General features: G+C 55.0%; 56 protein-coding genes and 4 pseudogenes (2 of these 60 running past the window's edge). 23 read left to right on the top strand and 37 right to left on the bottom strand.

What is annotated here, in order from left to right; all coding sequences use genetic code 11:
* The 3 genes in view from PPTH39_RS00825 to PPTH39_RS00815 are tightly spaced (each overlapping or abutting the next) and all read left to right on the top strand, a layout consistent with a single transcriptional unit that may run on beyond the window.
* On the top strand, window positions 1–835 hold the 3' portion of the coding sequence (locus PPTH39_RS00825) for an ABC-three component system protein (RefSeq protein ID WP_130871398.1). Its footprint begins 368 nt before the window's first position; the window shows 835 of its 1,203 coding nt (coding positions 369–1,203); the start codon falls outside the window, past its left edge; the stop codon is at window positions 833–835.
* Window positions 832–1,320, top strand: coding sequence for a three component ABC system middle component (locus tag PPTH39_RS00820; RefSeq protein WP_130871397.1), 489 nt, complete (start codon window positions 832–834; stop codon window positions 1,318–1,320). The genes PPTH39_RS00825 and PPTH39_RS00820 overlap by 4 nt, the downstream gene beginning before the upstream one ends.
* Window positions 1,317–3,266 carry a DUF3732 domain-containing protein gene (locus tag PPTH39_RS00815; protein WP_130871396.1) on the top strand — a complete coding sequence of 650 codons (1,950 nt, stop codon included), beginning with the start codon at window positions 1,317–1,319 and terminating at the stop codon, window positions 3,264–3,266. The genes PPTH39_RS00820 and PPTH39_RS00815 overlap by 4 nt, the downstream gene beginning before the upstream one ends.
* Before the next feature lie 196 nt (window positions 3,267–3,462).
* Here PPTH39_RS00815 and PPTH39_RS00810 read toward each other — a convergent pair whose 3' ends face one another.
* Entirely contained in the window at window positions 3,463–4,479 is a 1,017-nt protein-coding gene (locus tag PPTH39_RS00810) for a hypothetical protein (protein WP_130871395.1), read from the bottom strand.
* A 207-nt stretch (window positions 4,480–4,686) separates the two neighbouring features.
* Between PPTH39_RS00810 and PPTH39_RS00805 the strand changes: the two genes are divergently transcribed.
* Together PPTH39_RS00805 and PPTH39_RS00800 are read left to right on the top strand one after the other, a co-directional pair.
* Window positions 4,687–7,752, top strand: coding sequence for a DEAD/DEAH box helicase (locus PPTH39_RS00805; RefSeq protein WP_198417383.1), 3,066 nt, complete (start codon window positions 4,687–4,689; stop codon window positions 7,750–7,752).
* Between the two features lie 475 nt (window positions 7,753–8,227).
* Entirely contained in the window at window positions 8,228–9,517 is a 1,290-nt protein-coding gene (locus tag PPTH39_RS00800; protein WP_130871394.1) for a restriction endonuclease, read from the top strand.
* Between the two features lie 315 nt (window positions 9,518–9,832).
* Here PPTH39_RS00800 and PPTH39_RS00790 read toward each other — a convergent pair whose 3' ends face one another.
* The 7 genes and pseudogenes from PPTH39_RS00790 to PPTH39_RS00760 all read right to left on the bottom strand — a co-directional run bounded on the left by PPTH39_RS00790 (window position 9,833) and on the right by PPTH39_RS00760 (window position 16,737).
* Window positions 9,833–10,414, bottom strand: coding sequence for a DUF6037 family protein (locus PPTH39_RS00790; protein ID WP_130871392.1), 582 nt, complete (start codon window positions 10,412–10,414; stop codon window positions 9,833–9,835).
* Between the two features lie 198 nt (window positions 10,415–10,612).
* Window positions 10,613–10,678: an SEC-C metal-binding domain-containing protein gene (locus PPTH39_RS23825; RefSeq protein ID WP_130871785.1), complete on the bottom strand. Its 66-nt coding sequence runs from the start codon at window positions 10,676–10,678 to the stop codon at window positions 10,613–10,615.
* A gap of 499 nt (window positions 10,679–11,177) precedes the next feature.
* Window positions 11,178–14,012 (bottom strand): AAA family ATPase, encoded by a 2,835-nt coding sequence (locus tag PPTH39_RS00780; protein WP_130871391.1) that lies wholly within the window; start codon window positions 14,010–14,012, stop codon window positions 11,178–11,180.
* Between the two features lie 500 nt (window positions 14,013–14,512).
* A pseudogene (locus PPTH39_RS23820) lies at window positions 14,513–14,917 on the bottom strand (DUF6957 family protein).
* Window positions 14,918–15,030: 113 nt separating this feature from the next.
* Entirely contained in the window at window positions 15,031–15,759 is a 729-nt protein-coding gene (locus PPTH39_RS00770) for a metallophosphoesterase family protein (RefSeq protein ID WP_130871390.1), read from the bottom strand.
* 105 nt (window positions 15,760–15,864) lie between these two features.
* Window positions 15,865–16,287, bottom strand: a complete 423-nt coding sequence (locus tag PPTH39_RS00765) for a hypothetical protein (RefSeq protein ID WP_130871389.1) — start codon at window positions 16,285–16,287, stop codon at window positions 15,865–15,867.
* A 42-nt stretch (window positions 16,288–16,329) separates the two neighbouring features.
* Window positions 16,330–16,737, bottom strand: a complete 408-nt coding sequence (locus PPTH39_RS00760) for a DUF6957 family protein (protein WP_130871388.1) — start codon at window positions 16,735–16,737, stop codon at window positions 16,330–16,332.
* Window positions 16,738–16,925: 188 nt separating this feature from the next.
* Here PPTH39_RS00760 and PPTH39_RS00755 point away from each other — a divergent pair, with 188 nt between their 5' ends.
* The 5 genes and pseudogenes from PPTH39_RS00755 (at window position 16,926) to PPTH39_RS00730 (ending at window position 20,876) form a co-directional block, all read left to right on the top strand.
* Window positions 16,926–17,393, top strand: coding sequence for a helix-turn-helix domain-containing protein (locus PPTH39_RS00755; RefSeq protein WP_130871387.1), 468 nt, complete (start codon window positions 16,926–16,928; stop codon window positions 17,391–17,393).
* 449 nt (window positions 17,394–17,842) lie between these two features.
* Window positions 17,843–17,971, top strand: a pseudogene (locus tag PPTH39_RS00745) (transposase); the annotation flags it as partial.
* 271 nt (window positions 17,972–18,242) lie between these two features.
* On the top strand, window positions 18,243–19,175 hold the full coding sequence (locus PPTH39_RS00740) for a hypothetical protein (protein ID WP_130871386.1): 933 nt from the start codon (window positions 18,243–18,245) through the stop codon (window positions 19,173–19,175).
* A 220-nt stretch (window positions 19,176–19,395) separates the two neighbouring features.
* A pseudogene (locus PPTH39_RS00735) lies at window positions 19,396–20,074 on the top strand (transposase); the annotation flags it as partial.
* A gap of 409 nt (window positions 20,075–20,483) precedes the next feature.
* Entirely contained in the window at window positions 20,484–20,876 is a 393-nt protein-coding gene (locus PPTH39_RS00730) for a DUF1413 domain-containing protein (RefSeq protein WP_130871385.1), read from the top strand.
* A 492-nt stretch (window positions 20,877–21,368) separates the two neighbouring features.
* Here the strand turns inward: PPTH39_RS00730 and PPTH39_RS00725 are convergent, their stop codons facing one another.
* From PPTH39_RS00725 to PPTH39_RS00715, 3 genes are all read right to left on the bottom strand, one after another.
* Window positions 21,369–21,998 (bottom strand): YaaW family protein, encoded by a 630-nt coding sequence (locus PPTH39_RS00725; protein ID WP_232527580.1) that lies wholly within the window; start codon window positions 21,996–21,998, stop codon window positions 21,369–21,371.
* Window positions 21,995–22,339: a helix-turn-helix domain-containing protein gene (locus PPTH39_RS00720; RefSeq protein WP_232527579.1), complete on the bottom strand. Its 345-nt coding sequence runs from the start codon at window positions 22,337–22,339 to the stop codon at window positions 21,995–21,997. Before PPTH39_RS00720 ends, PPTH39_RS00725 begins: the two co-directional genes overlap by 4 nt.
* Window positions 22,340–22,503: 164 nt before the next feature.
* Window positions 22,504–22,665, bottom strand: coding sequence for an SEC-C metal-binding domain-containing protein (locus PPTH39_RS00715; RefSeq protein WP_232527611.1), 162 nt, complete (start codon window positions 22,663–22,665; stop codon window positions 22,504–22,506).
* A gap of 426 nt (window positions 22,666–23,091) precedes the next feature.
* Here PPTH39_RS00715 and PPTH39_RS00710 point away from each other — a divergent pair, with 426 nt between their 5' ends.
* Window positions 23,092–23,622 (top strand): glyoxalase superfamily protein, encoded by a 531-nt coding sequence (locus PPTH39_RS00710; RefSeq protein WP_065874734.1) that lies wholly within the window; start codon window positions 23,092–23,094, stop codon window positions 23,620–23,622.
* 83 nt (window positions 23,623–23,705) lie between these two features.
* On the opposite strand, the gene tnpC is transcribed toward PPTH39_RS00710, so the two are convergent.
* From tnpC to PPTH39_RS00630, 16 genes and pseudogenes are all read right to left on the bottom strand, one after another.
* Complete coding sequence (tnpC, locus tag PPTH39_RS00705; protein ID WP_098950583.1) at window positions 23,706–25,232, bottom strand: IS66 family transposase; 1,527 nt, start codon at window positions 25,230–25,232, stop codon at window positions 23,706–23,708.
* Between the two features lie 49 nt (window positions 25,233–25,281).
* On the bottom strand, window positions 25,282–25,617 hold the full coding sequence (tnpB, locus tag PPTH39_RS23620) for an IS66 family insertion sequence element accessory protein TnpB (RefSeq protein WP_065874732.1): 336 nt from the start codon (window positions 25,615–25,617) through the stop codon (window positions 25,282–25,284).
* Window positions 25,614–25,931 carry an IS66-like element accessory protein TnpA gene (tnpA, locus tag PPTH39_RS00695; RefSeq protein ID WP_098950582.1) on the bottom strand — a complete coding sequence of 106 codons (318 nt, stop codon included), beginning with the start codon at window positions 25,929–25,931 and terminating at the stop codon, window positions 25,614–25,616. Before tnpA ends, tnpB begins: the two co-directional genes overlap by 4 nt.
* Window positions 25,932–26,254: 323 nt before the next feature.
* Window positions 26,255–27,535: a Y-family DNA polymerase gene (locus PPTH39_RS00690; RefSeq protein WP_130871384.1), complete on the bottom strand. Its 1,281-nt coding sequence runs from the start codon at window positions 27,533–27,535 to the stop codon at window positions 26,255–26,257.
* A complete protein-coding gene (locus PPTH39_RS00685; RefSeq protein ID WP_130871383.1) occupies window positions 27,522–27,953 on the bottom strand; it encodes a LexA family protein in 432 nt (143 codons plus the stop codon). The genes PPTH39_RS00690 and PPTH39_RS00685 overlap by 14 nt, the downstream gene beginning before the upstream one ends.
* A gap of 499 nt (window positions 27,954–28,452) precedes the next feature.
* Window positions 28,453–28,899, bottom strand: coding sequence for a hypothetical protein (locus PPTH39_RS00680; protein WP_130871382.1), 447 nt, complete (start codon window positions 28,897–28,899; stop codon window positions 28,453–28,455).
* The gene (locus PPTH39_RS23615) at window positions 28,889–30,910 is read right to left on the bottom strand and encodes a hypothetical protein (RefSeq protein ID WP_130871381.1); all 2,022 of its coding nucleotides are present in this window, start codon (window positions 30,908–30,910) and stop codon (window positions 28,889–28,891) included. The genes PPTH39_RS00680 and PPTH39_RS23615 overlap by 11 nt, the downstream gene beginning before the upstream one ends.
* Window positions 30,907–32,643 (bottom strand): site-specific integrase, encoded by a 1,737-nt coding sequence (locus PPTH39_RS00670; protein ID WP_130871380.1) that lies wholly within the window; start codon window positions 32,641–32,643, stop codon window positions 30,907–30,909. The genes PPTH39_RS23615 and PPTH39_RS00670 overlap by 4 nt, the downstream gene beginning before the upstream one ends.
* The gene (locus tag PPTH39_RS00665) at window positions 32,636–33,949 is read right to left on the bottom strand and encodes a site-specific integrase (RefSeq protein WP_130871379.1); all 1,314 of its coding nucleotides are present in this window, start codon (window positions 33,947–33,949) and stop codon (window positions 32,636–32,638) included. The genes PPTH39_RS00670 and PPTH39_RS00665 overlap by 8 nt, the downstream gene beginning before the upstream one ends.
* A 58-nt stretch (window positions 33,950–34,007) precedes the next feature.
* Window positions 34,008–34,331 (bottom strand): annotated as a pseudogene (locus PPTH39_RS00660) (Y-family DNA polymerase); the annotation flags it as partial.
* A complete protein-coding gene (locus PPTH39_RS00655) occupies window positions 34,321–34,749 on the bottom strand; it encodes a LexA family protein (RefSeq protein WP_095000117.1) in 429 nt (142 codons plus the stop codon). The gene PPTH39_RS00655 and the pseudogene PPTH39_RS00660, both read right to left, overlap by 11 nt.
* 105 nt (window positions 34,750–34,854) lie before the next feature.
* Window positions 34,855–35,349: a GNAT family N-acetyltransferase gene (locus tag PPTH39_RS00650; RefSeq protein ID WP_176464967.1), complete on the bottom strand. Its 495-nt coding sequence runs from the start codon at window positions 35,347–35,349 to the stop codon at window positions 34,855–34,857.
* Window positions 35,350–35,360: 11 nt separating this feature from the next.
* Entirely contained in the window at window positions 35,361–35,798 is a 438-nt protein-coding gene (locus tag PPTH39_RS00645; RefSeq protein ID WP_095023348.1) for a GNAT family N-acetyltransferase, read from the bottom strand.
* A 4-nt stretch (window positions 35,799–35,802) separates the two neighbouring features.
* Entirely contained in the window at window positions 35,803–36,288 is a 486-nt protein-coding gene (locus tag PPTH39_RS00640) for a DUF2867 domain-containing protein (RefSeq protein WP_095000115.1), read from the bottom strand.
* Window positions 36,289–36,333: 45 nt separating this feature from the next.
* A complete protein-coding gene (locus tag PPTH39_RS00635) occupies window positions 36,334–36,729 on the bottom strand; it encodes a GFA family protein (RefSeq protein WP_095024628.1) in 396 nt (131 codons plus the stop codon).
* A complete protein-coding gene (locus tag PPTH39_RS00630; protein ID WP_095023346.1) occupies window positions 36,729–37,376 on the bottom strand; it encodes a class I SAM-dependent methyltransferase in 648 nt (215 codons plus the stop codon). The genes PPTH39_RS00635 and PPTH39_RS00630 overlap by 1 nt, the downstream gene beginning before the upstream one ends.
* Window positions 37,377–37,522: 146 nt before the next feature.
* Between PPTH39_RS00630 and PPTH39_RS00625 the strand changes: the two genes are divergently transcribed.
* The 3 genes from PPTH39_RS00625 to PPTH39_RS00615 are packed head-to-tail and all read left to right on the top strand — an operon-like array spanning window position 37,523 to window position 41,308.
* Window positions 37,523–38,941 (top strand): FAD-binding oxidoreductase, encoded by a 1,419-nt coding sequence (locus PPTH39_RS00625; protein ID WP_095018507.1) that lies wholly within the window; start codon window positions 37,523–37,525, stop codon window positions 38,939–38,941.
* A 52-nt stretch (window positions 38,942–38,993) separates the two neighbouring features.
* Window positions 38,994–39,932, top strand: a complete 939-nt coding sequence (locus tag PPTH39_RS00620) for a LysR family transcriptional regulator (RefSeq protein ID WP_095023345.1) — start codon at window positions 38,994–38,996, stop codon at window positions 39,930–39,932.
* 47 nt (window positions 39,933–39,979) lie between these two features.
* Complete coding sequence (locus PPTH39_RS00615; protein WP_095000110.1) at window positions 39,980–41,308, top strand: MFS transporter; 1,329 nt, start codon at window positions 39,980–39,982, stop codon at window positions 41,306–41,308.
* A gap of 9 nt (window positions 41,309–41,317) precedes the next feature.
* Here PPTH39_RS00615 and PPTH39_RS00610 read toward each other — a convergent pair whose 3' ends face one another.
* Window positions 41,318–42,346: an LLM class oxidoreductase gene (locus PPTH39_RS00610; protein WP_095032103.1), complete on the bottom strand. Its 1,029-nt coding sequence runs from the start codon at window positions 42,344–42,346 to the stop codon at window positions 41,318–41,320.
* A 14-nt stretch (window positions 42,347–42,360) separates the two neighbouring features.
* Entirely contained in the window at window positions 42,361–42,984 is a 624-nt protein-coding gene (locus PPTH39_RS00605; protein ID WP_130871784.1) for a glutathione S-transferase family protein, read from the bottom strand.
* 139 nt (window positions 42,985–43,123) lie between these two features.
* Between PPTH39_RS00605 and PPTH39_RS00600 the strand changes: the two genes are divergently transcribed.
* Window positions 43,124–44,011 (top strand): LysR substrate-binding domain-containing protein, encoded by an 888-nt coding sequence (locus PPTH39_RS00600; RefSeq protein WP_130871377.1) that lies wholly within the window; start codon window positions 43,124–43,126, stop codon window positions 44,009–44,011.
* On the opposite strand, the gene PPTH39_RS00595 is transcribed toward PPTH39_RS00600, so the two are convergent.
* From PPTH39_RS00595 to PPTH39_RS00585, 3 genes are all read right to left on the bottom strand, one after another.
* Entirely contained in the window at window positions 43,986–44,480 is a 495-nt protein-coding gene (locus PPTH39_RS00595) for a P-loop nucleotide/nucleoside kinase family protein (protein WP_095000106.1), read from the bottom strand. The genes PPTH39_RS00600 and PPTH39_RS00595 overlap by 26 nt on opposite strands.
* Before the next feature lie 159 nt (window positions 44,481–44,639).
* The gene (locus PPTH39_RS00590) at window positions 44,640–45,839 is read right to left on the bottom strand and encodes a collagen-like triple helix repeat-containing protein (RefSeq protein ID WP_130871376.1); all 1,200 of its coding nucleotides are present in this window, start codon (window positions 45,837–45,839) and stop codon (window positions 44,640–44,642) included.
* Between the two features lie 280 nt (window positions 45,840–46,119).
* Entirely contained in the window at window positions 46,120–46,965 is an 846-nt protein-coding gene (locus tag PPTH39_RS00585) for an SDR family NAD(P)-dependent oxidoreductase (RefSeq protein ID WP_130871375.1), read from the bottom strand.
* A gap of 155 nt (window positions 46,966–47,120) precedes the next feature.
* On the opposite strand from PPTH39_RS00585, the gene PPTH39_RS00580 reads away from it, so the two are divergent.
* Entirely contained in the window at window positions 47,121–48,026 is a 906-nt protein-coding gene (locus tag PPTH39_RS00580) for a LysR family transcriptional regulator (RefSeq protein WP_095000103.1), read from the top strand.
* Between the two features lie 62 nt (window positions 48,027–48,088).
* Here the strand turns inward: PPTH39_RS00580 and PPTH39_RS00575 are convergent, their stop codons facing one another.
* The gene (locus PPTH39_RS00575) at window positions 48,089–48,784 is read right to left on the bottom strand and encodes a tRNA (adenine(22)-N(1))-methyltransferase (protein ID WP_095000614.1); all 696 of its coding nucleotides are present in this window, start codon (window positions 48,782–48,784) and stop codon (window positions 48,089–48,091) included.
* Between the two features lie 277 nt (window positions 48,785–49,061).
* Between PPTH39_RS00575 and PPTH39_RS00570 the strand changes: the two genes are divergently transcribed.
* Genes PPTH39_RS00570 through arsH form a run of 4 tightly spaced genes read left to right on the top strand, consistent with a single transcriptional unit; the run spans window position 49,062 to window position 51,902 of the window.
* Window positions 49,062–49,409, top strand: coding sequence for a metalloregulator ArsR/SmtB family transcription factor (locus tag PPTH39_RS00570; protein WP_095018501.1), 348 nt, complete (start codon window positions 49,062–49,064; stop codon window positions 49,407–49,409).
* 8 nt (window positions 49,410–49,417) lie between these two features.
* Window positions 49,418–50,701, top strand: a complete 1,284-nt coding sequence (locus PPTH39_RS00565) for an arsenic transporter (protein ID WP_095023340.1) — start codon at window positions 49,418–49,420, stop codon at window positions 50,699–50,701.
* Window positions 50,702–50,724: 23 nt separating this feature from the next.
* Window positions 50,725–51,195: an arsenate reductase ArsC gene (locus PPTH39_RS00560; RefSeq protein ID WP_130871374.1), complete on the top strand. Its 471-nt coding sequence runs from the start codon at window positions 50,725–50,727 to the stop codon at window positions 51,193–51,195.
* An 11-nt stretch (window positions 51,196–51,206) separates the two neighbouring features.
* On the top strand, window positions 51,207–51,902 hold the full coding sequence (gene arsH, locus PPTH39_RS00555) for an arsenical resistance protein ArsH (RefSeq protein ID WP_095000099.1): 696 nt from the start codon (window positions 51,207–51,209) through the stop codon (window positions 51,900–51,902).
* A gap of 56 nt (window positions 51,903–51,958) precedes the next feature.
* Here the strand turns inward: arsH and PPTH39_RS00550 are convergent, their stop codons facing one another.
* From PPTH39_RS00550 to PPTH39_RS00540, 3 genes are all read right to left on the bottom strand, one after another.
* A complete protein-coding gene (locus PPTH39_RS00550) occupies window positions 51,959–52,267 on the bottom strand; it encodes an AzlD family protein (RefSeq protein ID WP_095000098.1) in 309 nt (102 codons plus the stop codon).
* Window positions 52,264–52,974 (bottom strand): AzlC family ABC transporter permease, encoded by a 711-nt coding sequence (locus tag PPTH39_RS00545; protein ID WP_095000613.1) that lies wholly within the window; start codon window positions 52,972–52,974, stop codon window positions 52,264–52,266. Before PPTH39_RS00545 ends, PPTH39_RS00550 begins: the two co-directional genes overlap by 4 nt.
* A 102-nt stretch (window positions 52,975–53,076) precedes the next feature.
* Complete coding sequence (locus PPTH39_RS00540; protein ID WP_095018497.1) at window positions 53,077–53,427, bottom strand: DUF2834 domain-containing protein; 351 nt, start codon at window positions 53,425–53,427, stop codon at window positions 53,077–53,079.
* Between the two features lie 114 nt (window positions 53,428–53,541).
* Here PPTH39_RS00540 and PPTH39_RS00535 point away from each other — a divergent pair, with 114 nt between their 5' ends.
* Window positions 53,542–54,348 (top strand): helix-turn-helix domain-containing protein, encoded by an 807-nt coding sequence (locus tag PPTH39_RS00535; protein ID WP_232527577.1) that lies wholly within the window; start codon window positions 53,542–53,544, stop codon window positions 54,346–54,348.
* A 7-nt stretch (window positions 54,349–54,355) separates the two neighbouring features.
* Here PPTH39_RS00535 and PPTH39_RS00530 read toward each other — a convergent pair whose 3' ends face one another.
* Window positions 54,356–54,886 (bottom strand): glyoxalase superfamily protein, encoded by a 531-nt coding sequence (locus PPTH39_RS00530; protein WP_095018495.1) that lies wholly within the window; start codon window positions 54,884–54,886, stop codon window positions 54,356–54,358.
* Window positions 54,887–55,112: 226 nt separating this feature from the next.
* Here PPTH39_RS00530 and PPTH39_RS00525 point away from each other — a divergent pair, with 226 nt between their 5' ends.
* Window positions 55,113–55,553 (top strand): EamA family transporter, encoded by a 441-nt coding sequence (locus PPTH39_RS00525; protein ID WP_095000612.1) that lies wholly within the window; start codon window positions 55,113–55,115, stop codon window positions 55,551–55,553.
* A 128-nt stretch (window positions 55,554–55,681) separates the two neighbouring features.
* A protein-coding gene (alr, locus tag PPTH39_RS00520; protein ID WP_095038891.1) for an alanine racemase crosses the window boundary here: on the top strand, window positions 55,682–56,318 show its 5' portion. It continues 593 nt past the right edge of the window; 637 of the gene's 1,230 nt are visible here — the first part of the coding sequence; it begins with the start codon at window positions 55,682–55,684; its stop codon lies off the right edge, out of view.

The following is a 56,318-nucleotide window of genomic DNA, read 5'->3' as shown; positions in this document are numbered from 1 at the left end:
GCTATGGGTGACGGCTGTTGATGCGTTGGAAAGCAGTAAATCTCAACTACTGCTACCTATCCAAGAAGCCCTGCGGGACTTTTCTGACTCAGAGAAAGAGGACTTCTTCGCGAGGATTACCATTTTTGATGAAAGCCCGAGGATCGTCGATATACCAGGGATTATCAAAGGTAAAATGAGAACCGTTCGCCGCGAAATCAGGGGCGCTATTTACGAGCGACTTGAAGGGTGGTGGAACGATCTGATCGTCCGAATGCTGTCAGGCCAAGAGGACGCTCCGATCAACAACAATGAGATATCCGACAAGCTTTCTTCGTATTGTGAAGAGTATGCCTCGGACAACCTGCCGATCACATTCAGGAATGTATCCCCGGCTGAAGAAGTCGATGTGGAGTCTGATACCAGGGTGTTCGTTCAGCAGATCCGAGCTCTGGGCATCAGCTCAATCCGAATCCGAAATGCCATCTTGGACTACTATCGCGCTTTCGAGCAGCGATCTGCATGGGCACGTGAGAATCTTCTCGTTTCGCAGGAAATTGAGCTCTACGAAGATCGCTTGGTTGACGAATGGGAACGGTACCGCGAGATAGTCTTCGAGGACTTGAACGAGAACAGCGCAGACTCAGTTCTTACTGACGCCGGCAAGAACCTCTACAGGTGGGCCGAACTAGGCAGCGGCAGCATGGCCTCACTGCAGATCCGAGCCCGCGTTACCGAGCCTTATGTCCTACGCGGGGGCTTTCATATTTTAGCCAATCATCGCCCTACCCCTAGGGTGTATTGGCATCCGTCTTTCCTCGCCGGAGTACAGCGAGTCGTGGGGGTTAACCCATGAAGCGATGGGACTTGAGGCCATTTGAAACGAAGAACCTCTTCAATCCGGCCTTTTGCGCGCTCCTAATGATGCGCTCACTTGAGGCATTTGAGCTCGAAGACGCAAGGGGCATTCCCTTCTCATTATCTCTATTGATTCTACCGTTATCGCTTCACAAGGGTAGCCGGGAAGTTTTCGCCCCTAGCAGTCGAAGCTACTTACTTAAGACCATTGAGGATAATCCCCAGCTTCTCATTGCGTTTGCTGAGCGGGTAACCGAGATGCTCCCGTTCACATTTGAAGCATTCGGGCTGGCCATGCATATGGGCTGCTTTCAGGTCACGCCAGAAGGTCGACTAATCGGAACGCCCAAGACGACCAAGAAAGCGATCACAGGAACTGAGGAATCGATCAGTTGCCAGCGAGTGGCCCGCCTTCTAGGCCGCGAATTTGCGCGCATTGGCGACAGATCAACGATATATACAGCATTCGGAATCAGACCATGAAGATTAGCTCCATCCATGTGTATAGCCACGACGGTCAGCGTCGAGATCTCAAATTCAAGGTCGACGGACTGAACGTCATTACGGGGAGATCCTCAACAGGTAAATCCGCGCTTTCGGACATCATCGAATACTGCATGGGGCGATCCACGTTCAACGTCCCGGAAGGGATCATCCGTGACAAGGTGTCCTGGTTTGCAGTTATCTACCAGCTGCCTGGCATCCAGGTGATGATTGCAAAGCCCACCCCCCCAGCGGGTGGTGTGAGCTGTAGCACCGCGATGGTTAGATACGGTGACCAGGTAGTTGCACTTCCCTTCGGCGAGCTAGCAGTTAACGCTGATGACGATACCGTCACGTCCCTGCTCTCACGTTTAATCGGAATTCCGGAAAACCGTACCGACGTCGGCGCTGAGCATAGCCGTGTAAGCTTTGACGCGAATATCAAGCATACGTACTACTACATGTTCCAAAAGCAGGGTTTGGTCGCAAACAAAGACCAGCTGTTTTACCGACAGAACGAGCAGTTTCAGCCACAGGCCATTCGAGACACCCTTCCAATTTTACTGGGCGTGTCGACGAATGAACGGTTTGAGCACGAAGCAAAACTACGAATTGCAAAACGAGACCTTAGGCTTCAGGCGAAACTGCTCTCGGAAGCACAGCAGAGCCTCGACACCTTCCAACTCAAAGCCGTCTCGCTGTACTCAGAGGCCAAGGCTGTTGGCATCATCAGCTCCAATGCTACGCCTAGCGGTGAGAATGGGTTGATTAGGGCCCTGCGCGAGGTGACTCAATGGATACCTCTAAAACGGGAGGCTGACGACGGCGATAGGGTGACAAAATTAGAGGCTGAGCTCGCTATTCTGCGTAAGACGCGTCGGGAGATAAAGATCCGGATCGATGCCGGCAAGCAGTTTGAGAGAAGAGCTGGCGGCTTTTCGAATGAAGCTAGCCAACATATCGATCGTTTAGCCTCAATCAAATCGCTTCCCAAAAACGTCGCTACAGGTGAGTGGCAGTGGCCGTTCTGTGAAAGCAACCTGGCAATGGATACCCCAATTGCCGCATCGTTCCTACAGGAACTAGCCTCGCTAGAAGTGGAAATGACTGTCGTTGCCGGACAGCGGCCGAAGTTGCAGGCCTACTTGACTACGGAGGAGGAAACTCATCAAAAAATCTCCGATCAGATCGCCGAGAAAGATGCGGAGTTAAGCGCTGCAATCGCTGCAAATGTCGCGCTCGCTTCAGCAGAAGCTCGTACCACCGCTGCCGCCGTTGTTGTCGGCAGAATCAGCTGGTTTTTGGAACAACTGATCCCTGATGCTGACTTGAGCAATCTCCGCGCTGAGCACAAGCGTCGCGAACTGCGTGTCAAGGATCTAGAGAGTGCGATTGGGGCGGATGACAGTGATGATCGCCTAACATCGATCTTGAATAATATATCCGCCCAGATGTCGCGATACATCACACGCTTTGGGGCGGAGTTCAGTGATTACCCTGCACGCTTCGATCTGAAGCAACTGACAGTGGTGTTCGACAAAACAGAACGTCCGGTGCCGATGGCCAGAACGGGGGGCGGTGAAAACCATCTTGCTTACCATCTAAGTGCGCTGCTCGCACTCCACTGGTTCGCGGCCAAGAGCAATCGCCCTCTTCCACGATTCCTGATGATCGACCAGCCAACGCAGGTCTATTTTCCCTCCGAAAAGGTTTATCAGGAGGCCGATGGCTCTGTACAGATGACCGAGGCAGATGCTGACATGGTGTCCGTGCGTAAGCTGTTTGAGCTACTTCTAAAATTTACCCAGGATGAGGTTCCTGGGTTTCAAATTATCATCACCGAGCACGCGAACCTCCGAGATCAGTGGTTCCAGGATGCACTGGTAGAAGATCCCTGGTCTAAACCTCCAGCTTTGGTACCAGAGGAATGGCCGCTCAAAGCGTAAGCTCTCTAAGACACCCATACGCGTTGCTCGTCGAACTTCTCAACGCGGAGGTTTTATGACACATCGAGCCGACTCTGGAAAGCGACTGCAAGGCCATTTCGGCCAAGGCGCGCAGCTGTTCTGGTGTCGTTCGGTCATTTGGACGAGTATCTCTCCCTCCGCGAAAAGCCCCAATAGCGATCTTTGAACATATAAATCAGGCGCTGGTGCCAATTGAAGGATTGAGACCTGCACGGATCCCTTTCAATGTTTCGACCTCGCGCGCTTGGAAGGCGCGAACAAGACTAGCCAAGCGCAGGTTAATCTTATCCTCGCGACCGTAGAAAAGACGTCGGTTCTTAAACCGCTCAAACTGACCATTCTTGCGATCCGGCATCAGAACAAACCGCTCCACCGCCACACCACCCTGGATGACTTCATAGGCTTTAGGCATATCGTCAAGCAGCCCTTCATGGATAAGGAGATTTCTTACCAGTTCAACCTCGGCGACCTCCTCGCAGGACTCAAAAAGCGAACCCTTACGTTGGTTTACACTTAGCTTGTTGCGTTTGCCAAACAAGAAGTTAGCTGACGCGAGCCGTGGGTAGATCGTAAAGTTTGTTTGTAGGCTCTCAGTCTCCTTTGCCAGCTTAGCCAGATAGTCGAGCAGGCTGTGCATCCGAATGAACAAAAAGCCAAGCGTCGCGTTGAGATTGGTGACGATCGGAGACGTACTCCATCGTGTTCCGTCCTCAAGAGCAATTCCTGGTGTGAAGAAGGGTTCGATGTTAAGTATCCGGTAAAACTCACCGGTAAGCTGGCTCACTTCCTTGCTGCATTCCTGTATTGCCGACACCAGAATGCGACAGTCATAAAGATACAAGAACCGGTTGAGCTCAGGGATGGTCGCAAACTCCAGCAGTAGCTGTTCGAACTTGTCGCGCCCGACTGGCGACTCTGAATTGAGTCCGGCTTCCGCGCAGAAAAAGGGAGTCGCTGGTAGAAGCGCATGATAGTAGCCGAGACTTCCGAATATTTGCGCGGCGAGTTCTTCGTGCAGACGGACACACTGTTCCTCAATCGCAAAAAGGTTGTCGTCGATTAGCGGCCGCCAGCTACCCATGGGATCAAGCACAAAACCCTCACCTGCAAGGCCGTCGCCGAGACCGGTCGCGATACCATTAAGACGCAGAACAATGGAGTTCGGGCCCAATTGCTTACATTGACTAATCATCGTCTATCGTATCCATTCCATTAAATGCCCCTGAATCGTCTTCCAAATCATGAGCGATTTCCTACGAACTGGGCTGAACGTACCAGCCGAGCTTTGGTTGTCTTAGTAGCACTATGATATCTTGGAGAAGTGACAATATGACAATTGCATATCTCACGCGCTTTAGTATTTGACAAACATAAAATATTTCCACATAGGGAGCTGTCTGTGAGTATTAGCGTTAGTGGCTTTCGACTACACGCAAGGTTGTGGGGAAAATTGAGAGAGTGCCAGCAAAAAAGCATCGAGACAGCCCTCTCCTACGTTAGACGCCCTCTTGATAGATTGAACTCAAAGTCTTGCTTAATTAGTTTACCTACGGGCGCCGGAAAAACCGGAGTTATTGCATTAGTGGCGCATAAGTCGACACAACGTAGAGTCTTGATTTTATGCCATCGTCGAGCGGTACGCGATCAATTGCTAAAAGAAATTGACGGTGGTTTCTTTGAGGCTCGAGTGCCTGGATACCCAGATCATCTAAAGAGCGTCTACTCCGATGTTACTAACACCGACGCTCCCGGAATTTATGTCTCAACATTCCAAAAATTAATCAGCTTCACCCCCCAACAATTGGCCACACTTAAGGATAACATAGACCTTATTATCGTTGACGAAGGGCACTCTGAACCGTCCCCTGTATGGAAGGACTTAGTCCGAGGCGCCAACACTCACAAAATAGTTATAACGGCAACACCATACCGTAACGACCTATTTCAGTTTGATATTGATGAACGCTCGAGCTACATTTATACATTTGCAGAGGCTTTAGACCAACAGATTCTGATGGAACCCATATTCCGTACAATATCTGAAGATCAAATCACTAACGAAATATCAGAGTTTTTAGAAAACCACCCAAGTGCAAAATGCATTGTAAAATGCAAAGAATTCTCCGACATAGAACACTATTACAATCTACTTAACGACCGCTTTGAAATTCTAGCTGTGCACGAGCAATTTGTACGCGATGGTCGACCCAATGTAAAGGTTCATATCCCCGCCAACCTCCGCACATCTCAATATCAAATTATAATTCATCAACGAAAATTAGACGAAGGGGTAGATATCCCAGAAGCAAAGCTCCTGATTTTGACTTACCCCGTAAACTCAGGTAGAGAACTGGTACAAACTATAGGTCGAGTTGTGAGATTACATCAGGGAATCGAACCGATCATCATCGAAACTGGCGTAAATGCCAATCAGAGAATGTGGCTAAACTACCGATATTTTGATAGATCCCTTAGCAATCCGGCGGCTGTACGAACGTTCATATCATCTCTGGACGTAAGTAAATTAATTGATATTTACCTCCAATCATTTCCGGACGCGAGTTATTACGGAAATAGATTCCTCAAGAAATTTGATATTAATGATTTCACCCCCGATGAATCATTGATCATCCCTACTGCATCGATCTGTTTCTTAAACACTCTAACAGATTTCAATATCCAGGCAGCATCAGATTTATTGTACTGGAGAAGTAACCAATCCGGAGAGCTAGCTAAGAAATTTGATTCAATTGGCGGTATAAAAACAATTATTTCAGTTGCTTTCAACAGATCAAAATTTTTAAAAGACCAATTCTTTTTCGAGCCTTCGTTAGAGGTTACGCTCTTTAAGCAGCTTCAGAACAATATCGTGGCAATCTATGATAGCAGAGGTCGTAGATTCAATCATGATCTAGAAATGCACATAGGGAGCGCAGTAGCTCAAGACAAGCTGTTAAATGTTATGGGGCTTGGATCTTCCACAGTTACTAAAGAAGCAAGTAGCAGATCTGTAGGAACCACTAACAAAAGACCGGAAAGCATTTCAATAAAGGGGCGAAATCTAGAGCAACTAGCTGATCTCCAAAGAAATTCCTCCTATAGAGTCTCCAATCTTAAATGTGACAACCTTGATCACTTGGGTGGCAAACAAAGTAGTTACTATATCGGCGTTGACTCTGGCAGAATCTCCGACCAGAAAGACGGTCAATACACGCTGAACGAACTGGATGAATGGCTTCAGCATATGGAGGCCACTATTTCAGCAAACAATGTCATAAGCAGCAACCTTTTGCACTCTTTTGCAAAGCCCATTCCAGTAGACTTAAGCCTTTCAATCGAAAGTGTCTTTTTTGACCTCAGTGAATTACCCAACCCTATACGAGTCATAATTGACGGACATGTAACTAGCCTAGACAACAGCTTCATTTACCTTGAATACCGTAATGGCTTCGTAATTGACTCACAACATCCACACCTGAAGATCAATATTTCACTTTGCGACGAAAGCCCTTTCATAGTTATTAATTCCGATCACGACATCGTATACGACGTTAATGGAGACGACCATCAATACGACGACCTCCTACCTTTTTTGCTTGAACACTTACACAAAATTTTACTAGAAAAGGGGATCAGTTACTCAAAAGGAAAGTTTTATGAGCTAAAACTACCAGTCGAGAATGAGTTCCGCATTGCAAGCTCAAGTCTCGCAAACGTTATTATAGGGTTACCTGAGTTACTCGATCGCATACTTGATGAAAAAGGCTACATAAACGAAGAGATTCAGGTACCAAATGAAGAATTTAGTGCCAATTCAGTTTTCCATATGATAGATAAGCTCAAGGAAACATCTCTACCTGACCCAACACGATCTCAACTTGGGCCATTTGCCACTTACATACCAAATGTTGACCTGATTTTTTGTACGGATATGGATACCGAACCTGCTGATTTCATTCTGTCTTCAGTTAATAAGCTTGTTTATATACATGTTAAATGTGGTAAAGCAAAAGTCAGGCCATTGTCTTCTGCTGGTGCGTTGGCAGAGGTTGGAGGACAAGCAATAAAGAATATCGAAATGCTGATCAGTGGCAACCAAAATCTCAGGGCGGCGAACTGGAATTCGTTGAATGCAAGTTGGCCAACACGTAATGCACCGCAGCAAATGTCAGAGCGAATCAGGCTTTTTTCCAACGCGCGCTTTTCAGCTATTGACCAAGCAGAACGTGAGCAGAAGGTTCAGGAGGTGTGGGAGCTAGTTACACAGCGTCGTCAATCTAGTCGGGTACAAAAAGAAGTTTGGATCATTGCGGCAAATAGCTTTTCGGCGACCCACTTCGAAGCACAGTTAAATGCAGGGCACAATGGAAGTGCCGAGTCTTTACAAGCCTACCAACTCGTTCAGAGTTGGTTATCAACAGCAAACAGTAATGATATTGAGCTGAAAATATTCGTCTCTCCGTAGTAAACAAATATTCAATAAATCTGGTGTAGGGCGACTATCAATCGCCCCTACAACTGGTATCCGCACTCGATGACGTTCCTGACGGTTTCTGCCTTGAATTCCGGGGTAAATCGTTGGGTGCTCATAGACTTCCTCCTATGCTCAAAGCATAGGCTGGAGATGTCTACGGTGCCGGGGGCAGTCCAGCATAGGCTTGGAGGTGTCTAAGAAACCCGGGGCGATTCAGTGGGACGGCCATGATTATTGGTGACCTGCCCTTCTAGCTGATCTCCGAGACCGAACCCGCTATCCAGCCGCACTTAGCCAGTCCACTCACATGAAGTGCTAAAGACCCAGGATGCAGCGCAGATCTGACTTAAACTTCTGACTTAAACTAAGAGCTTCCATTGTATGTGTTCAGGTGAGCGGCTATGGTCTCAGCTGCCAGCTTAAATCTGCTTCAACCGAATGTTCATGATCATCCGAGTCTAATTCTATGCCTGCCGAAGAAATTGACTGGGTAATCCCGGCATCCATACCCTTTGAGGATCTGAAAGCCCGCGACCTTGAGGAGTGTGTCTATTGGCTACTTGAGGCCATGGGCGCTCAGGATATTGAGTGGCGAGTAGGCGGAAGCGGGGGCGGAGCATCAGATGGTGGACGGGATCTGGAGGCCAATATTTTGGTGCCCTCGCCCGATGGCGACCTTTCGCCCAAGCATTATTGGTTCGAATGTAAAGGTAGGAAAGGAACACTGGAACCGGAGGCTGTGAGATATGCCGCGGTCAATGCGATGGCCTACGAACAGGTAGAAATCCTCGTAGTCGTCACCAACACCACTTTTTCAAACCCTACTGTTGATTGGGCGAAATCTTGGAACCAATCCCACAGCCGACCTCAGATTCAGCTTTGGGACAGGACGAAACTCGAGCAATTAATCTCACGTCAGCCGAGCGTCGCGCTGAGGCTATTCAATGAATCTTTGAGCCTTCAAGGTAGGCTTCAGGCAATGAGCTCTCGATTCTGGAATCGTTTGGAGTTCACACCCGCTAAGGTGTTGGAAGACCTTTGGGTCGAAAGAGCGTCGGTGGAGATAGGCCCACTGGAAAGGTTTGCCCTCATTGTCAACGAGTGCGCCAATCGAACGTTGGAAAAGCGACCCTGGGGAGCCGCTGCATCACGAGAAGACGCCCTCGAGACGACGCATTACGCGCTCGCCAACATTTTCTATCTTTTTTCCCGCATCATTCGGGCAGGGGTGAATCAGACAGCTCTGTTCAAAGCCCTAACGTACTGCATCTTCATTTCCTTACGGCATACGACACCAATTGAGGTGGCAGCGTTGATTCGCACGGAAGTCGCGGAGCGCAACGGTGTGCCGCTGCCAGAAGAGGTGCTGAAGATCATTCTCGAACCTATTCTTAACTCCATTGCGGCGGAGCTCGCTGATGTCTGTCAGCCCGATTGCCGACGCATCTCTAGATTGCGCAGCAAGGACTTAACAAGCGATGGCGATGATCTCGCGACTTATTGGCAGCGCTTTGTGCCTAGAGGCACTCCTAAAGAGGATGACGACCGCGTGCTGTGGATTGAGCATCGCCACACGCCCTGTGATGTAGGCTTCCAGGTCAACGAGGTTAAAGGCTGCCCGCTGTCTTTCTCCGAGCTGTCCGTCGAGTCACTTGATGAGCTTATGGATGTCGCCAAACGGGTATGCAGTTACCGGATGACTGCGGCGCTGGCAAAAACCGCCCAGAAAGCGAGATCAAACCAGGCCAAGACGTGACGTTGCAGCCATTCAGACTGGAGTCACCTCCACAGTTGGTTGAACACCGGAAACGTGCAGGATGTACCTACCGCCATCCCTGACAACCTTCACCCTGGGCATGTAGGCGTAGTAGTACAGCACCTGCCTCCACTTCTGACCGCCGTGAAACTCGAAAACGGTATTTTGGTCTTCAAAACCTTTGAATTCACTGCTCAGCTGACCTTCGCAAACGACCATGATCCCCCCCCCAAGTAGAGCATTGCATTATCGATGTGAAGCTTATGAAAAAAGGCGTGTAGCAGTGAGAGCTGAGAAGTTTGTCAACGCAAAATGTTAGCGTGCGTTATCTTGCCATTCACGTTCTGTATCAGTAGCACTCCACCGAGAGGAGGCATTCATCTGCCGACTGAACGCAAGCGCATCGCGACCGAGGAGCAATAATGTTTTATGCTGATTCTCTGCGCTAGGACGGCGGTTGCCTTGTGGATCCCAACGCGTCCAGGTATCGAAGTACGGTTTGTCCCTCTCCTCTACAATATCGGGCCTTAGACGCACAATTTCAGAGGGCTTAGGTTTCGCCTGCGCGGTGGCTTGAGTGGGTAAAGCGTCGTTGAACTGCCCCAGAAACACTAAGGGATTCAGCCGTTGCCCTGTGGTGCCATCAACACGCAACACCGCCAGCAAATCTCCGTACATGCCACCTAGGTAATTCTTGATTAGGTAGCCTCGCTCGACCTCAAACCGGAAAAATTTCGGTGCATTTCCTCGAGACGTCATCGCCAGAACGAATGGATCGTCCCGGGTTGAAAAGAGGCAGTCAAAACTGGCTGCTCCGCGGTTCACTTGAAACTGCTGAACGTCTGAGCGAATCGCGATCATGCTTTGGTGAAGGGCCCTCAGGGACGTCATGTGCATCAGCTACGCTTCCTTTCATCTCTGCCGTTAAGGTATGCCACCGCAGTGGCCAAGAGGTCATTGATGATGGCAACGCGAGATGGGTGGTGCAAACAAAAATGCGTCTAAATCGGAGCTTGCAGCCTTTCCAAGGGCGAAGCTGGCTCAAATATAGGTAGAAGGCAAAGCTTCACAATTCTCACCTTAAGCATGCATCAATCATCGACCGTGACATTTCTTGTATTTTGAGCCTGACTGACGTGGACAAGGGTCATTACGGCCGATGACCGATGACTTGTACTTGTCTCGCTCAGAATGACGCTGGCCAGAAGTGAGAGCCCCACCATCTGAAGATGTCGCTGAAAGGTATCGTCAACAACGAGATTGAGGTATGCGGCAGCACGCTTGACACCCTGCTGGGCAGCCTCGGTTAGCATCTGGCGATGCACAAGCTTTGTCCTGAGCTGCTAATTCCCCATCATGAAGAGCGACACCAAGCTGAAACTTGCAATCTGGGGCGTCGCGGGACACTCCCTTTTCAAGAATGCCGATAGCCTTCTCCGGAGAGTAGCAAGGTGATTCCGCTGTGCTGTAGAGAAAGAACAAGCCCAGATAGGCCTGTGACTGCTCAGAAGTCGCACCGAAAGTCAGCATCTCCTCCGCCTCACCAAACTCCCCAACCTGCCGCAGATTGTCTCCGTAATACACGCAAGCTTGAGGGTTTCTGCGGTGTGCTGCCTCCTTGATCGCAGCTACTACAAGCCGTTCCATATCGGTACTGTAGCTAGTTCAGTCGGGACATTCCCTCCAAGCACCTGGCGATATATGTAATCTCCTGTGTTAGCTCATCACCCCTCTTGCGCAAGAGACCCAAGCGTTGTTGGGCGGCCTCGCGCACATGAGGAGGTGCTTTGTCGAGCCTTTCGAGTCTCGTTGCCCACTCGGTTATCTTCCCGTTAACCTCGGCTAAGAAGGCCTCACACGTTTGCTGCTTTTTATGTGGAAAAAGCTGGCATTCGAGCAGCCGAATTGCGTCGTAAATCCTGATCACTTCTCGACTGGTTTTAGAGTGCACGAAATTCAGACTACCCTCGTCGAACGCATGGTGCTCCTGATTTTGTCCTCCCCAGTTCACAAGGTCATTTTTGATCAGGTCAAAATTTTGCGGATCGTAGGCCAAATGTGGCTCCACGAGAGAGAACGTTTTTTCCAGACTAACCTGCAGATAGTTGTTCTTTTTCAGCTGAGATTTGCCGAATTGAGCCGTGACGGCTACAGCGTTCTCAAGGCAATACTCGATCACAATGGATTCAAACCAGACCCGACAGTAGATCAGCGCCTGACGAATGTCATAGACATTCAATGCCTCATGCACCTTGGCCTGGAATCCGCCAGCATGGTGAATTGCTACGATACCTCTGTTCGTGTAAGTGAGCACACAGCTGGAGTGCTGATCGGCCTGGGGATGCCGCTCGGCAATGATGCAGAATCGTTCCCAAAAAAGGCGGTCGTGGGTGGTAACCACCATCTGGGTACGCTTGAGGTAAGAATCGGAAAAGAACAGGTCGATGATGTTCGAGCGATGGTCAGTGTCGATCGCGTTTACCACATCGTCGAAGACGATTAACGGAAACTTGTTCTTCTCCGCCATTGCCAGAAGGAGCGACAAGCCTAATGCGCGAAGATGTCCCTCGCTGAGAATAGAGAAAGCATCATGTGAAGATCCGTCAGCATTCTGGATCTTTATCCGGTAGCTATCGCTTACCTTTTCAAACCGAAGAGAATCTATCTGTTCGTGCTCATCGTCATGATCGTTGATAGCCCTGTAATACTCGGCCGCCTTTACCTCGATTCCCGCTATGCGTTCTTTCTCAAGGGACAACTTGTAGCCCAGTAGGTCGCGGTAAAGGTTTCCATATTCCACCTCCACCTGACGAATCAAATTGTTGAAGCGGGCAATGTCGGCATCGTCGTGTTTCAGGGCAGTTCTACGAACAATGAGCTGGCCGATCTTGACTCCTGCAGCTTTGATCAATCCCTGATATGTCGTTTTGTCTGTCGACAGCTCCCGGATGGTATTGACCTTTTGTTGGAGCAGTGAAGCCTCCTCTTCTAAGCGCTTGACCTCTGCACCTGCTTGAGCGACCTCTTCGTGTTTCTTCATGCATGCATCAAGGTACGCAGCAACACCAGCGGTGTCCTTAATCATGAGCGCCGTAAATTGGCGCAGAACCTGAGGTGCAACCTCAGTCCTGTCGGAGGCAACATCAAATTGAGCGATTGCTTCTTGGAGGTCGAGCAGGGGCAAGACAGTAGTGATGCCCTTCCGAGCATTGCTTTCTATTGCAGTCACTGAGGCAGCGACTTCCACTGCCATTCGAACGATGCGCTGATCGTTACGCTTTTGAGCAATCGTCAGCCTCTCCAATGCCCCTAGCGCCTGTAGTTCACGCTGTGCTTTCTCATAAGGCTGTTCGACGACCTGGCTCAGAGGCGTAGAGCAAGCGGGACACACATCATGAAATTCAGCCTCGTCAAGTGCTTGGATTGCAGCATAGATCGCTTGGTAATTGATGGCTGCTGCGTTTCTGGAAAATCCGGCGGTGATTTTCTCCCTCCGACTCAGCAAATAGTGTGCAGCTTGAGCGGCGCGTTCGATACGAGACAGCGCGTCAGTGGCAGGTAGCTCTTGGAGCTTCAACCGCTCAGCTTTACGGATCTTCGTGTTAATCAGCTTTCGAAGAAGTGCAAATCGTGGACGCGTTTTCGCATGCTGATCCGGCTTAAGGTCAAGGTGAGTCCAAACCTGACGATTGATTTCTTCGATACTGGCAAGGTTTTGCTGACGCTCGGCTATGAGACTCGCACGATCTGTTTGGATCTGCGCCAATGCTTCTGCTTGGTCTCGTCGAAGGAACTGAGAGAGGTTGAAGCTCTCCGGACGCACGAACCGCGATAAGACCTCTTGGAACTCTTCGAGGCCAATCAGGCTGGCCAGAACATCACTCTCGGCACTCCCCGTGTCCTTCGAGCCAAGTAACGAAAATTCTTGAAGACGGTTACGGTCGATAAAACAGCTCGACCAGGCCAAGCTTTTGGTCACGGGCAGCTTGTCTCTACCCATCAGAGAGAGACTCATTTTTGTCCCTCTCCTCGATACGTATGGTTTAAGCTTGGTCTTTCGTCTATCTGCTTCCTTGATATGACCGGTCGTGCCGAACTCCAAAGCTTCACACAATGACGATTTTCCTCCGCCATTGGGTGCATAAAAAATGTTCTTCATTTTGCTGAATCGCAAAAGGCAGCCCTTGTCCTCTGCTGACAGTTCACCGAATCCCCTGAAATTCTTTACTTGCAAGAAAGCCAACGAACTTAGGCCAGAGGGCGCAACCCAATTCAGCTCTGGCTTGGCGTCCAACACCTTTTTGAAGCGAACGGCTGTTCTTTGAAAATTCAACTGCAGCATCAGGTCAGCGGAAGAGGAGAGATAGGCCTTGATGTGCTCCGTATACCGACCTCGTTGCTGGTTAGCCTTGTACATGCACCAGAGAAGCGCCAGGTAGCCATCGGTTTTATCCGTCAGATGAATCCTCGCGAAACTTAACAGGAACTGACTCACGTTTTACCCCCACCACCCGAAGATGGCTCAGCGTACTCGGAGCAGCATCATTTTGCCATCAAGACGCGACGCTGGGCCCCTGGTACGCACGGCATGCGTTGAGATCCGGCATGGTCTGTATGCTCGAGGTTTAGCGCCTGGCTCATGCAGAACTGGCTCGGCGTAACGCAAAACTGTTTCGATAGAGCGGCTAAAACAGTAGCTACTAGCTACCCCTCTCTGTGATGTTGGCATTCGTCGTTCTCGCCTGTCCCAAAGGCTACTGCTGCCATATTTGCTGGTGTATCTGCCGCCATGATCTTCGGCTTGCCACTGGGAACCTATCTTGCTGAGATTTTTTCATAGCGCGGCGCTTTCGTAGCGACTGGTGGCCTTGCAGCGATTGCATTACTGATGCAATTTCTCACTCTTTCACCAATCCCTGTAATTCAATTTCAATGATTTCTAGCATCCGGCCAAAACTCCAAAATTACACATTATGTATATGTGCTGACCGTCGATTACCCGGTTTTCATGGAAAAAGCAGCGCCAATGCTTGCCTCTTTTCTCAGACCTGAACCTAAAAGGAGGTAGACGGTACTCTTGGTTTCAAACATGCAGCCTTCAGTGAAAGATTTTCCGAAGTTACTGCGTGCCCACATGGCTGGCTGGAAACGACCTTTACTGTCTAGGACGATTTCATGAGCGAAAAATGTCGCGGGAAGTAGACCAAGACTCGTAAGTTTTTCCCTTTAAACCGACGTCACGGTGAGGTCGATCAAGATCCACTGCTTCACCACACAGAATGCTTTGCCCGGGAATGTCTTTGCTGCCAAAGAGATCAGTTCTTCTTCAGAGAACTGCCAGCCAGGCGACTCATCTCCGGTTCCGTATAGTAACTGCGAGATTTCATTCAAAGTGACCATTCAAAAACCTTAGATTCACACTAAATATCAACCGTTCGAGCAAGCTCACACCGGCTAGTTTCGATCTATCAACTCCGAGCCCAATGGAGGACACTGACGAGATCTATTCACCCTCAAACCACCACCAAGCACTCAGGATCGAAGCCTGTGCTTTGACCCGGGTAACCGCGCGGATTTGAAACCACTCGGCACCCGTTCTTGAGGAAGTCTGCTGCAAAATGCGTATGTCCATGTATCCACAGATCAGCCTTACTAAGTAGCTCTGACCAATCGTTCGCATATGCTGCAGCCAGATGTCCGGTGTGAACGTCACCTAGATGATCCAACGCGGGTGCATGGTGTGTGACGACCACTGTTTTACCGTCGAAGGGTTTACCGAGTTCCTGGGTTAACCAGCTGCGAGCCCTCATTGATTTGGCGACCAAATCGTCTGGACGTAAGCGCCTGTAATCCAGGTCGGCTCGAATCACCAAGAAATCGTTCATACAATCCCAAGCCACGCGCTTTGCCGCAACCACATCACCCGTCGCCGAATAATCCGTCCAGCCAGTTGTGACCAAAAAGCGAGTGTCATTGAAAATGAGCATCTCGTTTTCGAGCACATGCACATGGGGCAATGTCGCATCTTTCATTTTTCGCAGTGTGTGACCTATGTGCCCACCGTAATACTCATGATTGCCACACACATAGATAACAGGGCACTTGAATGTGTCGTTCGCCCATGAGACTCCACGCGATTTGATATCAATGTCGCCGGCGAGAATCACTACGTCCGCGTCGCTTGGGATGGGATCGAACCGAGCGAACTCGAGGTGCAGATCAGAGTAAATCTGAATTTTCATATCAGACGACCAGTTTCGATTTAGTTGTACTTTGGACACCGCTGCGGCGGCAGGCCTCCGAGCCTGACTCGCCTTGCAAGGAAAGGGTGCATTTACGTCCTAGGATTAAAAAATCACTCGAAGCCCTTTGAGAGAGTGAGCATCAATAAGACGACCTGGGGCATCGGTATAAGCCTTTTCGTCATCTATGTTGTGAAGACATACCCGACATCCCGTGGAGTCATATCCCACCAGCAACCCAGAAAGCCCCTCCATGATCCATTTACCGGTTTTGTTCATCCACCCGGGTGTGACGACCTGAATTTCCGTAATGACAAACTCGCTGGTTTGTTGAGAAAGTATTTCGTCGAGCATATCGATGTCACTAATCATCATGGTGCGTGGCCACACCTTGCCATCCAAGCACTCTTCAAGAACGACGTGATACCAAGGATGAGCCAAGTGGCGTTCAAATATCCGCCAGTTTGAATACCCATCCCCAAAGATATTATGGGTGCCGTCGGCAAAGGCTTCATGACTTCTAAACATTTCACATTCCCGTGGATCTACAGACCGCAGTTGCAGCTGACATCATTGATAAAGAGACAGTATCGCGGCGAGACGGGCTGACTTTTCGTCGCCGTCTCCCATCAAAACGTACACAGTGTTTTTGGTTTCAAAGAGAAAGCCATCTTGGAATGAAATGGCCATGGTGCTGCGCACCCAATGTCCGTAATCGAAGCGTCCTCGGCTGTCTAGGATGACTTTTTCGGCGAAAACAAAGAGCGGCAGGTGGCCATGAACGTGGATTTTGGTGAGATCCCCATCGCTCGCTATCGCGCGCACGATTGTCCACTGCTGGACGATGCAAAAACCTTTGTTTGGGAAGCGGGTCTGCGCGATATGAATTAGCGCTTCTTGGCTTTCTCCAGATCCAGAGTGTGGCTCTCCGGTGGTGGAGAGGAGCTCGCTGGCTGCTTGGATATTTTCGAACTCCATGCTTCATTCCCGTCAATACATGTCATATGTTTAAGCGCATCAGTTTTAGGAAAGCTCACGGATGCGACACTACCTCGGGCATTCCCTTCACATGGATGAAGAAATCAATCGACCCAGATAGAGGATTATATGACGTGTTACGGGTCGACGCAATGTGGCTATATCCTCTGTTTTGTAGAGGATCATAAATGTCTCTCAGCCAAGCATTTGCGGCCGTTGTCAGGGCCTTGAGACAGAAATCAGGAATGTCCCAGGACGATCTACCCTTAATTGATCGCTCTTACCTGAGCCGCGTGGAGCGCGGCAAAGGGAACGTATCGATCGAAATGTTTATGAAAATTTCAAAAATGCTAGACACTGAGCCCACTGTTCTAATGCTCCTAACAACTTCTTTGCTCTCTAAGGAGGCGACAGATGTGGCATTGGAGCGGATCTCGCGGAAGATAGAGACACTGAAAGAGACTGGAGTGTTCGAGCTCATCTCCAGCGGCGGTATGCCACTCCAACATGGACGACCTTCTAACCTCGCTGCAAGTGAAAGGCTAAAACTTGCTCCACAGCTGAAACAAAACGGACTATCTAATTCAGAGATAGCACGAGAATTGGACGTTTCTAAGTCAACAGTACAACGTTATCTTGCCAAGGCTCCTCATTAACGGTAAGCGCTGAAATTACCGATATAATGATCTACCTCTCAGGCACGTTTCCTTTCCACTTGACCTCTCTTCACTAAGCTTTCATTCCGTATTACTTGCAGGATGGCAATCACATAAATGACCTATTGAACCGGGCACGACCGATGAAAACGATTTGTGGACATCAGGCGCGGTAGGTTCTTCGATGTCGGTTTGTGGGCAAAGAGCTGAAAAAGAGGCCTTCGGGTAAGCCTGGCAATACCAAGAATACCTATGCTGTGAGAGAAGTGAAGGCGTTAGGATTGAGTCAGGCGGAGGTGACGCAGAGGCTTGGATTGGCCAGTTCCACGGTTTATCGGTACTGGCAGAAGGAATAACGGCAATTTAGGTTAGTGGCGGCGTGTTGTTTGAATCACCACGGGTTTCGTAGACACCTCTTTGCCTTAAACTGAGGCCAATCAGGAGGTGCCATAAGCAACCCACGTTATCCCGAAGAACTCAAAATCCAAGCGGTCAATCAAGTGATCGAAAAGAAGCTGCCTGTCGCTGATGTGGCAGCACGTTTCGGCGTATCGACTTACAGCTTTTATGCGTGGGTACCCAACGTCATCAACCTCTACTCCATAATCCTTCAAGTCTATCCGGTCACACTTTGGTTTGAGCTACAGCCCTACCCCGAACCATGTGGCTTGAAGATCAGCCCTCGATCGGTACACTGATGGCCTATAGCCAGAAACTAGGACGCTAGAGCTGTCCGTAACATCTGGAGCACAACCGTATCGGCTACCACGCAGTCTTCGGCAGGATGACCGTGGCTTTATGCTCGATATGAGGATTGGACTTAATCCACCTTTGACATGAGGGGTTTGCATGGGCATCAAAATGGATCACGCCTTCGACCAGAATGGCGATCGTTGGGAAGCTGCCACGTACACGAAGGGAACCGGTGCCGAACCCCTGCAGTGCAAGTGTGGCACTCCAGTCACCCACAACCCGCCATACAGCCGGGAAATGTATGACAAGTCTGTTTTCGTTCAGGGCTATTTTCGTCTCTACCCCAAAGGTGCTCACACCGCGAATTGTCGTTTCGGGGTGGACGAGGAAATCACCGAGATTGCAAGCACTTCCGAAGATCTGATCGAAAGCATCCAGCACAATCGTTACCGGATGCGTCTGGTCATGATCAAGGAAGCCCTAGAAAAAGGTGGCCGTAATTTCGAGGATGATGGGGGCACTCGGGCTACAGCGGGTCGGACTTACACCCACAACCCAAATCTTCTTCCTGCGTACATCAACTCCGCCAAGCGAGCCCTGAAGCTCCGCGCACTCTGTGACAAAGACCAGGACATCGAACAGCATCTGGAACTGGTTTTCGAGGGTAATGTGAAGGTCGCCTGGAATCAGTTCTATTTCGAGCCGGAGCGCCACGCAGAAGCGTATTACGCAGTGTCGCACAACGCCGTTCAACACCCCATCGCGATTCAGGGTGCGGTGAGCAGCGTCAGGACTGAGATCAGGGGTGACAAAACCAAGAACGTCTTTAACCTGCAAATGAACAAGTTCCGAGTCGATCCGGATGACGCCGAAAATGGCATTGGCCTGGAGGTGAGCATTTGGGCCAGGGATCCTGCGTGGCTCAAAGGCATTGAAAAGGACGATGAGGTCGTAGTCCTGGGCATGTGGAAGCACTCCACTACCGCACCCGAGAAAGCCCCTAGGGAAGGACGCTTCAAAACCCTTACCAAACGTAGATTGACGTTGACCTTAGTTCTGAAGGCCCAGGTCTCCAAAATCGACCGATGAATGCTTACCCCCATACTCAAGGTCAAACAGGAAACGCTCATGCCGGCCATCACCAAACTCGTGCTGCACAATTTCAAAAGCTTTTTCTCCTGCCTCTATCTTCTGCATCGTTTCAACAATCAGGGCTGAGGCCTCATCAAAAAAGTGCCTTAGGAATGTAGTGGTCTAATGAAACCGGACACCCATTTAGGCGAGAATGCTCGCCATATCGAGGTGTCAGATGACCAAACAACGTCGTGTTTTTTTCCGCTGAATTCAAACGCGAGGCTGCCGACCTCGTACTCAAGCAAAACTACAGTTTCATTGAAGCCAGTCGTTCACTCGGGATTGGCGAGTCGGCCCTGCGCCGTTGGGTTAGTCAGCTTCTGCAGGAGCGCACTGGTGTCACCCCTCAGAGCAAGGCGCTGACCCCAGAGCAGCAAAAGATCCAGGAGCTGGAAGCCCGAATCGCCCGTCTCGAACGAGAGAAATCGATATTAAAAAAGGCTACCGCGCTCTTGATGTCGGAAGATCTCGAGCGTTCGCGCTGATCCATCAGCTAAGCGCCCATGAACCTGTTGACTGCTTGTGCGAGGTGTTCGAAATCAACCGTTCGACTTACTACGCCCATCGCCTCAGGCGGCGATCTCCGGGCATCGAGAGAATTCGATTACGCAGTCGAGTCAACGAATTGTTCACCCAGAGCCGAAGCGCTGCTGGCAGCCGCAGTATCGTGTCGATGATGCAGGATGATGGCGAGCAGATCGGGCGTTTCAAGGTACGTGGCTTGATGCGGGAACTGGGGGTTGATCAGCAAGCAGCCCGGCTCGCATGCCTACAAAAAAGCAACGGTCGAGCGGCCTGACATTCCAAATACACTGAATCGTGAATTCGATGTTCCCGAGCCAAACATTAAATGGCGGGCTCGCGCCCGCTAAGGCCGAGAAAAAACTTAATGCAGTGTCCGGGATTAGTTGACCACTACAAAGCTTCTGGAGTGTTGGATCGAAGAGGCTGGGAACAGGGAGCGACTTCGATAGATCCACCACTCTAAGATCTCGAAGAGCAGTGAACTCGCCCGAGGCGACTCAAGAGCGCAGTTGGGCTACACGCAAGCCATCAACACTGCATACATGGCCGAAAACTGGTGCCACCATCCACTGACTCGTGTGCTCCTAGAGCTTAATACAGGGCTGCCGAACCCCGCCCGCTCTCTGCCTACCGCCTCCAACCCCAAGAAAATCATGTATCTCTCATCATGAAAGGTTTGAAAACCATACCTAATCAGCGCATTATCTCATCAAATGATGAGATAAAAGGTTTTCACTTATGAACATCAATATTGAAGTAAAAAATGACATCCTCGCTGCTCTCCTTTCACGGAGTGCAGAAACCAACAGTTCCGTGGAAACCGTGCTTGATGAATTGCTGCGCGAAGCACTTGAGCAGCCGTCGTTCGTGGGGGTTGTCGTAGCAGACGTTCTCGAGGCATGCCTCAAAAAAGTCCGGCAGTTTAAGGTCGGCGAGATATTTACTCTCGACGATGTGATTTCACCGCAGACATGGGGCTCGATGTCTACCGGCGACAGAAAATCGTTCGGAAAGCGGTTCCGCAAGGAAGCAGAGAGTGCCGGCCTGGCCGAATGGGAAACTCGTAATAGCGCTAACAAAGCGATCTATAAACGCTCCCCTGATCAACCTGCCCCTGGAGAAAAACAATGAGTCTTCGCACAGACCTGGTAGATGCCATCATTGGTGGCCTCATCGGAAATGGAACCGACTTCACGCGCCAAGAGGTTATTTCGGCCTTCCCGAATTTGAGTCCAAATTACACGGGGTGCTTCCTTTCAAATTCAGAAATGCGGACTGGGCAACATAGCCCAACCTACAAGCACTTCACGGTACGTGTGGCGCGAGGCGTTTATCGGGTACACCCTGCAGCCCTGCAGACCCGCATGCAGGAAAGAGCGCTGCTTACTTACGCCTCTCGGGCACCCGGCAAATAGTTGCACCCACGTGACAGCATTCGTTATCACCCTACCCGAACGCACCAAAGTTTCGACGTTTGCTGCTCATGAGAGTTATGAGCGGGGTCAATAACCAAGGGGAGATTGGACGAAGCCAGAAACAACAATGCCGACACGCACCTCAAAAAACGGCCCGTAGGCCGTTTCGATAATGCGGAGGGAACTCTGTGCAGTGCCCAGCCATTGATCAAGCCGCAGCAGGAGTACCGCACTCGGAGCAGAAGCGAGAAGTACAAACCATGCTGGCATTGCAGTTTCTGCAAGTTTTTGCACTCAAAGCCATGATCGCTTTCTGGCGCATGTAAGCGAGCTGCACCACACAAGGAACGGTCACACGATAGGCAGGGCTCGCCAGATCAGCAGCTGTCCAGAGCGCGGTGATAGCCCAGCCAATCGGGCCGATCGCGACACTGATTGTCCGCATCATCTGGCCAGTAACGGCAAAGGACAGACCTTTACCCAAGATGGCTTTTGCAATGGCGTTGGCAACGATGGCAGCGAGCTTGTAGGTTGCGAATCCACCCGCTTTCGCAGCGCAGATCGTGGCAATAGCGGCAGCGGGCCCTGCGGTGGAAAAACTGGTAACACCCAACTCATCCAGGATGATCTTGCGCTCTTCTTCAGACATCTGCTCAAACGCGCGGGACAGAATCTTTCCGAGGATTTCCTGCTCAATGACGTTGATGGGGTCTTTGCCAAAATTGACTTTCAGATGCTTGGCAACGTCTTCGACGATTTCCTGATATGGAACGCCGTCCTTGCGGAACAGGTTGAGAATGGAATTGCCACCAAAGAGCCGGACTTCTTTGGCGATCAACTCACGATCCCCCGCCGAGTACCGACCGGTAACCCATGTGCCAGGTGTAGCCAGTCGTCCTCAGTCATAAGCAAAAGTGCTGGTGAGATGTTGAGCGTGGCCGCGAGTCGACAAAGAGTCTCCAAGTCTGGATTCGCTTCGGACTCTTGTGTCAGGTATTTGCTGATCGTGGAGCGAGCTACTCCGGACGTATCGGAGAGTAGTTGTTGACTGAGCTTCTTAGGCTTGCCGTCATCTCGACTGCCGGCGACCTGCATTGCTCGAAGCAAATTGGCGCTCAGGCCCTTCTGCACCTTTTTGCGAATCTCAGTCCCGTGAATAGATACCGCGAGCGATGTCATATGGCCACTTCCTGTATGGTGGCGCAATGATATCGAGCGACTGATTGAAGTCCAGTCTCAACTGTCCTCCCACACGGTCAATCTGACGTGATTTTTAGAAACAGCCTTTGTGGAAGGGCAATTTAGTAGGGATGACATAGCTCGGGAGTCGAGAAAGACACGTCTCAAGTGAAATCTCCTATATGGGGCACAAAGTGCCCCAGGCCTTGGAGTGAGGATAAGGAACATTTCTTGTACTTCTTCCCGCTCCCGCAGAGGCACGGATCGTTGCGACCTGACTTTTCGACTCGCAAGCTCCTCTCTGGGGTTTTGATCACGGACTCCATCCGCATGGGACTTTTCATGCCTTTGGTCAGCTCATCCAGCGCGGCGGAGCGAACCCAAGATGCATCGTAGGTCATGCCGAACTGAATATCACCCGCCGGGCTTAGCGAGACTCCAAACTACATGTTCGCCCTCTGAACGTACTTACGCTTGAGACTCCGAGGCGCTCGGCGATGTCTGCAACAGAGTATCCGCGCTCGATGACTGTATGCGCCCGGTTAACCCACCTTGCGTGATTTTACGCGGCCTGCTGGCACAAACTTTCGCCTTTATTAGTGGTTGTGTATGATCAGGGCTGGCCGATGCTGCCAGCCGCTCGCTCCGTAAAGGAAAGATGAAAGCATATTTATACAAACCACATCGTATCTCTCTTGATGGTCGAGGTTTGGCAAGGCGAGCACCAAAATGCTTCGACTCAAGGAGAAATAATGTCTTCAATCCAGAAAGCCAAACAGATGGCCAAGAGCCTGCGTGCTTCGTTGGAGAAGCGCAATCAGGAAGTGTCGCACTCCGTTGCACTCGAACTGGTGGCACAGCAACTGGGCTATAAGGACTGGAACGTAGCATCAGCGATGCTTCCGGATGAAAATCCTCAACCCGCTGTCACATTCGACAAAGCAATTCCCATATTGCGAATATTTGACGAAACCAAGGCCCGCGAGTTTTATTTTGATTTTCTGGGCTTCAGCGTCGAGTTTGAGCACCGATTCGAAGCGGATCTACCGCTGTATTTAGGGATCAATCGAAACGGGTTACAGCTCCACTTGTCCGAACATCATGGTGATGCCAGTCCAGGGTCGACGATATTTGTTCCGATGCAAAATATCGAAATGCTTCGTGATGAGCTACTTGGCAAACGGTACGGATACGGTCGTCCGGATATTGTCCAGCAGGGATGGGGGCAGGTTCTGGAGGTTTATGACCCTTTCGGTAATCGGATAAGATTCTGCCAAAGCTGAATCCGCTGGACGCTAGATTGGATCTGATCCGTCTCGGATCCTATAACTAGCGGAATAGCGCCTACCTAAATCCACTTCCGTGGTTAGGTAGGCGTCCACCCATGTGGCAACAACTGATCAACCTCACTCGCCCGTTGCGTCGGCAGGCGTGTAAGAACATCCTTCAGGTATGCATATGGATCATGCCCATTGAGCCGCGCAGACTGGATCAAACTCATGATCGCTGCGGCACGTTTGCCACTGCGTAGCGAGCCTGCGAACAACCAATTCGAGCGGCCAAGAGCCCACGGCCGGATTAGGTTCTCGATTTGATTGTTGTCGATGGGCACAGCACCATCTTCCAGGTAGCGCGTCAGCGCTATCCAGCGTTTGAGGCTGTAATCCAGAGCCTTGGCCGTAGCCGAACCCTCGGGCACAAGTTCGCGTTGGGCCAGCATCCACTCATGCAGTTTTTCGGCGATGGGCACCGCTGTTTCCTGGCGTAATCGCCAACGGTCTTCATCGCTCATTTCCTTGGCGTGTCGCTCGACTTCGTACAGCCCGCCAATCGAGTGAAGCGCCTGCTCCGCCAATTGGCTTTTATTGGCGACATGCAGGTCGAAGAACTTGCGGCGCGCATGGGCCATGCAGCCGATTTCGATGATGCCCAACTCGAAGCTGGCCTTGTAGCCGGCAAAGTCATCACAGACGAGCTTGCCGTTCCAGGTGCCCAGAAAGTTACGCGCATGTTCGCCAGCACGGCTGGGACTGAAGTCGTAGACCACGGCCTTTAAGGCCGAAAACGGCGTCGTGCTGTAGGCCCAGACATAGGCGCGGTGGGTTTTCTTCTCGCCCGGTGCCAGCATTGGTACCGGCGTTTCATCGGCGTGAACCACGCGCTGGGCCAGCACCACTTCGCGCAGTGCATCGACCAGCGGCTGAAGCTGCACTCCAGTTTGACCCACCCACTGCGCCAGTGTTGAGCGCGGGATAGCCAGGCCGGCACGGCCGAAGATCTTTTCCTGTCGATAGAGCGGCAGGTGATCGGCGAATTTGGCCACCATCACGTGGGCCAGCAGGCCCGCCGTGGGGATGCCCTTATCGATTACTTGCGGCGGCACCGGCGCCTGGATCAACGTTTCGCACTGCCGGCAGGCCCACTTCCCACGGACGTGATGTTCAACGGTGAACACGCCCGGCGTGTAGTCCAGCTTTTCGCTGACATCTTCACCGATGCGCTGAAGCTGGCAGCCGCACGCGCACTGAGTGCTGTCCGGTTCGTGATGGATCACAGTGCGAGGGAACTGCGGCGGCAGCGGCGCACGCTTGGGTTGCTGGCGTGGTTCTGTCTCTGCGGGCGCTGGATGAAGGGCTTTTAACTCGGCCTCGATGGCTTCGAGGTCGGTATTGAGCAGGTCATCAAGTAAGCTGCCTTGCGCCGGGCTGATCTGCTCGCTGCGCTTGGCGAACTTGTGCCGTTTGAGGATGGCGATCTCGTGAGTGAGCTGTTCAATGATCGTTTCATCACGATGGATCTTTCGGCCCATGGTGTCGACCTTGGACATCAACTGCGCAGCCAGTGCGCGCAGTTGTTCGGGAGTCATTTGGTCGAGATCGGGCAAGGAAGTCATGCCGTGGATTTTACCAAAGCCGTCCGAGTGCTAAAGCTGAAAGGAGCATTTAAAGCAATGTAATTGCGCCGCCCGCACCGACTCGTTGCCAAGGCAATCCAAGCACCAGCGCCTGGAGTTGTTCGGGGTCGAGTTCGACCTCCATCCCACGATGGATGCCTGGCCAATGAAACTTACCTTGGTTCAAGCGCCGCGCCGCCAGCCAGATACCGACGCCATCGTGCACCAGGACTTTCATCCGGTTCGCCCGGCGGTTGGCGAAGAGGTAAGCGCAGTGCGGCTTCGCCGCACCGAACACTGCGACCACTCTGGCCAACGCGGTCTCAGTGCCGGCGCGCATGTCCAGGGGCTCGGTGGCGAGCCAGATGGCATCGACACGAATCATTGGGCCAGGCCACGAATAAAACACGCGCAGCCGTCCGGATCCGAGGCTGGCCACTTTACGGTGATGGATTTATCACCCAGAGGCAGCGAGATGGTGACCATTTCTTCTGTTGCTCGCCTTGGTACCGCTTTTACTGGAACAAAAGCCGGCAAGGTTGCAGGCGATTGATCCCGGTAAGCAGGTAGCCACTTGCGGATCACGTTAGCGTTGATGCCGTGATGGATGGCCACGCTGGAAATCGTCGCTCCGGGTTGCAGACATTCCTGGACGACCTGGGCTTTGAATGGTTTGGGGTAAGAGCTTCGTTGGCGCATGAAAGTCCTAGCGATAAGGGCGATGGTGTCCGCTTAAAAATACGCGGACACCATCGCCCTTAATGCTGGAGTTCGGTAGGTGCCTTGGCCGGACGGTTACCGATGACTTGCCTGATTGCTTCTGCCTTAAATTCCGAGGTGAATCGTTGGGTGCTCATAGACTTCCTCCTATGCTCAAAGCATAGGCTGGAGATGTCTATGATGCAGGGGGCAGTCCAAGCATAGGCTGGAGGTGTCTACGGTGCCGGGGGCAGTCCACTTTGATGCATGGATGTGTCTACGGAACCCGTCGCGATTCAGTTCTTGTCATTGCCACCGTCGCCTCACTTGCAGTACACCGTCCAGAGCTGATCAACACGCGTAGTGAAACTCTGACTCATCATCTCCCTGCGCATGCCCCAAGCAGGATCTGAGGGCACCCTGGCAACACGTAGTGTCCCCCTGCCCCACCTACCGTTAATTGCATCCAACACGCTCATGACTTTCTCGGTTGCTTCAGGTTGAGAAACAGAGAAAAGGTCGCCGGTGAATTCGTTAGGCTGCCGCAGATCCATCAGCAGTATCTCCGCCTTGCTGAATTTAAATCCCTCCTGGAACAGCTCGCTCAGGGCCGCGACCGCAGCCTTTGTGATGACCCGTGTGTCGTCCGTTGGATATGGCAGCTCACAGATAACACCGCGAGCATATTTGGGCTCGTCGGGATTGAACATGCCGGTGCGTATGCTCACCCGTACCTTTTTGCAGAGAGAGTTTTGCGCCCTTAGCTTTTCACAGGCCCTGGCTGAATACGTAGCGACGGCCTCTCGGAGAGGTTCGATAGCAGTAAGACGGGTTCCGAACATTCGGCTGCAACAGATTTCCTGCTTCGGTGGATCTATCTCGTCCATCTCAAGGCAGGGAACACCTTGAAGCTCTCTAGCGGTTTTCTCGACCAATACACTGAACCGCTTACGTAAAGTCCAGGGATCGGCCTTGGCCAAGTCCCAAGCAGTGTTGATATCCATTCCCTTAAGATGTTCGGTCATTTTTCTACCGATGCCCCATACATCGCTGACGTCGCAGGCCTTTAACAGCTTGTCTCGGCGAACTGAGTCAGTGATGTCTACGACACCACCGGTTTGGAGTTGCCAACGCTTTGATGCATGGTTTGCGAGCTTGGCCAGTGTCTTGGTTCCGGCAATACCTACCCCCACAGGAATGCCGGTGTAACGAAGCACCTTCGAGCGTATTTGCCGGCCCAACTGCTCCAATGGCACAGTCATTCCGCTTAGGTCACAAAATGCTTCGTCGATGCTGTAGGCCATCGAATTTACAACCAGACTGTCGATAACGGTCATCACTCGCTGGCTCAAATCACCGTAGAGGGCGTAGTTGCTAGAGAAAGCCACAATCCCGTGCTGCGCGAGTTTGTCTCTGATCTGAAAGTAGGGCTCGCCCATCTTGATGAATGGCTTTGCTTCGGCGCTACGAGCAATCACACAGCCATCGTTATTGCTTAGAACTACAATGGGAACGCGGGCCAAGTCGGGCCGGAAGACACGCTCGCAGCTTGCATAAAAGCTGTTGCAATCCACTAGGGCAAAGCACGGTTTAGGCTCTTGCATGGGTGTGACTGTGAATGCTGTAGAGAACCACTCCCCAGATAAGCAGCTCATCGCTTTCAAAAATATATCTGGGCGCGAAGGTAGCGTTTTCGGAGTGAGGCTGCTCCCCATCTTTGCAAAGCGTCTTGATAAGCGGCTCATTGTTTGGCGCGGTGATGACTATTAAGCCAGGTTTCGCTTCGATAGCTCGGTCTACTACGACTAGATCACCATCGAAAATCCCGACGCCTTTCATGCTATCGCCACCAGCTCTAGCCAGAAAAACTTGAGGCAGACATAGCCCTAGAAGCTCGTCTAACGATATCTCTCGTTCGATGTGATCCTGTGCTAGTGAAGGAAATCCTGATGGGACAGTAAACGAGTAAAGCGGCAAGGCCTGCCCTGGAGTATCAATGTGCCCGAGATAATCAATCGACATATAATTCAACCAAAGTAGCTGTTCATATGTACAGTATAGCGGTCGAATGCTTAGGGCAAGACGGACTGACGAAATGCTCGTAAAAGGAGCCAAACATGGCAATGGCAATGAACTGCCGCGAAATTTGCCTGCCAATCAAAAAAACCTACGCCTAGCTGCTAGTCGCGGGTCGTACGTACCCAGGGTGCATATGATCGTGCCTGCGGGTTTTGGCTGGTACACCGTATTTGTAAAGCATGGGCACTGTGCTGGAGGCGCTGGCTGGACATCCTTACCCTGTAGCAGCTGTAAATGACAGGCAGCAATCGACCCTTACCTGCCTGTTTCCATCGGCGGATCGCAGCCAGTAGACAGGAAGCAGCTAGCCCGGAGCTGCCGGCTGAGATGCCTCAATCTAGCAGGTCATCTCTTTCCGGCTCACCGCATCAAGGTAGCAGCAGAGTGGTCGGAATAGGCCAGCCCCTACACCCAGGTGACTAGCTGCATGCGCACTGTTATCTCAAAGCTTTCTCGGCCCGCGCGTATCCAACGAAATTATATTCGACGCAGGCAGCTGTCGCTCAAGCTCAGCGATACGGTCATACAGCTCAAGGATTTTCGCATCCGCTTCGCTCAATAAGCTTGCGAGTTGGTCACGCTGCCGGGCAACTTGCTCAATCCGATCACGCAGGGCGCGGCTTTTCTGCCGGGCGAGAAGATTTACCTTGTTCAACGAAGGAGGCCGTTCCTCCGCATGTTGTTCCACGTAGGTTTTTATCTCTGCGATGAGACTCGGGAAACGAGATTTCTTAAGCGCCGACGGATCGCTCCCGGCCTCTTTGGCTACGTTGTTTTGAGTGACCGGTGTCCCCTTCGGTAGAAGCTGTGGCCTATTGAGTTTGAGGCGCTCAAAAGCGTCACGATATTGATCCGCCGCGCTGCGGCGAGTAGGGAGTTCAACGTCCATTTGCGCTCCCTACGACACGACGGAAGCTCTCTACGCTTCGCTGTTGAGCCATCAACGATTCCATTAGCGGACTCCCATCCTGAGCAGTAGCAAGCCGCTCTTTGAGTACATATTCAAGATCATCTACCACGCCCAATCGTTCTGAGTCATACAGCACATCAGGGCAAGGTTTTGCATCCACTGAATCACCGCCCCCGCAATGGGCAATGTTGTCAATTCCACCGTACGGACAAGGCTCGCGACTAGAGCAAACGCCAAGAATTATCGAGCGACAGGCGATCGTGCCTTTCTTTGCCAAACCAATCATCTTCTTCGCATCCTCTGGCGAAATCAGCCGAACGATCTCAGCCTTTCGTTTGTCTCCATGGGGACTGACAAAACGCTCACTCGTAAGCTGCTGTAACTCTCTTCCAAGCGTCTCGTACATTGTGCGAACGTACAGAGTGTGAGCCTTCTCCTCTAGGCGTATCCGTGAGTGATTTTGTCCGTAGTAAAGGCTCATCGCTCGTGTGGCGTGCTTGAGCTGGTACTGAAGCGAAGCATCACTTACAAGCCCGGAAGCTTGCATGTTCACTGCCCCAGTTCTACGCAACTGATGCCAGGCCAACGGCCATACAGCACCCACTTGATACTCCTCGGGCAATGAAGGGGTAGCTAGCCGGGCCAATTTCAAATCCTCAGGCGTGATACGCAAACGCTCTAAGTCAAAAAGCTTCCCGTATTTCACCAAAAGATCGGAATATGACTGAATGCTCGGCCTCAGTGAGTGATTACCTTTATTGCGCAACGAACTCCAAGGCTCGTAAGAAAAATCGGTCAAGTAACGCCCGGTGAGAACTCTCGCGACTTCGTGAGGTGCGTGTAGTGAGCGAAACAGAGAAATAACCTCCATCGCCTTCACTGCGACTGTCACAGATGGGGATGTGACCCAAACGGCGTCGCTATCAGAGAGCGTTTTTGTCGTCTGCCCACGTAACAAAAAAATGTCGCCGAAGCTCTTGTCGTGCTCTATGTCAAGGCACCCTGCTCGAAGATTCCATGCCTCCTCGACCCGCATGAGACTGAAGTTAAGGATGTAAGCTAATCCCGCGCCGTTGACCAGTCTCAGATAGCTAGTCAGCGCTGTTACTTGCAAGTCGCCACTTCGACCTACCCAACGTTCAAGTAGCTCAAAGATGCCGAAGCGTTTCGCGGTATCTGCAAACGCGCCGAGAAAACGAAGCCCCGTTTTAAAGCCCGAAAGCTGATTTTTATGGCCGCTAAAAGGCGGGGCATTTACGCACGCCGTTCTCTCCGAAACCCTCTGGTTATGTTCGTAGGCCGCGAAGCAGAACCGATAACAAGCTTCAACCTGTTCTCGATGGGACAGGAAGTCATCAAGGCACTCTCGCAACCGGGTGATTTGATAGCGCCAAATACGCGGAGGGATGTACGGTGTTTGAGCTGTGTAGTGAGTTGGAAAAAGCGCAGCCAGACGGGTCAGGGAGCCTGAATCCAGCAACGTAAACCCTACGGCATCCCTGGACGCGTAAAGCTCATGCATTAACGTCAGAAACTCGGTTTTTCTTGAGGTATTAAGAAAGGTAGGGATCCGCTCACATACGCGTGGAAAGTGGCTTAATTCGCTGGCAAGTATTCCTGACTCTTCGCAAAGAACAAACAGCCGCCGCATCTGGTCGAAACGCGTCTTAAGGGATCTACAGCCACGAGCGCCATACGGCCCATATAGCCACCAGCCAGTGATGATTCGAAGTAAATTTGCGTTCTTTGAGCTGATTGGCGCCGCTGACTTTTTGACTGGCCCATCACCAAAATTCAGCGTCAGTGCCTTCTTGGCCCATGGATCAAGCCTCCAAATTGGATCGCCCCAACGGCTTATTACTTTGCCCTGTGCATCAATTACGACCGGCCAATCAGGTGGCGGAGGCCAGCTCTCTGGACGGTAATTCGATGCCCCAGGAACAGCGAGAGGCGACTCGATAGAAAGCCCTAACGTCGTGAGCATGTTCATAGGGAAGGCCCCGCTGTAACTTCCGCAAGCCGAATAAATCCGTCCCAAGCTGGGTGATAGTCCTCCTCAGCTATGCGGGCCAGTGCCTCATCCACCCAAAGCCGACGCACCTCGCTACTCTCTTGAAAAAACCGTAACTTCGCACTCAGACGCTCGATTGCGAGCATTGCTGGATGGTCAGCCTCGTCAGATCTATCCTTGCAAGCTGGGCGATATCTAACTAGCTCCAAGCTCTTGAGCACTCGCAAACTACTCAGAGACCAGACGTGATCCTCGCTTTCAATATCCCGATGATTGACGCAGAAAAGGCAACCCGCTGCGTTAATACAATCGGGTTCAGGAGCATTAGTCGGAGCATACACGACCGATTCTGGTATCGGCGCGACACAAGTACCTGGAGCAGGTGAGCAAACGACGGGATCTGCTTGCCGATGAAATCGTGTGATTTCAATCATCGCAATTTGCGGATTGGGCTCGGCGTACACACGGATCAAAGTTTCAGCAGTGTGCTGTGCGATTTCGGCCACCAGTTCGGGGCGTTGCGACTCACGTAACAGCCAATTAATACGCGCACCCCGGAGCTTACGAGGTCGAACGAATCGAACATTTGAATCGGTGCAAACGCGCGCAGTAGCCGTGAACTGGGGAGCTTCTGAAATGAGACGTCCCCCAGGACGGACGAGAGGGAAAAGAAGTCCATCTGGATCGTCTGGAAACCACGTGTTTCGCCACTCAATGTAGCGTTCGAACCACTGCTTATAGCTTGAGAAAACGTCAAACAGCACTTCACCCTGACGGCGATTTTTGTAAGACCGCACTTGGTAACCATCGAGATGACTCGTGTAATGGTATTGGTCAATTCGAAGCTGATGCGCCTGGGATAAATTCATGCCGGTTTGTGCGATGAACATCAGCAACTCGGCTTCGATTCGTAGATTCACCGCCGGGTATCGAGTCTCGATTGAAACGTCAGCGTTCCGAAGTTCGCGGTTTCGAAGGATGTCCGCAATCTGGAATTTGGTTTGAGGTCGGCTCCGTCGTGACGCTGCCTTCTCTGTATCGCGCAAGCCGCACCAGATAGATAGCGTCGAACCCGACCGCAATTCTACATGGATGGGAAGCGGCCCCGTCATAGCTTCATAGGTAAGGGACGTACAGACGTCGGCAATGAATTGCCCAAATGAAAAGCTCTCTTCTAAACTTTGCTTATCAGCGCTCCCATTACTGGCCTTTCCGTTGCCTCTAGGCTTGCGAATTCGGGTGCTGTACAGAAGCGTCGAGCTTCGGCCTAGAACTCGGTCGAGCATCGTCGCGGTTAAACTTGCCGCGTCATATAACGATCCGGCAGCTAAATATCCTTCCACGCGATGACGCTGTAAAAGATGTTCAGCCCACCTCAGGTATTCCTCCGTGACCGTATCAATGCTCAACGGACGCTCGCACTGATCCACCCACTGGAAAAACTTCCTCAACGCACCAATCTTGTTATTTGCCGAAAAGCGGCTCCCCCCGCCGACAAGGTCGTCGGTCAAACAGTCATGAAGCTCCTTCACAAGCTCTACCCGTTCCAGCAAAAGATCACCTAAAACACCTGATGTGATTTCACTGCGCACGGTCTTCACTTTTGCCCCAGCACCACCGCTGTATAAAAGCGGTGCCAAATCCCATGGCGTCTCGGTTTTCCCGTACTCAAGCATTGGAAACGTCAGGTCTAAAGACGTCAGGTTACTCATTGCTCGCTCCCTGCCTTGAAGCAATTCCTGTAAACGCAGTCATGAAGCTGTTCGCAAGGGCCTGCTTAGCAGGTGCGGCCTGCACAAACTTAATGTATTTGAAGGTGGTGGCTTCCGAGTTTCGACCGTGAAGCAATGCATTGCTGACCATCGCAATCACTATCGCCACATCAGTGCAATTTGCTAAAGCGAGCATAGCTAGCTCAGTTCCGAAGGTGCACCGGGATTGGTGGAAGCGAAACTTCCTGAGCGCCTTGATGCCCGACGCGATGCCTAATTTTCTAAGCGATGACATCTCAACGTTTATGGCCGAGGATTGATCACTGTTGCGACGTCCGAAAGGGTTTCCGAAACGTGTCAAGAACACTAAGTCTTGATGCTCGCCAGCAGCAGATGCCTCGCGAGTCAACCTGCGAAGACCCTTGGCGTACTCCAAGACTTCTGAACACAACGCTTCGGGAATCCATACCTGGCCAGTTACACCAAATTTGGTATGCGCGGGCGGCGACGCACCTGGCCCTACGGATATTAGAAGCAGACCTTTAGCAGACGGATCATGTAGGGCACGCTCCAACGTATCGATACGAAGGTCACAGATCGTTCCTAGTCGCATACCCGTAAAGAAACCTAGAGCCAACATCAGATAAAGCTCGGGTGAGGCGTTCTGTTTAACGAAATCAAGAATGGCGTCTCGATCAACCGCAGACACAGGAAGTAGCCCACCTTCCAAAGTGATCCCAATGCGTTGTCGGTTTGGAATACCCAGATCGGTGGTGGTGCCAGCTAGCGTTCGCTCGAAGCCGACCTGGTCAAAGTATTTGATGAAATAGCGCTTGTCTTTCCACAGCGGCAATAGCGGATTTAGAAGGCCACGCCTCCTAACCCACCTGTAGAAACTGATGCAGTTACGCATGTACTCGGAAGCCGTGGCAGGACTGATATTACCAGCATCACGAGCCTTGATAAGCGCCCCACGGTACTGAACAAGACATCGATCAGCCTTTCGAGACGGAAACTCGAACCACTGAAGCCTGCGACTCTCCAAAAACTTCGCGTAGTTCAACAGCCCGTTCAGGTTGCTAGAAACGGTCTTAAGGAGTGCCTCACCATTGGTGACTCTCTCCATAGCCCAGAGATTGGCTTCTCTCCAGGGCAAGCCGTCTTCCCAGAATATTTGTGGTAATCCTTCGATCACTGCACGGGAGCTATTCAGCGAATAGGTAATCATGCGGTCTTTGACAGAAAGGTCATGCGGACTGAAGTGAATGTGTTCGACGGTAGGCAAGGGAAATCTCTGTAAGAACAAGCATCAATGTCCATGGGGACAAAATTTAACTTTAGACGTCCATAGTATGCAACTTATTCTTATCGATGCTGTAGACCTCGACAGCCGGCAACATCGCCTCGATCAGGCTCATGACACGCTCGCTCATGTCGCCATACAACGCATAGTTGGACGAGAACGCCACAATCCCCAGTTGCTCGAGCCGATCCTTGATCTGGAAATACGGCTCGCCCATTTTCACGTGAGGCTTGGCGTCATAACTGCGGGCGATCACGCAGCCGTCGTTGTTGCTCAGCACCACAATGGGCACCTTGGCCAGGTCGGGCCTGAACACACGCTCACAACTGGCGTAAAAACTGTTGCAATCGATCAGGGCAAAAACCGGCGCAGGCTTAGTGGCCATGGCTGCGCACGGTATAGGTAATCACGCCCCAGACTGTCAGTTCATCACCTTCGAGTACATACCGGTCCGGATACTTCGGGTTTTCGGATTGCAGCACAACGCTCTTGCCACGCAGGCACAGGCGTTTGCATATCGGCTCGTTATTGAGCAGCGCCACCACCACATGGCCATGCCCGGGCTCGATAGCACGGTCCACCACCGCCAGATCCCCGGAAAAAATCCCCACTCCCTGCATGCTGTCGCCGTCGATGCGCACCAGATACACATGGGGCGCACGGATACCGAGCAGTTCATCGAGGGAAATTTCCTTCTCGATATGATCCGCCGCCGGTGACGGAAACCCCGCGGGGACTTTGAAGGAGCAAAGTGGCAGGCGAACGCCATCTTCAGCAATGGGACCCAAGGAAGTGAAGCTCATGACGCACGCCTTACGATAACTGTATGAACATACAGTAAACTGCGTAGGATCATTCTGGTCAATTTTTCTGACAGATATTTCGACGAGAGGAGTGTGTAGCCGATTTCAGGGGCTGTCTGGAGTCACAACCCAGCACATCGTCTGCAACCTGATAGAGGGATGACTTGCCAAGGGTTCCCATTCATCCCTGAACCTGAACCCTTGCTTCAGGTAGAAGCTGGCAGCTCTTGCGTTGTCCGGGGCTACCTCGAGATAAACGTACTCATGCCCACCCTGCAGCGCCCGGGCCTTGACTGCGCCAACCAGCCGGGCGGCCACATCGGCGCCGCGCACGCCGGGCTCGACCCACATGCCGATCAAGTTATAGCGCCGGTTTTCGCTCACCCCGGCACCGATCATGCCCACCGCCTTGCTGTCCTCGATGGCCAGCCAGAATTGCGTCCCCGCCCCTGAATCAGCGCGCTCTTGCCACTGCTCGTCGGTGTAACTGGCCGCCGTTTGATAGCTCACGCCAAATGCCGTCGGGGCCTCCAGAAGCGCTGCCAGGCGAACCTGCTTCAACAGCATCCAGTCACTGGCTTGCGTCAATCGAATGTGCATACCCTTCCCTGCTACGTCCGTGATTTTTCAAAACGAACATCACCTTCAGGCAAATTCGCCACCGCCTGCCAGCCAAGGTGCCGATAAAAACCGCTGGCACGGCTGTTTTCAGCGGTCTCCAGCCAAATCGTGGGGTGATGCTGAAACAGAAACGCCTCGGCCTTCGCCATCAGTCTGCGACCCAGCCCGAGCCCCTCGAATTCGGCCAGGACAAATGCGGCAAAGACAAAGCCATCCTCGGCATCGGCCATGGCAAACCCCACCGTAACACCCTCGACCTCGGCCACCCAGATACAGGGAGCGGCTTCCATCGCCTGACCTATGGCGTCGGGGGTAATGCCCATTTCAGTTAACTGTTGGTGAGAAAGAGGGTTCTCCCTGACGCGGGTACGGATGACAAAAATTGTCGGGATATCTGCCTGATTGGCAAGTCTTATGGCTATGTTCATAAATTCAGGGCTCCATCCCTTGCAGCTTGCGCTTCAGGCGCTTGAGGTAGCTGTTGACAATAAGTTTGTGCGCCGGCCCCACCGGCAGCATATACAGACGGCCAAAGGTGTTATGGGTGACCACAGAGGAGGTGATTGTCAGTACCCGATCAGCCATCGACACACAGGTCATCACATCCAGATGCCGGTCACGCTCGGTCAGCACCAATACCTCGGGGGCGCTGTGCTCTACCAGAAAGAAATCCAGGTAGTCGCCTGCCTGCACGGCCTCGCGCCGGGTACCGGAGAAACCGCCAATGCGCTTTACGCCAAATAACGAAGAAATCCCGTCTCGGGTTCGAAACGCCAGGCGCATCAGCGGCCCCTGCCCGGCTGTCATCAGGTTCCAGGCTTGCAGCGCCGTGATCTGCACAGGCAGCAGCACCGATCTGCTGTCATGGTAATCAAGCTCGGGCAGCGGGCGCAGGGTATGCACAGATGCACGGGTCACTAACGGTTATCTCCCTGATAAAAGTTAAATAATGCCACTGAAGCCCTAGCGCCCCGGCTGCCATTGCGGGTAGACCGCAAGGTCTTCATGTTCAAGCCATGGGACATCATGCTCAGCCCAGATATGGTATTGCGGGCGATCGCCCGGGTCCTCTTCCAGGGTCGCAACACGAACAATCACAGCCGCGGCTGTGTCACGTTCAGCCACAAGGTGACAACCGCACAGCGAGCAAAAGCGCCGCAGCTTGCCGGGGGAAGACTCGTAGTTGCTGAGCTTTTCCTGCCCCCTCGTCCAATGGAAGTGCTCACGCAAAACACCGGCCGTGGTGACAAACGCAGCAGCATGGGTTTTGCGGCACGACTGGCAATGACAATGGCTTACAGGCAGGTCGATACGATCAATTTCATAGCCAACGGCACCGCAGGCGCAACTTCCCTTCATCACAGGCTCCTTTGTTCAGTACGGTATTTATCGTCGCCTTGCGGCTTGCTGGCAATGATATCGAAGCGGTGCCAGGCGATGTCCCCCTGCAAACTGGCACCCGGTTGCTCGAATTCGCGCAACAGATGCAGCTCAAGATTACCGCACAGCAAGCGCGCCTGCGCTTCGGTCTGAAAGGTCATATGGGCAAGTGCCGCCCAGCCGTGCCGTTCGCCAAACAGATGGCCGACAAATACACCACCCGGTTCAAGCGCCGCAGTAACAAGCCGCCAAAGGGTTTCAAAATATTCTGGCCGACAGAACGGCAAGGCGAGACCGGCATGGATCAATCTGGATGCAGGTAACTGCGTCAGCTGTTCAAAATCGCAGGCCAGGGTCGCCAGCCGCCCACCGCTGACACCTTGTGACAATGCAGATGTTCGCGCAATGGCGCCGGCTTCGCGGTCAATGGCCAGTACGTCCCAGCCTGCGGCCAGCAATTGCCGGGTTTCCATTCCGGCCCCACAACCCAGGTCCACGGCCTGACGTGAACCCTCATTCGCGCTGATCAGGTTCAAGGCCCTACTCAGCAAGGGCGATTGCCCGCGCTGTTCACTTGCCTGGTAATAGGCTTCCCAGTCACTCAACTCAAGTTCCTTCTTGATCATTACGCCTGTCACAGGCCATCTCAAAAACAGATGGATCCATCTGAATTCAGCACTACGAGTGTGTACCCAAGGCTGCCTAAGATAAGTCATAACTCCCTGATAATGCCGCCCGTTTTACGCGGTGCACAACAACCGGAGATTGTCTGATGACCCATCCTGCTGCCTGCGAACACCCGCCCCTGGCCGAATCCTTGCGCGAGGAGCTGGGCCAATTGCTCGGCACCCGCTTCTCCACCTCGGCCAGCGTGCGCGAGCACCACGGCAGCGATATTTCCGCACTAGACCCCATGCCGCCGGATGCCGTGGCCTATGCCAACAGCCTTGAGGATATCGTCAGTATCAGCAGCGCCTGTTATCGCCACGATACGCCGATGATCGCCTATGGCAGCGGCACCTCGCTGGAAGGCTGGCTGCAAGCCTCCCACGGTGGCGTCAGCATTGATGTCTCGGGCATGAACCAGGTGCTTGCCATTCGCGTTGACGATATGGACGCCACTGTACAACCGGGGGTGACCCGCAAACAGTTGAATGCGGCGTTGCACGGTACAGGGCTGTTTTTCCCTATCGACCCCGGGGCCGATGCGTCACTGGGCGGCATGGCGGCGACCCGTGCTTCCGGGACCAACGCCGTGCGCTACGGCACCATGCGCGAAAACGTGCTGGCCATGACGGCAGTGTTGGCCGACGGCCGGGTGATCAACACCGGCGGGCGGGCGCGCAAGTCTTCCGCCGGCTATGACTTGACCCATTTACTGGTCGGCTCGGGCGGGACGCTGGCGACCATCGCCGAACTGACCGTCAAGTTGCACCCGATTCCTGAAGCCATTTCGGCTGCCGTGTGCCGCTTTCCCAGCGTGGATCTGGCCGTACGCGCGGTGATCCAGATCATCCAGCTCGGTGTGCCGGTCGCCCGCATTGAACTGCTCGATGCCTTGACCATGCGCGCCCTCAACGCCTACAGCAGCACGCAGTTGCGCGAGGCGCCGTCGCTGCTCTTTGAACTGCATGGCTCTGAAGCCGGCGTGAAAGAACAGATCGAGACCGTGCGCATGGTTGCCGATGAACATCAGGGCATGGACTTCGAGTGGGCCGTGCATCCGGAGGATCGCAGCCGTCTGTGGCAGGCCCGGCATGACGGCTACTTCGCCGCCCTCGCCCTGCGCCCCGGTTGCCGCGCCCTGACCACCGATGCCGTGGTACCGATTTCACGACTGGCCGAGTGCATTGAAGCGACGGCAGCGGACCTTGCGCAAAACGGCTTTCTCGCACCGATTTTCGGTCATGTGGGCGATGGTAACTTCCATGCCGTGATCCTGGTCGACCCGCACAACCCTGACGAAATCGAACGCGCCGAAGGCGTGGCCCATCGCCTGGCCGAGCGGGCCATTGCCCTGCAGGGCAGTTGCACCGGCGAGCACGGCATCGGCTTGACCAAACAGCACTTCATGGCCGTTGAACACGGGCAAAACGCCGTGGACGTCATGCAGTCGATCAAGGCGGCGCTCGACCCGAAACAGTTGATGAACCCCGGCAAGATATTCCCTCGAGGGCGCTCTGCAGGCTGACCCGCGGTACCATCACCGGCCCGCATATCCGAGTCCTGCAGGAAGCACCGCAATGGAAATCCGCCAGATCAAATACTTTGTCGCCGTGATCGATTGCGGCAGCCTGTCCAAAGCCGCCCGCCAGGTGCATGTGGCGCAATCGGCCTTGAGCAAGCAAATGTCGGCGCTGGAGGAGGATCTGGGGGTTCAGCTGTTCCATCGCAGCCACAACGGCGTAGTCGCCAGCGAGGCCGGCAAGGTCTTCTACGAATACGCCCAGGGCATGCTCAAGCATCTGAGCGATGCCCGGGCTGCCGTCAGCAGCAGCCCCGACTCGGTCAGTGGCTCGATTATCGTGGCGCTGCCGCAAAGCGTCGCCACCCTCCTTGCCATGCCGCTGATGCGCGCCGTGGCCGCCCGTTACCCGCAGGTGGCATTCCATCTCAACGAAGAGCTGACCGGCAACGTCATGGACCAGTTACTGCACGGGCGCATTGACCTGGCCCTGTTCAGCGCCATCGACCTGCCCCCGCAAGTGTTGTTCAGCGCATTGATCGAAGAAGATTTTTACCTGATACACCGTGCCGATGCCGCCGACGCCCCCGCTGCCGGTGAAGTTTGCCTGGCGCAGGCGCTGGCCCGGCCGCTGGTATTTCCCAGTCAGGCCCACGGTCACTGCACCCGCACGCTGGTCGAGCACGCGGTAAAACAGCACGGGCTGGCCGTGGGCGAAATCGTCATGGAGGTCAACTCCGTGCATATCCTCAAAAGCGCGGTCGAGGCCGGTATCGGTCACACCATCATGCCGTTGAACCTGGCCGTGCGTGAAATCGATGACGGTCGGCTGGTGGCCCACCGCATTGCCGCTGACGGCTTGACCCGAACCCTGGGTATCTGCAGTTGCGCTTCGATGCCCGCCAGCCATCTTAAAACCCTGATCAGTGAGTTGATCCGCGAAGTCGTGCACGCCATGTGCGCGTGCGGCGAATGGCCGGGAGGCCGTGCGCGCTGATCGGTGATTGCACACCTGCCCCTACAACAACAAAAAAGAGGCTCCAGATGAACACCCTACCGCCACCCCCTGCTGACATGCCGGACCATGCACTGCATTCGGCCTACCGCAAAACCGCCTGGCGAGTCATTCCGTTGCTGATGGTCTGTTATCTGGTCGCCTACCTGGACCGGGTCAATGTGGGCTTTGCCAAACTGCAGATGCTTGATGACCTCAAGTTCAGCGAGGCGGTGTACGGGCTCGGTGCCGGGGTGTTTTTTGTCGGCTACCTGATGTTCGAAATCCCCAGCAATATCGCCCTGCACAGGTTTGGCGCCCGGCGCTGGATCGCGCGGATCATGATGACCTGGGGCCTGCTGTCAGCGGCCATGATGTTTGTCGAAACCCCCATGAGCTTCTACCTGCTGCGCTTTTTGATCGGCATTGCCGAAGCAGGCTTTTTCCCGGGGATTATTTTCTATCTCACCACCTGGTTTCCGAGCCATCGCCGGGGCGTGATGATTTCACTGTTTATCGCCGCCCTGCCGATCTCCAGCATGCTGGGCTCGCTGATTTCCGGCTTGATCATGCAAACCCTCGATGGCGTGGCAGGGTACGCCGGCTGGCAATGGCTGTTCGTGATCGAAGGCTTGCCGGCGGTGGCCCTGGGCGCCGCCGTGTTCTTTCTGCTGCGCGACCGGATTGCCGACGCCCGCTGGCTCAGCGCCGAAGAAAAACGCGGCATGCAGGCGGCGCTGGATCGCGAAACCCGTGCCAAATCCCACCACTCCGTACGCGATGGTCTGCTCAACCCGAAAATCTGGCTGCTGGGGGCGGTGTACTTTTGCCTGGTGCTGGGCCAGTACGTGATCAGTTTCTGGATGCCGACCATTATCCGCAACAGCGGTGTCGCCGAACCCTGGGCCATTGGCGTGTTGAGTGCTATTCCCTATTCCGTGGCCGCCGTGAGCATGGTGCTGGTGGGACGCAGCAGCGACCGTGTTCGCGAGTATCGCTGGCACCTGGCAATCTGCGCCTTTATCGGCGCTGGCGGGGTGGTATTTGGCACCCTGTTCGGCGCCAGCCTGTGGCTGTCGATGATCGGCCTGACCGTCGGCACAGCAGCTATGATCAGCAGCTTGCCGGTGTTCTGGGGCATGCCTACCGCGGTGGTGGGCGGTGCAGCCGCCGCTGCGGGGATCGCGCTGATCAACTCCCTGGGCAATGTCGCCGGATTTTTCAGCACCATTGTGGTCGGCTGGTTGACGCAGTTGACCGGCAACACCCAGGCGGCAATGTACTTTATGGCCGGCGCGCTAGTGCTCGGCGGGCTGCTGGGCCTGAGTGTGTCACGCACGCGCAGTGACCCGGTTGTTGAGATCAAGGCAGTGGCCTGACAGGTGCCTTCACCATGCTGGCCCGACACGCCCCGGCCCCTGATGGGAAGGAAAATGCGGCAACACGTGCTCTGCCAGCTCCTGTATGACCTCTGCCGCAGGCCGCGCCGAAAACTGGATACCCAGGGCCGCATGGTTGACCCCTGCTGCTTGCCATTCACCCAGCAGATCAATCAGGCCATTGCGCCCGGTGCGCAACACATAACCGCCCTGTAAAGAGGTGCGGGGATAATCGGGGTCATCAACCAGGTCGAGCCATTCATTGGTCATGTGCGGCCTGAACCCGCCGTCCGGGATCAACTGGCGCCAGGCCCGGATCTTTTCGCCCAGGCGTTGCGGCCCTGCGCGGTCGTGGGTCGATTCGGGAAAGGTCAGCCAGCCATCGGCATGCTCACCAATCCAGGCCAGTGACTGACGGGATGAACCGGTGACCATCAGGGGGATGGCTCCCGCCACGGGCCGGGGCAGAAATTCGGCTCCGGCCATGTGCCCCAGTGCCGAATCAATAACCGGCGCACGGGCCTGCATCAGTTGGCGGAAATACGTCACGCTCTGGGCAAACCGCTCACCCCGCCGGGCGTGCTCCAGACCATAGGCGGGAAACTCAATGGCCCGGTCTCCCGAGGCGATCCCCATGACCAGGCGCCCGTTCGACAACTGATCGATGGTGGCGCTGGCCTTGGCCAGATCAATGGGATGGCGCAACGAAAAGATTGCACTGCCGGTTGCCAGCGCAATTGAGCGGGTGTGAGCCGCCAGAAACGCCAGGTAGGTAAAGGGATCGAATACTTGCCCCGCATCACCGAAGGCAGGATCGAACAGCGGTACGTCGCGCACCCAGACTGCGGCAAAACCATATCGGTCGATGTCGCGAACCCGCTCGGCCTGCCCGGCCAGTACCGCCATGTCGCCCTTGTAAAAGCGCAATGGCAGAAAAATCCCGAGGGTCAGCTGATTGGCCGCGAACATGCGCCGATAACCGCGGTGGCTGGCAAATGCGGGCGACGACTGGCCTGTGATCTGATCTGTAGTGTTCATATTGATCCCCTGGTTCAAGCGCCGGTGGCGGGAGCTGGCAGAGCGATGCCGCGCTGCACGGCGGGTCTGGTGCCAATGCGCTGGTACCAGGCGCTCAGGTGCTTATAGGCGCTGAAATCGAAGTCGATGACCTGCGCGATATGGGTCCAGCCAAACTGGGCAATATCGGCAATCGAGTACTCGTCACCGGCCAGATAGGGGTGCTCGGCCAGGCGGTTGTCCAGGGTGGTAAAGGCTTCATCCATCAAGCGCCGATAGCGCGAAATGGCCTGGGGAATTTTGTCTGCGGCAAACAGCTCGAAGTGAACGCGCTGGCCCATCACAGGCCCCACGCTGGCAGCATGAAACATCAGCCACTGGATGGCTTCCCAGCGTTTGGCGGGTTCGACGGGCAAGAGCTGACCACTGATATCAGCCAGATACAGGAGGATGGCTGCCGATTCAAACAATGTGATGCCACTGCTTTCGTCGACCAGCACCGGGATACGCCCGTGCGGGTTGAGGCGCAAAAACGCCGGGCTGCGGTTCTCGCCCTGGTCAATGTTTACGTGCCGCAGGTGGTAGGTTAAACCGAGTTCCTCCAGGGCAATGGTGATCTTGAAACCATTGGGCGAGCTGTCGGTATACAACGTGATCATGGGGTTCATGCAGGGCGTCCGGTTAGATATAGTTTTACTGAACTTGCACAGCATCTCTAAACTCGGAACATCATCGCTTTCGCTGTGTGTCAGCGGAAACGATCATTTCTGCACACCAGATTCAGGAAAACTAAAGCCTATGGCAGCTTCACTGCCCCTTCTCGCATTGCGTGCTTTCGTCGAAGTTGGCCAGCAAGGCAGCATCAAGGCGGCCGCGCAAACGCTGAATGTCACCTCAGGTGCCGTCAGCCAGCAGATCCGCCTGCTGGAAGACCGGGTCGGCATGCCGCTGTTTACCCGCGAACGCAGCGGCTTGCGGCTTACAGAGGCCGGCGCCGGTGTTCACCCGGCCCTGCTTGAGGCCTTCGGGCAAATCGAGCAGGCCATGCTGTCACTGCAACAAAGCACTGCGCGCCAGACCCTGACGATCAGTACGGTGGCAACCTTTGCCGCCTCATGGCTGGTGCCGCGCCTGGGACGATTCAACCGCCTGCACCCGGATATCGAGGTGCGGGTGGAGGCCACTTCCGCGCTGGTGGACATGCACCGCGGGCGTGTCGATATTGCCTTGCGCCATGGGCTTGGGGTCTATCCCGGCCTGCACGTGACCCGTTTGATGGCACCTGTACTGATCCCCGTCGCCAGCCCCGCCCTGCTGGCTGGCAACCCGGGGCCGGCACAGCCGCAGGACTGCCTCGACTTCCCCCTGCTGCATGACGCTGACCGTGCCGACTGGCTGTTGTGGCTCAGCGCCCATGGCGTGGGCAAAGACCCGCGCGCCGAACGCGGGACAGCTTTTGAGGACGATTTTTTATTGATCCGCGCAGCCGAAGCAGGCCAGGGGCTGGCCTTGGTGCCCCAGGAGTACGCAACCGAAGAAATCGCTGCAGGCCGCCTGGTACAAGTCATGGACAAGCCCTGGCCGGCGCGCTTTGCCTACTACGCCGTAACGCGGGTGGAGGCAATGCAACGGGATGAGGTCAGGGCATTTATGCACTGGATCATGCAAGAGGCCGGGGGTAAGTAACAATCACCAGCCCCTCGTCTGCATCCGGGGAACGAAAGTAGGTGGTGATCAGATCAAACTCGGCATCCGATGCGGCAAAGTCATGCTCGGCAAGCTGGTTGCGTACATGCAGGCGCGCACGGCAGGTGTCGTCGTCCACAGCGAGATAATGCAGGCAGTGCGGCACACGCGCGGTTTCTGCCAGGCCGAGCAACCATTCACGGCCGGCAATGGTATTGGCAGGAAAATCCAGCACCACATCCACACCGGACTCCAGCAGGTCGATCACCAGAGGCCCCAGCACACCGCGAATCCTCAGGCTGTAGGCTGCGTAATCGGTTACCGAATTGATCGCACCGGGATAAAGCGATGAGAGCCATTTATCTTCGCTCAGCAATATCGCGCTGTGCTCCACCGCAAGCGTTCTGGCCAGGGTTGATTTGCCTGATGCGATCTTGCCGCACATCAGATGCAGTGTCGCAGTGACCATGGGACGCTTCCTTGAGTGCGGACATTGGATGATGCCCAGCGCTGGCAGAGAACGCAATTGCCAATAAAACCAGCCAAGGGTGAACGAAAAACAGCCCGGTCTGCACCTGAACTTCAGGGGTACAGACCGAACCGTACAACAGCGTCCGCGCGCGGCCAGTCAGTTTTTGTTTAGCAGGCCGCCAAGCAGACCACCCAGCCCGCCGGAAGCACTTGCGCCACCCGAGGTGCCGGTGTTTGTCTGGGTACCGGTCGTGCCGCCCAGGCTGCCAAGCAAGCCAGTGCTGCCACCCAGTAAACCACCTGTGCCGCCGGTGGTTGTCTGAGTACCGGTTGAACCTGTGGCCGTGCCCAGCCCGCCCAGCAAACCGCCCAGCCCGCCGGTAGTTGTGCTTGTGCCGGTGCCGGTGGTTGTCGTCGGGTTCAGGTAACCGCCGGATTTATCCAGTGCCCCACCCACACCGCCTAGCACACCGCCCACCACATTGGTGAGCGGGTTCTTGCCGGTATCGACTACCTTGTCACCCAGCCCGCCGACCACGCCGCCAACCTTCGTCAACAACCCGTCCACCGGCTGCCCCAACCCGGTGGTGGTGCCTACCTTGCCTGTGACGTTTTCCACCATTGAGATCACGGGGACCACGACCTTGTCATTCAAACCACCGGTAGCCTTGCCCAATTGCCCGCTGGTCACATTGGTGGTCAGTGTGTTGCCAAGCATGGTGACGGTGGTGCCGACCTTGTCCACCAGCCCGCCCGCGGTGCCGGTGACCTTGCCCACTACGCCGCCTACCAGCGGGACCTGACTGATCGGTGTGTTGTCGACCAGAGCGCTGACACCTGTGCCGAGAGACGAAACGCCTTTACCCACATCGCTGACGCCATTGGTAACACCTGCCACGGTAATGCCCAGCGAGTTTTTGTCAGTGCCCAGCGAGCCCAGGCCATTGGTCACGCCATCGGTAATGGAAGTCACGGCATTACCGGTGTTGACCACCAACCCGCCTGCTGCGCCGACCACAGGAACGGTGGTCAGGGTGGTGCCCACGCCGCTGACCAGGGTGCCGACACCGCCCAGTCCGGTGCCGACTTCACCGGCGACCTGCCCCGTGACCAGAGGCGGGGTAACTGCCGGGTTAGGCGGATTGGTTGGATTGGTTGGATCAGTCGGATCTGTCGGATCTGTCGGATCTGTCGGTGTAGTGGGATCAGTTGGCGTGGTCGGATTGGTCGGCGGCGTCGGCGTGCTTGCGCTGTCACTGCTGTGATGCCCGCCACCACCACTGTGGCAGCCCGCCAGGCTGGCGCTCATGACCAACAACAGGGCCGTGCTTGTTTTCAACCAGAGTTGGGTGTTCATAATCAGCTCCCTTGAATCTGTCATGCCTGAGTTCGAAAGCTCCCAGCACTCGCATCAGAGGGAGTTTCCATCCTGGGGAACATGACAACGCCACGGGCTCGAACCCACAACTCACTCCTTGGTATTAATACTCTCTATAAGGCTGCCGCGACTCGACTTAAGGACTAATGCTCAGGTTATAAAAAGCGCTGCATATCAACTTGCACAGGGCTTTTTCACGCAATGGCCGCAGCGCCCCCTACTTAAGTGGTAAGCACAATTAACAAGACCGACCCCAGCATCAGCATTCCTTGATCTGCTCCCACAGGCGGGCGACCTGCTCGGCGCTGTCGGCCCTGATCCGGGCCAGATCCAGGGGGTAGTCCACCCCGGGATTCTCGACAAACCGCGTTGCCGTGAACTGACCATTGCTGGCCCGCAGAATATAGCCGCTGTCCTGGCACTGAGCCGAGGCCAGAAAGATCACACCGGGGGTCACCCACTGGGGCTTGAGGTTGTCCGGTTCGCCGTTAACGCCCCACATCCGGGTCTTGGCCACCGGCGCTACTGCGTTCACCAGGATGCCATCGGCGGCACCCTCCCTGCTCAGGGCATTCATGATGCCCAATTGTGCCATCTTGCCGGCGGCGTAGGCGGTCAGGCCCGGCTGGGCATAGGGCTGGTACATGGCCCGGTCCGAAGAGGTCAGCACCACCCGCGCCGCCGATGATTGGCGCAGGTACGGCCAGGCATGTTTGCACAGCCAGATCGGGCTATACACATTGATCCCCAGCGCGCGCTCGACAAACTCAGGCTGCGCTTCTTCAATAGCCTGGTAACCGACCCAGCCCGCGTTGTGGATCACAATATCCAGCCGCCCGAACGCTTCGACGGCCGTTTCGACCAACTGCCGGCAACCCGTCTCGCTGACCAACTCACCGTGATGACCGATCACGCTGTAGCCCTGGGCTGCCAGCGCTTGCGCGGCGTCATGGGCAACGGATGCATCTGCTGCTGCGCCTTGCCTGTCTGCGCTAATATCACTGATCAGCACATGGGCGCCCAGCCGTGCCAGCTCCCTGGCATAACTCAAGCCCAGGCCCCGGCCAGCACCCGTTACAATTGCGGTTTTGCCGTTAAAGTCCATAAGGATGCCCTCTTGATTGATACTTCACCGTAACAATCAAAAGGCGCGTTGTTTAATACCGTTCAACAGGCCCGTTGATACCCGCTGCCTATCAGCCCCTCTGTGAGAGCGGCGGTGTTCGCAGATAACCCCGTTCAAAGGAAGGAACACTGCACATGATCGAAACCCGACTGCTCCGTCAGTTCATCGCGGTGGCTGAGGAACTGCATTTCCACAAGGCCGCCGTGCGCCTGCACATGGCCCAGCCACCCCTGAGCCAGGCGATCAGCCGACTGGAAGACAAGCTGGGGTTAGCCCTGTTCACCCGCAGCAGGCGCGAGGTCAAGCTGACGCCCGCAGGCCAGGCCTTTTTGCAGGCGGCCTGTCGCACACTCAAGGAACTGGAACAGGGGGTGGAGTACGCCCGCCAGGTGGCGCAAGGGGTAGCCGGTGTGCTCACTGTCAGCGCGGTGTCTATCGCGTACTACGAGCCGTTGCTCAACAGCCTCAGGCAGTTTCGCCAAACCTTTCCCCAGGTCCAGCTGGTGATCAAGGAAATGCCTTCCTCCAGCCAGGCCGAAGCGCTGCTGGCTGCCGAGACCGATATCGCCTTTATGCGCAAACTGCCCTTCATCGCAGCCGACATCGAATCGCGCCTGTTGCTCGACGAGGCCATAGTCATGGCCCTGCCCCTGGATCATCCCAAGGCGCAGTCAGGGCCCATCGAGCTGCGCGATTTTGCTGACGAAGACTTTGTCTTTACTCCACAAGCCCTGGGCAGCGGCTATCACGGCCAGTTGATCGGCCTGTGCGAAAACGCCGGGTTCTACCCCAGGGTGGTTCAGGAGGCCGCACAACTGCATACCCTGATCGGCCTGGTAAGTTGCGGTTTTGGCGTGGCCCTGGTGCCGCAATCCCTCGCTGGCTCGACGCTGCGCGACAAGGTAGCGTTCCGCCCGATCCGGCCGCTGACAGGCGCTGCCAACCCGACCATCGGCCTGTACATGAACTGGCATGCCCATAACCCGTCACCGCTGATACAGCACTTTATTGCCATGCTCGATGGCAACACTCAACCCTGAACAGGCTCAGCGACCCCCTTCAAGTACACTTGCTGGCATGGCTGCGCCGCATGAGTCGAGACTCAAGCCAGCAGTTCGCTGATCCATCTGACCTGTCGGGCAATTTCCTCCACCCGGGCTTCGGGCACGGCCTGGCGCGCCAGGGCAAGATTGCTCAGAACCTTGCGTTTTTCACCCAGCATACGTTGCCACTTACCCAGAAACAGCGGGCTGCGCGCCTGCATCTGGAAGGGGCCAAAGTACAATTGCTCGGCGGTATAGCTCACCGGTCCGATGCGTTCGGCGACGATGATTTCGTAGTAGAAACGGTTTTCCCGCAGCAGTTCTTCGCAAAGGATGTGGTAGTGGTTTTCCATCAACCATTGCCGTAAAGGCTGCTCGCCGCCGTTGGGTTGCAGGATCAGGCGCTCCCGTCCGCTCAGGTGTGCCTTGCCACTTGCAAGAATATCGCGGATGGTCTCGCCGCCCATGCCGCAGATGCTGATCGCCGTAATCTCGTCCTGCGGCCTGATCGCTGCCAGGCCACTGGCATGGCGCACGCTAATGCGTTGCTCGAAGCCGTTTTCGCGCACGGTACGCCGGGCCGCCTGAAAGGGCGTCAGGGCCACCTCGCCCGCCACGGCGGCGGCAATGGCCCCCCGACGCAGCAACGCCACCGGCAGGTAGCCGTGGTCCGAGCCGATATCGGCCAGCCGCGCACCGGCCGGCATATGGGCTGCCACGCGCTCCAGACGCATGGACAATGTGTGTTCGTTCAACTGCTGTTCCTTTTCACCACGGATGCCCGCCAGTGTGGGGGGCGGCACATGATGCGCGGTGAGCAGGCCCGGGTAAAGCACCGGCACACGCCGCCCCTGTGGGAGCGGGCTTGCTCGCGATACAGCCGGCGCGGTGGCTCAGTCAAACCGCGTCGACGCCATCGCCGGCAAGCCCGGCTCCCACCTTTACCGAGCATGTCTTGCGGGGGATCAAGGTTGAAGTTACATATGGATATCCGTATATTCGAATTTCCATATGTATACACAGAGAGTCACCATGCTCAGTCCCGCCGCACTGTTCAAATGCCTGTCCGATGAAACCCGCGCCAGGGCCACCTTGCTGATCGCCCGTGAGGGCGAGCTCTGTGTATGCGAACTGGTCTGTGCCCTGGATGAAAGCCAACCGAAAGTTTCCCGCCATCTGGCCCAGCTTCGAGGCTGCGGGTTGCTGCTCGACCGCCGCCAGGGGCAGTGGGTGTATTACCGCCTCAACCCGCAACTGCCGGACTGGGTGCGCAGCGTTCTTGAAACCACCCTGCTGGCCAACACCGAGTGGCTTGCGCACGACAGTGCCCGGCTCTCTGCCATGGGCGAGCGCCCGCTCAACACCATTGCCTGCTGCTGAGACGTCCGATGCTTATCGCCTTCGCAATTTTTTTGGTCACTCTGGTTCTGGTCATCTGGCAGCCCAAGGGCCTGGGGGTGGGCTGGAGTGCCTCACTGGGTGCGGTTGTGGCACTGCTTGCGGGGGCGGTATCACTGCACGATATTGCCCAAGTGTGGGCCATTGTATGGAATGCCACGGCCACTTTTATCGCCGTGATCATCATCAGCCTGTTGCTCGACGAAGCAGGTTTCTTTCAGTGGGCGGCCCTGCATGTGGCCCGCTGGGCCAAGGGTGATGGCCGCCGCCTGTTTGTGTTTACCGTGCTGCTGGGGGCCGGTGTATCGGCACTGTTTGCCAATGACGGCGCGGCACTGATCCTGACCCCCATCGTGATCTCGATACTGCTCGCCTTGCGCTTTTCTGCCGCCTCAACCCTGGCGTTTGTCATGGCCGCAGGCTTTATTGCCGATACTGCCAGCCTGCCGCTGGTGGTGTCGAACCTGGTCAATATTGTCTCGGCCGACTACTTCGGCCTGGGTTTCAGCGCCTATGCCGCGGTCATGGTACCGGTCAACTGCGTTGCAGTCGCCGCCACGCTGCTGGTGTTGTACGGGTTTTTCCGCCGCGATATTCCACGCCACTATTGTCTTGATGAGCTGCCCGAACCACGAAAGGCCATACGCGACCCGTTGACGTTTGCTGTCGGCTGGGGGGTTCTGGTCTTGCTGCTCACAGGCCTGTTTGCACTGGAACCACTGGGCATTCCAGTCAGCGCGATTGCTGCAGTGTGCGCCGCCCTGCTATTCGCTGTGGCTGCGCGCAGCCACGTCATTTCAACGCGACGGGTGTTGCGCGAAGCTCCCTGGCAGGTGGTGACGTTCTCACTGGGTATGTACCTGGTGGTGTACGGGCTGAAAAATGCCGGGCTGACCCACCACCTGACGCTGGTTCTCAATCAGTTGGCCGAGTCCGGCCTTTGGGCCGCCACCCTGGGCACCGGCGTGCTCGCCGCACTGCTGTCTTCGGTGATGAACAATATGCCCGGGGTCTTGCTCGGCGCGCTGTCAATCCAGGCCAGTGATGCCAGCGGGGTGATCCGCGAGGCGATGATCTACGCCAATGTCATCGGCTCCGACCTGGGCCCGAAAATCACCCCCATCGGCAGTCTGGCCACCCTTCTGTGGTTGCATGTGCTGGCACGCAAGGGCATTCGCATCACCTGGGGTTACTACTTCAAGGTGGGGCTGATCCTGACCCTGCCGATTCTGCTTGTCACCCTGTCTGCCCTGGCTTTGCGCCTGAGCCTTTAATACCACCGCAAAGAGCAACTACCATGCGTGTTCTGTTTATGTGTACCGCCAATAGCTGTCGCAGCATTCTGTCCGAAGCCATGTTCAACCATCTGGCGCCGCCAGGGTTCCAGGCCATCAGTGCGGGCAGTTTTCCCCGGGGGCAGGTGTTGCCCCGCAGCCTGCTCATCCTGCAAGAAGCCGGTATCGGCATAGACGGCCTGAGCAGCAAGGGCAATGACGCCTACGAAGACAACCCGCCGGATATTGTCATCACCCTCTGCGACAAGGCCGCCGCTGAGGCGTGCCCGGTGTATTTCGGCCCGGCCATCAAAGCCCACTGGGGGCTGGCAGACCCTTCAGAGGTCAAGGGTGACGAGGCGACCGTAACCGCCGCGTTCCACGCCACCCTGGCGCATATCGAAACGCGCTGCCGGGCCTTTTTCGCCCTGCCCTTTACCCGGCTTGAGCCCGCGGCACTTAAACGCGAACTCGACCGTATCAGCACCCTGTAACCGGAGCCACCATGAGCGACACACTGCCCAATCTCGACACCACATTGATTTCTGCCAAAACCGTGCAACCCGCTAGCCCGCACAAACCACGCATCCTGTTGTTATACGGTTCGACGCGGGAACGCTCGTTCAGCCGCCTGCTGGTAGAGGAAGCGGCCAGATTGCTCGAACACTTTGGCGCCCAGACTCGGATCTTCAACCCCTCGGGCCTGCCGCTGCCCGATGACGCCCCGAATGATCACCCCAAAGTCCAGGAACTGCTGGAACTGATGCAGTGGTCTGAAGGGCAAGTGTGGTGCTCGCCGGAACGGCATGGCGCGATGTCAGCTGTGTTCAAGGCGCAAATCGACTGGGTGCCTCTGGCATTGGGCGCGGTACGCCCGACTCAGGGCAAAACCCTCGCGGTGATGCAGGTGTGCGGCGGCTCCCAGTCATTTAATGTGGTCAACCAGTTACGCGTGCTGGGTCGCTGGATGCGCATGTTCACCATCCCCAACCAATCTTCGGTGCCCAAGGCCTATCTGGAGTTTGACCAGCACAACCGCATGAAACCGTCTGCGCTGTATGACCGCGTGGTCGATGTCATGGAGGAACTGGTGAAGTTCACCGTATTGCTGCGCGATCGCCCGGACCTGGTTGACCGGTATTCCGAACGCAAGGAGTCGGCGCAAGAACTGAGCCAGCGGGTCAATCAGCGCTCAATTTGAACAGTGGCTGTTGTTGAAGAAGTCGACGCGCGCCTCGACTTCTTCAACCTGGTCATTTACAGATGCCTGAACACCGCAGCCGCGATCACCCCTGCGGCAATCGCCGGCAGCGGCTTCTTGAGCAGCAGCATCACTGCTGCGGTGGTCAGCAAGGCCAGCCGTGCGCCGTTATCGCCGTTGAGGGCCAGGGGCGCGAGCAAGGCGACCAGCACCGAGCCCGACATGGCGCTGATAAATTGCTGCACCCGGTAGTTGATGGGCACGAAGGACATCACGAAAACGCCCCCCAAACGCGTAATCAACGTGACCACAGCCATAATCAGAACAATGATGAAGGTGCCGTAACCGGCGGTATCGATGCTCATTTTTTCTTCTCCATCCACACCGCACCCAACACCCCGCCCGCCAATGCGCCGACCACCACATGGCTGTTTTCAGGCAAGTAGCGGTACGCCAACAGCGACGAGGCGCCCGCCACGCACCAGATAATCAGCATGCGCAGGTTTTTTTGCCCGCCGATTACCATCGCCAGCAGAAAACAGCCCATCACCATGTCCAGGCCCAGGCTGACCGGGTCTTCAATTGCGCTGCCGAAGTACACGCCCAGCCAACTGCCCAGCACCCAGGCCGCCCACAGGGCTATGCCACCGCCCAGGATCAGGCCGATGCCCGATTTGCCGCTGTTGAATGCCTGCATCGACATTGCCCAGTTGGCATCCGAGATCACCATCATCACCCCGTAGCGCTTGGCCGCAGGCAGCTCGCGCAGCCAGGGATACAAGGTCGCACCCATCAGCAGATGGCGGGCATTGATGGCAAACACCGTGACGATCAGGGGCACTACCGGGACCTGCGCCCCCCAGAGATCAAGGGCACCAAACTGCGAGGCCCCGGCAAATACCAAAGCGCTCATCAACAAACTGGCGCTGTTGTCCAGACCGGTCTGCGCGGCAGCCAGACCGAAGGCCACACCGAACACCACCACAAACATGGAAATGGGCAACAGCTGCTTGAAACCATCCCCTACCTCGGCCCAATTCAGCTCGACCACGCTTTTATCACTGCTCGACAACACACCACCCCTTCTGCGCTACGCCACACTGTTTTTATGCCCGCATTATGCGGGGCTGAATCTAATGCACAACAGTGCGCAGGTGTGAAAGGTGTCGCAATGTCAGGGTTGGCGCGGCGTTTTCAGACAGGCCCGGCTGTTTGTGCCCGGGTTGCGTACGAACCCCTCGACCACGATATACAGCAGCGGGCCGATGGCGACGAAGACCGCGGTCAGCAGCAGGTACGGCAGCACACTGGCCAGCGAGCGGCCTTTACCGCGTGCATCGCGGTACATCCACACGCAAGCCAGCGCCGCCATCAGGTACAGGTCGATCACCACTTGAGCCGTGTCCGGGCTGGCCATCAGTTCCAGTCCGAAAGCTGCAAGGGACTGGTGGGCGGTCAACATCGTGAAGATTGTGTAAGCAGAGAACCCGAGCAACGCGGCAAGGGCGAGACAGGATTTTTTCATTAGCATTTCCGAATCGACGAAGTGGACAAGGCTCCAGTTAGTGATACTTTTCCCCCACCGGCAATGACCTCACAGGTCATGGACTCAGCCTTTTGCCCCTGCCAGAGTTTATGGATGAACAACCTGACCTTTCCCCGCATCAACACCCCGACAACCGCTGGCCCGCAGCTGCGTCTGCTGCGCCGTCAGGCCGGTATGAGCCAGCTGGAGCTGGCCTTGATCACGGGTATTTCCCAACGCCATTTGAGCTGCATCGAAACCGGGCGCGCCAAACCCGGCCCCGGCACCTTGCATAACCTGCTGATGGCCCTCGAGGTACCGCTGGAGCAGTGCAACAGCCTGTTTCTGGCCTCGGGTTATGCGCCGCGCTACGAGACAACGCCGCTCTCTTCGCCGGCCATGGAGGCCGTACGTGAGGCCATCAGCCATGTGTTGCACGCCAACAACCCCGCCCCGGCGATTGTGTTGGGCAGCCACTGGCAGGTGCTGGATGCCAACGCCAGCACCGCAGCCCTGTTCAGCCTGGTCGGGCTACCCGCAGACGCGGCCAGGGACTTGAACCTGCTGACCACACTGCTGCAACCCGGCGGCCTGGGTGATTACCTGATCAACCCCGAAGAAATAAGAACCCTGGCCTGGCAACGGGCGACACGCGAGGCCCTGTCCAACCCCGTACTGGCCAGTCTTATGCAAACCCTCAGCGCCCCGGACACCCTCGCGGCCCTGCCCCGGGAACTGCCGCCACTGGTCTTGACCCGCATTGCCTGCGTCCATGGCGAGCTGAACTTCATGTCCACCTTCACCACATTCGGCATGCCGCTCGATATCACCGTAACCTCAATGCGTATCGAGCATCTGATCCCGGCGGATGCACAAACCTGGCAGATCATGACAGCGGCTTATGAGCGCTCACGGGGCTGAAGATCCGTCAGTCCTGGCAAAAACGGATGCGGTTGCCAAACGGGTCATGAACCTCCAGCACCCGTCCCCAGCCCTGCTGGACAATCTGCGGGCGGCCATAACCGTAGCGCTTGGCCATTAGCTCGTCGTGCAGCAACTCGATATTGTCCATGGGTACGAATACCGTGGAGCCGGGGCTGGCATCGCCATGATGCTCGGAAAGATGCAGTTGCAAGCCGCTGCGGCTGATGCCCAGATAGAGCGGCAAACCTGCTTCGAAGCGGTGCTCGAACTCAACGCTGAAACCCAGGAAATCCAGATAGAACTCTCGGGCCTTGGCCTCATCAAACATCCGCAATATCGGAATCGGCCTGTCGAAGCTAATTGCCGGCGCAGCACTCTGCACAGGCAGCCGTGCACTGGCCGTATTCCAGTCCTTGTAACCCAGTTGCCTGGCAACCAGTTCAAGGGCGATGGCATGGGTGACTTCCAGATTGCGCGCCTGCAGCGAGGTTCGCAGGCTCTTGGCCATCTGTTTGGCTTGCTCGATTGACTGCATCAGTGCTCCCGGGGGCGAAGGCTTTTGGTGCTCGCGTTGCCAAACCTCGACCGTCAAGAGAGAGGGGAAAAGGCAGATAATCATGCTTTCACCTTCCCATGGGGAGCGAGCGGCGGGCAGCATCGGCCAGTGCCGATAGTACACAAGCCCTGCACCGGGTTACAGCCTCAACGCCCCTGCATGACATATGCTTGAAAGCACCTTCAGCGATCACTCAGGCAAACCCATGGGCTCGACTTTCTATTCAAGCTGGACATTCTGGGCATTGCTCTCGGCGGTGTTCGCTGCCATGACGGCGATTTTCGGCAAAATTGGCATTACCGGCATCAACTCCGATTTCGCCACCTTGCTGCGTACCGTCGTCGTGCTGGTGAGCCTGGCACTGATCCTCTACGCAACCGGCCAGTATCAGTCGCTGGGCTCGATTTCGGCGCGCAGTTATGTGTTTCTGGTGCTCTCGGGGCTGGCCACCGGGGCCTCGTGGATCTGCTATTACCGAGCCCTGCAACTGGGCCAGGCGTCACTGGTGGCGCCGGTGGACAAACTCAGCGTGGTGATCGTGGCCGTGCTGGGCGTGACGCTGCTGGGTGAAAAGCTCGATATTCGCCAATGGGCGGGGATCAGCCTGATTACCGTGGGTGTGGTGTTGCTGGCGTGGCGGCGATAGGTGCCCTTTGGCACCACGACACTTTCAGACAGATACGCGGCCCGGGGAGTGACTTTTCCTGCAAGCCAATCCTAGTATTGCCGCGCGTCACCCTGCCGCAAAAAAAATAACGTATGGAAACTCAGCAAATGCCCTTCACCCGTACCCTTCTTGCCCTGTCTTTGGGCATGGCTTTAATGCACAACCCGGCCTTCGCCGCCCCGCCGCTGTCGATGGTCGATGGCGTTGCCCAGGTCAATACACAGGACAGCAACGCCTGGGTCGAGATCAACAGAGCCGCGTTCGTCCACAACATTGGCGTGTTGCAAGCGACTGTGGGCGACAAATCGAAAATCTGCGCCGTGCTCAAGGCCGATGCCTACGGTCACGGCATCGGCCTGCTGATGCCTTCAATCATCGCTACCGGTGTGCCTTGCGTTGGCGTGGCGAGCAATGAAGAGGCTCGCGTGGTACGTGAAAGCGGCTTCAAGGGCCAACTGATCCGTGTGCGTACGGCAGCACTCAGCGAGCTGGAAGCGGCGCTGCCGTACAATATGGAAGAGTTGGTGGGCAACCTTGATTTCGCCGTCAAGGCCAGCCTGATTGCCGAAAAACACGGCCGTCCGCTGGTGGTGCACCTGGGCCTGAACTCCAGCGGCATGAGCCGCAACGGCGTGGAAATGACCACCGCCGAGGGCCGCCGCGACGCGGTCGCCATCACCAAGGTGCCGAACCTGGAAGTGCGCGCGATCATGACCCACTTCGCGGTAGAAGACGCCGACGACG

The organism is Pseudomonas bubulae, assembly GCF_900618535.1.
GTDB classification, from domain to species: Bacteria; Pseudomonadota; Gammaproteobacteria; order Pseudomonadales; family Pseudomonadaceae; genus Aquipseudomonas; species Aquipseudomonas bubulae.
Note: the sequence above shows the minus strand (reverse complement) of the source record. Positions and strands in the feature narration are given on the sequence as shown.

Excerpts from the sequence above, each read along its gene's own strand:
- arsH (WP_095000099.1), top strand. The coding sequence starts at position 51,207 with ATGAGCGACACACTGCCCAATCTCGACACCACATTGATTTCTGCCAAA.
- PPTH39_RS00550 (WP_095000098.1), bottom strand. The coding sequence starts at position 52,267 with ATGAGCATCGATACCGCCGGTTACGGCACCTTCATCATTGTTCTGATT.
- PPTH39_RS00720 (WP_232527579.1), bottom strand. The coding sequence starts at position 22,339 with ATGACATCGCTCGCGGTATCTATTCACGGGACTGAGATTCGCAAAAAG.
- PPTH39_RS00715 (WP_232527611.1), bottom strand. The coding sequence starts at position 22,665 with ATGGAGTCCGTGATCAAAACCCCAGAGAGGAGCTTGCGAGTCGAAAAG.
- PPTH39_RS00540 (WP_095018497.1), bottom strand. The coding sequence starts at position 53,427 with ATGAAAAAATCCTGTCTCGCCCTTGCCGCGTTGCTCGGGTTCTCTGCT.
- PPTH39_RS00630 (WP_095023346.1), bottom strand. The coding sequence starts at position 37,376 with ATGATCAAGAAGGAACTTGAGTTGAGTGACTGGGAAGCCTATTACCAG.
- PPTH39_RS00580 (WP_095000103.1), top strand. The coding sequence starts at position 47,121 with ATGATCGAAACCCGACTGCTCCGTCAGTTCATCGCGGTGGCTGAGGAA.
- PPTH39_RS00790 (WP_130871392.1), bottom strand. The coding sequence starts at position 10,414 with ATGCACATGACGTCCCTGAGGGCCCTTCACCAAAGCATGATCGCGATT.
- tnpA (WP_098950582.1), bottom strand. The coding sequence starts at position 25,931 with ATGCGCCAACGAAGCTCTTACCCCAAACCATTCAAAGCCCAGGTCGTC.
- PPTH39_RS00570 (WP_095018501.1), top strand. The coding sequence starts at position 49,062 with ATGCTCAGTCCCGCCGCACTGTTCAAATGCCTGTCCGATGAAACCCGC.
- PPTH39_RS23615 (WP_130871381.1), bottom strand. The coding sequence starts at position 30,910 with ATGAACATGCTCACGACGTTAGGGCTTTCTATCGAGTCGCCTCTCGCT.
- PPTH39_RS00560 (WP_130871374.1), top strand. The coding sequence starts at position 50,725 with ATGCGTGTTCTGTTTATGTGTACCGCCAATAGCTGTCGCAGCATTCTG.
- PPTH39_RS00535 (WP_232527577.1), top strand. The coding sequence starts at position 53,542 with ATGAACAACCTGACCTTTCCCCGCATCAACACCCCGACAACCGCTGGC.
- PPTH39_RS00690 (WP_130871384.1), bottom strand. The coding sequence starts at position 27,535 with ATGCAAGAGCCTAAACCGTGCTTTGCCCTAGTGGATTGCAACAGCTTT.
- PPTH39_RS00615 (WP_095000110.1), top strand. The coding sequence starts at position 39,980 with ATGAACACCCTACCGCCACCCCCTGCTGACATGCCGGACCATGCACTG.
- PPTH39_RS00530 (WP_095018495.1), bottom strand. The coding sequence starts at position 54,886 with ATGCAGTCAATCGAGCAAGCCAAACAGATGGCCAAGAGCCTGCGAACC.
- PPTH39_RS00600 (WP_130871377.1), top strand. The coding sequence starts at position 43,124 with ATGGCAGCTTCACTGCCCCTTCTCGCATTGCGTGCTTTCGTCGAAGTT.
- PPTH39_RS00590 (WP_130871376.1), bottom strand. The coding sequence starts at position 45,839 with ATGAACACCCAACTCTGGTTGAAAACAAGCACGGCCCTGTTGTTGGTC.
- PPTH39_RS00770 (WP_130871390.1), bottom strand. The coding sequence starts at position 15,759 with ATGAAAATTCAGATTTACTCTGATCTGCACCTCGAGTTCGCTCGGTTC.
- PPTH39_RS00610 (WP_095032103.1), bottom strand. The coding sequence starts at position 42,346 with ATGAACACTACAGATCAGATCACAGGCCAGTCGTCGCCCGCATTTGCC.
- PPTH39_RS00760 (WP_130871388.1), bottom strand. The coding sequence starts at position 16,737 with ATGGAGTTCGAAAATATCCAAGCAGCCAGCGAGCTCCTCTCCACCACC.
- PPTH39_RS00525 (WP_095000612.1), top strand. The coding sequence starts at position 55,113 with ATGGGCTCGACTTTCTATTCAAGCTGGACATTCTGGGCATTGCTCTCG.
- PPTH39_RS00810 (WP_130871395.1), bottom strand. The coding sequence starts at position 4,479 with ATGATTAGTCAATGTAAGCAATTGGGCCCGAACTCCATTGTTCTGCGT.
- PPTH39_RS00605 (WP_130871784.1), bottom strand. The coding sequence starts at position 42,984 with ATGATCACGTTGTATACCGACAGCTCGCCCAATGGTTTCAAGATCACC.
- tnpB (WP_065874732.1), bottom strand. The coding sequence starts at position 25,617 with ATGATTCGTGTCGATGCCATCTGGCTCGCCACCGAGCCCCTGGACATG.
- PPTH39_RS00800 (WP_130871394.1), top strand. The coding sequence starts at position 8,228 with ATGCCTGCCGAAGAAATTGACTGGGTAATCCCGGCATCCATACCCTTT.
- PPTH39_RS00765 (WP_130871389.1), bottom strand. The coding sequence starts at position 16,287 with ATGTTTAGAAGTCATGAAGCCTTTGCCGACGGCACCCATAATATCTTT.
- tnpC (WP_098950583.1), bottom strand. The coding sequence starts at position 25,232 with ATGACTTCCTTGCCCGATCTCGACCAAATGACTCCCGAACAACTGCGC.
- PPTH39_RS00650 (WP_176464967.1), bottom strand. The coding sequence starts at position 35,349 with ATGCACATTCGATTGACGCAAGCCAGTGACTGGATGCTGTTGAAGCAG.
- PPTH39_RS00685 (WP_130871383.1), bottom strand. The coding sequence starts at position 27,953 with ATGTCGATTGATTATCTCGGGCACATTGATACTCCAGGGCAGGCCTTG.
- PPTH39_RS00710 (WP_065874734.1), top strand. The coding sequence starts at position 23,092 with ATGTCTTCAATCCAGAAAGCCAAACAGATGGCCAAGAGCCTGCGTGCT.
- PPTH39_RS00680 (WP_130871382.1), bottom strand. The coding sequence starts at position 28,899 with ATGGACGTTGAACTCCCTACTCGCCGCAGCGCGGCGGATCAATATCGT.
- PPTH39_RS00815 (WP_130871396.1), top strand. The coding sequence starts at position 1,317 with ATGAAGATTAGCTCCATCCATGTGTATAGCCACGACGGTCAGCGTCGA.
- PPTH39_RS00730 (WP_130871385.1), top strand. The coding sequence starts at position 20,484 with ATGAACATCAATATTGAAGTAAAAAATGACATCCTCGCTGCTCTCCTT.
- PPTH39_RS00620 (WP_095023345.1), top strand. The coding sequence starts at position 38,994 with ATGGAAATCCGCCAGATCAAATACTTTGTCGCCGTGATCGATTGCGGC.
- PPTH39_RS00740 (WP_130871386.1), top strand. The coding sequence starts at position 18,243 with ATGGGCATCAAAATGGATCACGCCTTCGACCAGAATGGCGATCGTTGG.
- PPTH39_RS00635 (WP_095024628.1), bottom strand. The coding sequence starts at position 36,729 with ATGAAGGGAAGTTGCGCCTGCGGTGCCGTTGGCTATGAAATTGATCGT.
- PPTH39_RS00645 (WP_095023348.1), bottom strand. The coding sequence starts at position 35,798 with ATGAACATAGCCATAAGACTTGCCAATCAGGCAGATATCCCGACAATT.
- PPTH39_RS00755 (WP_130871387.1), top strand. The coding sequence starts at position 16,926 with ATGTCTCTCAGCCAAGCATTTGCGGCCGTTGTCAGGGCCTTGAGACAG.
- PPTH39_RS00670 (WP_130871380.1), bottom strand. The coding sequence starts at position 32,643 with ATGAGTAACCTGACGTCTTTAGACCTGACGTTTCCAATGCTTGAGTAC.
- PPTH39_RS00625 (WP_095018507.1), top strand. The coding sequence starts at position 37,523 with ATGACCCATCCTGCTGCCTGCGAACACCCGCCCCTGGCCGAATCCTTG.
- PPTH39_RS00820 (WP_130871397.1), top strand. The coding sequence starts at position 832 with ATGAAGCGATGGGACTTGAGGCCATTTGAAACGAAGAACCTCTTCAAT.
- PPTH39_RS00565 (WP_095023340.1), top strand. The coding sequence starts at position 49,418 with ATGCTTATCGCCTTCGCAATTTTTTTGGTCACTCTGGTTCTGGTCATC.
- PPTH39_RS00585 (WP_130871375.1), bottom strand. The coding sequence starts at position 46,965 with ATGGACTTTAACGGCAAAACCGCAATTGTAACGGGTGCTGGCCGGGGC.
- PPTH39_RS00655 (WP_095000117.1), bottom strand. The coding sequence starts at position 34,749 with ATGAGCTTCACTTCCTTGGGTCCCATTGCTGAAGATGGCGTTCGCCTG.
- PPTH39_RS00595 (WP_095000106.1), bottom strand. The coding sequence starts at position 44,480 with ATGGTCACTGCGACACTGCATCTGATGTGCGGCAAGATCGCATCAGGC.